The organism is Calothrix sp. CCY 0018, assembly GCF_963920925.1.
Lineage (GTDB): Bacteria > Cyanobacteriota > Cyanobacteriia > Cyanobacteriales > Nostocaceae > Rivularia.
Genome location: NZ_CAWUDI010000036.1, coordinates 1 through 57,671 on the forward strand (window position 1 = coordinate 1; position 57,671 = coordinate 57,671).

At 38.2% G+C, this 57,671-nt stretch carries 43 protein-coding genes, 1 tRNA gene and 2 pseudogenes (1 of these 46 running past the window's edge); 18 read left to right on the plus strand and 28 right to left on the minus strand.

Annotated features, from left to right (window positions below; all coding sequences use genetic code 11):
* The coding region (locus ACM03V_RS23540) for a calcium-binding protein (RefSeq protein WP_414623230.1) at positions 1-1,663 on the minus strand (1,663 nt) is incomplete at its 3' end.
* A gap of 1,051 nt (positions 1,664-2,714) precedes the next feature.
* Between ACM03V_RS23540 and ACM03V_RS23545 the strand changes: the two are divergent.
* Positions 2,715-2,813, plus strand: a pseudogene (locus ACM03V_RS23545) (Tn3 family transposase); the annotation flags it as partial.
* A gap of 130 nt (positions 2,814-2,943) precedes the next feature.
* On the opposite strand, the gene ACM03V_RS23550 reads toward ACM03V_RS23545, so the two are convergent.
* Complete coding sequence (locus ACM03V_RS23550; protein WP_414623231.1) at positions 2,944-3,147, minus strand: chlorophyll a/b-binding protein; 204 nt, start codon at positions 3,145-3,147, stop codon at positions 2,944-2,946.
* Between the two features lie 532 nt (positions 3,148-3,679).
* Between ACM03V_RS23550 and ACM03V_RS23555 the strand changes: the two genes are divergently transcribed.
* Positions 3,680-6,868 (plus strand): MFS transporter, encoded by a 3,189-nt coding sequence (locus ACM03V_RS23555; RefSeq protein WP_414623232.1) that lies wholly within the window; start codon positions 3,680-3,682, stop codon positions 6,866-6,868.
* A gap of 194 nt (positions 6,869-7,062) precedes the next feature.
* Here ACM03V_RS23555 and ACM03V_RS23560 read toward each other — a convergent pair whose 3' ends face one another.
* The 4 genes from ACM03V_RS23560 to ACM03V_RS23575 form a co-directional block, all read right to left on the minus strand.
* Entirely contained in the window at positions 7,063-9,888 is a 2,826-nt protein-coding gene (locus ACM03V_RS23560; RefSeq protein WP_414623233.1) for a tetratricopeptide repeat protein, read from the minus strand.
* 93 nt (positions 9,889-9,981) lie between these two features.
* The gene (locus ACM03V_RS23565) at positions 9,982-10,380 is read right to left on the minus strand and encodes a hypothetical protein (protein ID WP_414623234.1); all 399 of its coding nucleotides are present in this window, start codon (positions 10,378-10,380) and stop codon (positions 9,982-9,984) included.
* Between the two features lie 410 nt (positions 10,381-10,790).
* Positions 10,791-11,585, minus strand: coding sequence for a Uma2 family endonuclease (locus ACM03V_RS23570; protein WP_414623235.1), 795 nt, complete (start codon positions 11,583-11,585; stop codon positions 10,791-10,793).
* A gap of 283 nt (positions 11,586-11,868) precedes the next feature.
* Positions 11,869-12,573, minus strand: a complete 705-nt coding sequence (locus ACM03V_RS23575) for a rhomboid family intramembrane serine protease (protein ID WP_414623236.1) — start codon at positions 12,571-12,573, stop codon at positions 11,869-11,871.
* A 120-nt stretch (positions 12,574-12,693) separates the two neighbouring features.
* On the opposite strand from ACM03V_RS23575, the gene ACM03V_RS23580 reads away from it, so the two are divergent.
* Positions 12,694-14,826, plus strand: a complete 2,133-nt coding sequence (locus ACM03V_RS23580) for a tetratricopeptide repeat protein (protein ID WP_414623237.1) — start codon at positions 12,694-12,696, stop codon at positions 14,824-14,826.
* Between the two features lie 115 nt (positions 14,827-14,941).
* Here the strand turns inward: ACM03V_RS23580 and ACM03V_RS23585 are convergent, their stop codons facing one another.
* The 3 genes from ACM03V_RS23585 to ACM03V_RS23595 all read right to left on the minus strand — a co-directional run bounded on the left by ACM03V_RS23585 (position 14,942) and on the right by ACM03V_RS23595 (position 19,632).
* The gene (locus ACM03V_RS23585) at positions 14,942-16,318 is read right to left on the minus strand and encodes a restriction endonuclease subunit S (RefSeq protein ID WP_414623238.1); all 1,377 of its coding nucleotides are present in this window, start codon (positions 16,316-16,318) and stop codon (positions 14,942-14,944) included.
* Complete coding sequence (locus ACM03V_RS23590) at positions 16,315-17,706, minus strand: type I restriction-modification system subunit M (protein WP_414623239.1); 1,392 nt, start codon at positions 17,704-17,706, stop codon at positions 16,315-16,317. Before ACM03V_RS23590 ends, ACM03V_RS23585 begins: the two co-directional genes overlap by 4 nt.
* Positions 17,707-17,841: 135 nt before the next feature.
* Positions 17,842-19,632: a protein kinase domain-containing protein gene (locus ACM03V_RS23595; RefSeq protein ID WP_414623240.1), complete on the minus strand. Its 1,791-nt coding sequence runs from the start codon at positions 19,630-19,632 to the stop codon at positions 17,842-17,844.
* 471 nt (positions 19,633-20,103) lie between these two features.
* Here ACM03V_RS23595 and ACM03V_RS23600 point away from each other — a divergent pair, with 471 nt between their 5' ends.
* Entirely contained in the window at positions 20,104-20,763 is a 660-nt protein-coding gene (locus tag ACM03V_RS23600) for a CAP domain-containing protein (protein ID WP_414623241.1), read from the plus strand.
* A 38-nt stretch (positions 20,764-20,801) separates the two neighbouring features.
* On the opposite strand, the gene ACM03V_RS23605 is transcribed toward ACM03V_RS23600, so the two are convergent.
* Both ACM03V_RS23605 and ACM03V_RS23610 read right to left on the minus strand, forming a co-directional pair.
* Positions 20,802-22,253: an FAD-binding protein gene (locus tag ACM03V_RS23605; protein ID WP_414623242.1), complete on the minus strand. Its 1,452-nt coding sequence runs from the start codon at positions 22,251-22,253 to the stop codon at positions 20,802-20,804.
* 57 nt (positions 22,254-22,310) lie between these two features.
* Positions 22,311-23,966, minus strand: a complete 1,656-nt coding sequence (locus ACM03V_RS23610) for a sensor histidine kinase (protein WP_414623243.1) — start codon at positions 23,964-23,966, stop codon at positions 22,311-22,313.
* Positions 23,967-24,152: 186 nt separating this feature from the next.
* Here ACM03V_RS23610 and ACM03V_RS23615 point away from each other — a divergent pair, with 186 nt between their 5' ends.
* From ACM03V_RS23615 to ACM03V_RS23630, 4 genes are all read left to right on the plus strand, one after another.
* Entirely contained in the window at positions 24,153-25,322 is a 1,170-nt protein-coding gene (locus tag ACM03V_RS23615) for a pyridoxal phosphate-dependent aminotransferase (RefSeq protein ID WP_414623244.1), read from the plus strand.
* A 171-nt stretch (positions 25,323-25,493) separates the two neighbouring features.
* Entirely contained in the window at positions 25,494-26,336 is an 843-nt protein-coding gene (locus tag ACM03V_RS23620) for a hypothetical protein (RefSeq protein ID WP_414623245.1), read from the plus strand.
* A 191-nt stretch (positions 26,337-26,527) separates the two neighbouring features.
* Positions 26,528-26,800, plus strand: coding sequence for a hypothetical protein (locus tag ACM03V_RS23625; protein ID WP_414623246.1), 273 nt, complete (start codon positions 26,528-26,530; stop codon positions 26,798-26,800).
* Complete coding sequence (locus tag ACM03V_RS23630) at positions 26,797-27,162, plus strand: clan AA aspartic protease (protein ID WP_414623247.1); 366 nt, start codon at positions 26,797-26,799, stop codon at positions 27,160-27,162. The genes ACM03V_RS23625 and ACM03V_RS23630 overlap by 4 nt, the downstream gene beginning before the upstream one ends.
* A gap of 6 nt (positions 27,163-27,168) precedes the next feature.
* On the opposite strand, the gene ACM03V_RS23635 is transcribed toward ACM03V_RS23630, so the two are convergent.
* Both ACM03V_RS23635 and ACM03V_RS23640 read right to left on the minus strand, forming a co-directional pair.
* Positions 27,169-27,300 carry a hypothetical protein gene (locus ACM03V_RS23635; protein ID WP_414623248.1) on the minus strand — a complete coding sequence of 44 codons (132 nt, stop codon included), beginning with the start codon at positions 27,298-27,300 and terminating at the stop codon, positions 27,169-27,171.
* A 64-nt stretch (positions 27,301-27,364) separates the two neighbouring features.
* Positions 27,365-28,564 carry a tetratricopeptide repeat protein gene (locus ACM03V_RS23640; RefSeq protein ID WP_414623249.1) on the minus strand — a complete coding sequence of 400 codons (1,200 nt, stop codon included), beginning with the start codon at positions 28,562-28,564 and terminating at the stop codon, positions 27,365-27,367.
* 70 nt (positions 28,565-28,634) lie between these two features.
* Between ACM03V_RS23640 and ACM03V_RS23645 the strand changes: the two genes are divergently transcribed.
* On the plus strand, positions 28,635-29,207 hold the full coding sequence (locus ACM03V_RS23645) for a PsbP-related protein (protein ID WP_414623250.1): 573 nt from the start codon (positions 28,635-28,637) through the stop codon (positions 29,205-29,207).
* Positions 29,208-29,344: 137 nt separating this feature from the next.
* On the opposite strand, the gene gndA is transcribed toward ACM03V_RS23645, so the two are convergent.
* Positions 29,345-30,802, minus strand: a complete 1,458-nt coding sequence (gene gndA, locus ACM03V_RS23650) for an NADP-dependent phosphogluconate dehydrogenase (protein ID WP_414623251.1) — start codon at positions 30,800-30,802, stop codon at positions 29,345-29,347.
* A gap of 408 nt (positions 30,803-31,210) precedes the next feature.
* Here gndA and ACM03V_RS23655 point away from each other — a divergent pair, with 408 nt between their 5' ends.
* The gene (locus tag ACM03V_RS23655; RefSeq protein ID WP_414623252.1) at positions 31,211-31,972 is read left to right on the plus strand and encodes a Ycf66 family protein; all 762 of its coding nucleotides are present in this window, start codon (positions 31,211-31,213) and stop codon (positions 31,970-31,972) included.
* 225 nt (positions 31,973-32,197) lie between these two features.
* Here the strand turns inward: ACM03V_RS23655 and ACM03V_RS23660 are convergent, their stop codons facing one another.
* The 3 genes from ACM03V_RS23660 to ACM03V_RS23670 form a co-directional block, all read right to left on the minus strand.
* Complete coding sequence (locus tag ACM03V_RS23660) at positions 32,198-32,425, minus strand: indolepyruvate ferredoxin oxidoreductase subunit alpha (protein WP_414623253.1); 228 nt, start codon at positions 32,423-32,425, stop codon at positions 32,198-32,200.
* A 123-nt stretch (positions 32,426-32,548) separates the two neighbouring features.
* Positions 32,549-33,763 (minus strand): ATP phosphoribosyltransferase regulatory subunit, encoded by a 1,215-nt coding sequence (locus ACM03V_RS23665; protein ID WP_414623254.1) that lies wholly within the window; start codon positions 33,761-33,763, stop codon positions 32,549-32,551.
* Positions 33,763-34,713 carry a DnaJ domain-containing protein gene (locus ACM03V_RS23670; protein WP_414623255.1) on the minus strand — a complete coding sequence of 317 codons (951 nt, stop codon included), beginning with the start codon at positions 34,711-34,713 and terminating at the stop codon, positions 33,763-33,765. Before ACM03V_RS23670 ends, ACM03V_RS23665 begins: the two co-directional genes overlap by 1 nt.
* A gap of 498 nt (positions 34,714-35,211) precedes the next feature.
* Here ACM03V_RS23670 and ACM03V_RS23675 point away from each other — a divergent pair, with 498 nt between their 5' ends.
* Together ACM03V_RS23675 and ACM03V_RS23680 are read left to right on the plus strand one after the other, a co-directional pair.
* A complete protein-coding gene (locus ACM03V_RS23675; protein WP_414623256.1) occupies positions 35,212-36,498 on the plus strand; it encodes a DNA/RNA non-specific endonuclease in 1,287 nt (428 codons plus the stop codon).
* 791 nt (positions 36,499-37,289) lie between these two features.
* Positions 37,290-38,030 (plus strand): annotated as a pseudogene (locus ACM03V_RS23680) (formylglycine-generating enzyme family protein); the annotation flags it as partial.
* A gap of 509 nt (positions 38,031-38,539) precedes the next feature.
* Here the strand turns inward: ACM03V_RS23680 and ACM03V_RS23685 are convergent.
* The 4 genes from ACM03V_RS23685 to ACM03V_RS23700 form a co-directional block, all read right to left on the minus strand.
* A complete protein-coding gene (locus ACM03V_RS23685; protein ID WP_414623257.1) occupies positions 38,540-39,157 on the minus strand; it encodes a hypothetical protein in 618 nt (205 codons plus the stop codon).
* A 183-nt stretch (positions 39,158-39,340) separates the two neighbouring features.
* The gene (locus tag ACM03V_RS23690) at positions 39,341-43,078 is read right to left on the minus strand and encodes an eIF2A-related protein (protein ID WP_414623258.1); all 3,738 of its coding nucleotides are present in this window, start codon (positions 43,076-43,078) and stop codon (positions 39,341-39,343) included.
* Between the two features lie 204 nt (positions 43,079-43,282).
* Positions 43,283-44,182: a hypothetical protein gene (locus ACM03V_RS23695; protein WP_414623259.1), complete on the minus strand. Its 900-nt coding sequence runs from the start codon at positions 44,180-44,182 to the stop codon at positions 43,283-43,285.
* Positions 44,183-44,245: 63 nt separating this feature from the next.
* Positions 44,246-45,247, minus strand: coding sequence for a tetratricopeptide repeat protein (locus tag ACM03V_RS23700; protein WP_414623260.1), 1,002 nt, complete (start codon positions 45,245-45,247; stop codon positions 44,246-44,248).
* A 234-nt stretch (positions 45,248-45,481) separates the two neighbouring features.
* Here ACM03V_RS23700 and ACM03V_RS23705 point away from each other — a divergent pair, with 234 nt between their 5' ends.
* The gene (locus tag ACM03V_RS23705; RefSeq protein ID WP_414623261.1) at positions 45,482-46,768 is read left to right on the plus strand and encodes an AAA-like domain-containing protein; all 1,287 of its coding nucleotides are present in this window, start codon (positions 45,482-45,484) and stop codon (positions 46,766-46,768) included.
* A 247-nt stretch (positions 46,769-47,015) separates the two neighbouring features.
* On the opposite strand, the gene ACM03V_RS23710 is transcribed toward ACM03V_RS23705, so the two are convergent.
* The 3 genes from ACM03V_RS23710 to ACM03V_RS23720 all read right to left on the minus strand — a co-directional run bounded on the left by ACM03V_RS23710 (position 47,016) and on the right by ACM03V_RS23720 (position 48,965).
* Positions 47,016-47,834, minus strand: coding sequence for an inositol monophosphatase family protein (locus ACM03V_RS23710; RefSeq protein ID WP_414623262.1), 819 nt, complete (start codon positions 47,832-47,834; stop codon positions 47,016-47,018).
* Positions 47,835-48,004: 170 nt separating this feature from the next.
* Positions 48,005-48,529, minus strand: coding sequence for a thermonuclease family protein (locus tag ACM03V_RS23715; RefSeq protein ID WP_414623263.1), 525 nt, complete (start codon positions 48,527-48,529; stop codon positions 48,005-48,007).
* 67 nt (positions 48,530-48,596) lie between these two features.
* Positions 48,597-48,965 (minus strand): 2Fe-2S iron-sulfur cluster-binding protein, encoded by a 369-nt coding sequence (locus ACM03V_RS23720; protein WP_414623264.1) that lies wholly within the window; start codon positions 48,963-48,965, stop codon positions 48,597-48,599.
* Between the two features lie 101 nt (positions 48,966-49,066).
* Here ACM03V_RS23720 and ACM03V_RS23725 point away from each other — a divergent pair.
* Positions 49,067-49,153 (plus strand) — tRNA-Ser (locus tag ACM03V_RS23725).
* A gap of 309 nt (positions 49,154-49,462) precedes the next feature.
* Complete coding sequence (locus tag ACM03V_RS23730; RefSeq protein ID WP_414623265.1) at positions 49,463-51,727, plus strand: caspase, EACC1-associated type; 2,265 nt, start codon at positions 49,463-49,465, stop codon at positions 51,725-51,727.
* A gap of 258 nt (positions 51,728-51,985) precedes the next feature.
* On the opposite strand, the gene ACM03V_RS23735 is transcribed toward ACM03V_RS23730, so the two are convergent.
* Positions 51,986-52,411: an HNH endonuclease gene (locus tag ACM03V_RS23735; protein ID WP_414623266.1), complete on the minus strand. Its 426-nt coding sequence runs from the start codon at positions 52,409-52,411 to the stop codon at positions 51,986-51,988.
* The gene (locus ACM03V_RS23740) at positions 52,408-52,752 is read right to left on the minus strand and encodes a hypothetical protein (RefSeq protein WP_414623267.1); all 345 of its coding nucleotides are present in this window, start codon (positions 52,750-52,752) and stop codon (positions 52,408-52,410) included. Before ACM03V_RS23740 ends, ACM03V_RS23735 begins: the two co-directional genes overlap by 4 nt.
* A 290-nt stretch (positions 52,753-53,042) precedes the next feature.
* Between ACM03V_RS23740 and lpdA the strand changes: the two genes are divergently transcribed.
* The 3 genes from lpdA to ACM03V_RS23755 all read left to right on the plus strand — a co-directional run bounded on the left by lpdA (position 53,043) and on the right by ACM03V_RS23755 (position 55,851).
* Positions 53,043-54,473: a dihydrolipoyl dehydrogenase gene (lpdA, locus tag ACM03V_RS23745; protein ID WP_414623268.1), complete on the plus strand. Its 1,431-nt coding sequence runs from the start codon at positions 53,043-53,045 to the stop codon at positions 54,471-54,473.
* A 121-nt stretch (positions 54,474-54,594) separates the two neighbouring features.
* Positions 54,595-55,485 (plus strand): indole-3-glycerol phosphate synthase TrpC, encoded by an 891-nt coding sequence (gene trpC / locus ACM03V_RS23750; RefSeq protein ID WP_414623269.1) that lies wholly within the window; start codon positions 54,595-54,597, stop codon positions 55,483-55,485.
* A 114-nt stretch (positions 55,486-55,599) separates the two neighbouring features.
* Entirely contained in the window at positions 55,600-55,851 is a 252-nt protein-coding gene (locus ACM03V_RS23755; RefSeq protein WP_414623270.1) for a DUF5340 domain-containing protein, read from the plus strand.
* 649 nt (positions 55,852-56,500) lie between these two features.
* Here ACM03V_RS23755 and ACM03V_RS23760 read toward each other — a convergent pair.
* Both ACM03V_RS23760 and ACM03V_RS23765 read right to left on the minus strand, forming a co-directional pair.
* On the minus strand, positions 56,501-56,728 hold the full coding sequence (locus tag ACM03V_RS23760; protein WP_414623271.1) for a DUF2949 domain-containing protein: 228 nt from the start codon (positions 56,726-56,728) through the stop codon (positions 56,501-56,503).
* Positions 56,729-57,222: 494 nt separating this feature from the next.
* A protein-coding gene (locus ACM03V_RS23765; protein ID WP_414623272.1) for a DUF192 domain-containing protein crosses the window boundary here: on the minus strand, positions 57,223-57,671 show its 3' portion. 61 nt of this gene lie beyond the right edge of the window; the window shows 449 of its 510 coding nt (coding positions 62-510); its start codon lies beyond the right edge, outside the window; the stop codon is at positions 57,223-57,225.

Sequence of the window (57,671 nt, forward strand, 5' to 3'; positions counted from 1 at the left end):
CGTCACCACCTTCTAAGCGGTCATCTCCTTCATTGCCGTAAACCTTATCATCGCCAGCTTGACCGTAGAGGTTGTCATTTCCCGTTCCACCTTCTAACCAATCATTTCCGTCGTTACCTTCTAGCCGGTCATCTCCTTCTTTGCCATATAGTTTATCGTCACCACCTTCACCGTAGAAAGTGTCCTCATGTTCACCCCCAATCATTTCATCATTAAAATTGGAACCCTTAATAACTTCGATATTGCCAAGGGTGTCTACAGTGTCAAAACCATCTTCAACTTTATAAACATCGGAACCAGCAACCTTATCTGCTCTAACTTTAATCCCTTTAGGACTGCTAGAATAATTTGCTGTATCAGTTCCTCCTTGACCGTCTAAAAGGTCGTATCCTTCACCGCCTATTAAGATATTTTCTTCAGAATCACCTCGTAAAACATCATTTCTTCCACCACCATTAAGTGTTCCATCACCTTCGATCCAATCATCATCATCTGTATAATTTTGAGAAAATGTTCCTTTAGGAAAGTAAAAGCCTTTAGGATGTAGTTCATAGACAGTATTTTTAAAATAAGTTATAACCTCTGGTCGGGTAAAATAATTTTCGATTAAGTGTTCTTTGCCAAGACCTAGTATGTTGGGAGCCATACTGAAAATGTTAAATATCTTATCCCAAACATTAGGTTCAGATTCAAACTGAAGCGAATGAACCGGGTCTCCAGGATTTTTTATATTATTAGATAAAACAGATTCTCCTTTGTATGAATCAAGACCGCCTGCATATAGATAACTAGTCGGTGAACCTAGTGCAAGAACTCTAGTACGTTGTGGGGGATCACTAGGAGAATCCATATCTATTAATCCATCTTCAAGGAAAAAGTTTCCCTGAGAATGACCTAGCAGAATTAAGGAATTTTGTGAGGAAGAAGAAAGCCAACTATTTGATTCTTTAGTCCATGAATCATTAATATTTTGAAATTTACTTTCCCGATACCAGTATTGTTCTAATGCTTCTTTAATATCATCAGGAGCTGCTTCAATTAAACTATCAATAACTGTAGATATTTCGCCAAAGCCTGGGATAAAGTTAGCAATATCTTTAATAAAAATTAATGCCTTTGCAGTAAAATTATCATCCTTTGTTACTAATTCAATTGGATTTTGTGATTGAAGAAACTTTTGAGCTAACTCATAACCTGTTTTGACTACTTCAAAGATTTCAAAACCATCTCGGACAAAATCAAGGTCTTTGGCTAGTTGTGTAACATCTTTACCAGCAGCTTCGAGACTTTTAATTTTCTTGGCTAATTGTTTATGTTTATTCGCCTTCTCTAATATCTCAGAAAAAGAAAACTTGTTTACGGCATACTCTAATAAAAATTTTAAAGCAAATACACCAACGTCTCCCCAGTTATTACCTGTGCTATCTGTAGTATTTCGGTATTGAGTATCAAGTTCAATTAAACCTTTGGTGCTAGAATATACATCTTTTTGAGGTTCATAAAGATTACCAGAAATTTGCCAAATGTTATCAAACCCAATTATATTCTCTCGATATTTGTCCTCTGTAGTTCTAATTCCATTGATGTAAATAACACGAGTTTTTCCACCTTCTTCAATTAGTTGATTAAAAACGTTATCAAAATCAAATTTATAGCTATTCATAATTATTTATCTTATTTTGTTAGATTTTTGAACTTGAAAAATATGTATGAATACTTCTATCCACACAGTTTATCTTTTTAAGGTCAACAATGATTTATTCGTTTAGAAGAAAAAGGAAAGTAAAATCTATTTTTTATAGACAGATTTATCTTAATCTTTTGCTTTAAAAAATACCGGATCAAAAATACAGCGTTTAACTATATCGCTGTTAAAATATTAAAAAAAAATTATTTAGGTTAGATGAGTCGAAAATATCATATTGCAAAACTCGTCTTTTTTTTATCAGTATTTACAAGATTTTTTTGTTCCTTAAATAATAAGATGACACAAAATATAGTAGTTGTCAGTAAGTTCACTGAATGTTTATAATAAATTTCCGGTCTTTAATTATTGAACTTAAAACTAATTCCTAATGCAGTTCCAACAATTTATAAAGTGTCACAAGATATATATTTTTTGAGGTAAACAAGAGTAAACAGATGTAGTGAAAACACATTGTGCATAAATACTGTTTTAAATATTTGCAGGACTTACGCAAAGCCCCCCAATAAATCGGGGGGTTGGGGGGATCTCAAAATTGGGAATGCCTACTTTTTTGTTGCGGTTGCGGCCATTCCTGATTTAGTAAAGTCCAAGCAATATTTCCTGGACTTGTGTGCTGTTCGTATAGTGTGATGTGTCGCGGGACAGGTGGATTTTCTGAAGTTTCTAGTATCCCCACCGCGTTATAAGCTATTTACAATCGTATTCACAAGGTTTCTACTGAACTCAAGAAAGGAGAATTGAAGATTTCTCTCGCCTTCTTAGGTTTTCTTTCACCGCTTAGGGGAAGTAAGTAGATAGGTTTAATTAAATGTAAAACGTCATTGCGTTACCCTAACCCGTCAGCAAGCTGAACACGGAGTGTTCCCTACACCGGGAATGGAGAAACGACGAAGTAATCACCCAAGGTGCGGCTCATCGCAATAACTGGGATTGCTTCGTTCCTCGCAATGACGGAGCGTATCATAGTTATTTGTACCCACCTACTTACACCACAATTCATTTCCTTGAAGACCAGTTTTTACGGGCAAGTGGTTTGAATTTACTAATCGCTGTGATTGTGCTGTGGAATACAGTTTATTTGGAGAATGCGGTTAATTTGTTGAAATCGGAAAGTATAACTATTCCCCATTCCCCGTTCCCCATTCCCCTTTGCCCTAATACATTAAAAAGACTTCGCAATGCGAAGTCTCTACATGATTAATTTATTATTTATTATTACAGAGAGCTATTAGCTATTAGTATCCAACGATGTGAAGTACATCGCGAACTACGCTGTAACCAGCTAAATCCCATGCTAGGTAAGCTACGAAACCAATCATTGCTAAACGTCCGTTCCATAGTTCAGCTTGGGGATTGAAGCCAAAAATAAAAGAGTTGCGGTCTTTGCCGTTATATGCTGGTGCTACTGGTGGTAAATCGGTTTTTGTTTGAGATTGCATAATTTATTATTGCGGTTAATTTCATCTGTATGTTTCTAATGTAACGATTGATAAAGAAAATTGTTTCTGTCTAAAGGTATAGATACGTTACATTTCTTCATATTGATAAATCTACCTAAAGGAGGTAAAAAATTTTCTTTTTATAAACATATGTTAAGTAAAGATGACATGACGTTAGATAAATGATACATATTTTGTTGCTTAAAAGTTGCTACAAATTAGAGAAAAATAAGTCATAGCAACACTTTCATAGATTTAGAGTTGAAATTATTTAAGTAAATTCAAAGTAATTTAGGATGCGGCGAGTGCAGAATTAATTACAAGTAATAGACTTTAAAAAAAAAGTTCTATCTAATGCCCTATGGCTTTGGGGCAATTTTTCCGACTTACGAGAGATGTTTAAAGGGGCTATATTGCTGGATTCTAGGCTTAACAACTGGGTATTGCATGAATAAACAAAATTGATTTTTGTATTGATTACACCGTTTTTGTTTTCCCCACACCAAAAATTAGCCTAGAGGAAGTTATTAGGATGATTGAAAGTACGCATATAACGCCTTTGCTATCCAATTTTATGACTTGGATAGCACAAGCTCCAATTTTAGTTGAGCCACCGGAGCCTTTGTCGCCGTCGGATGCTTCAGTAGCTTTTTCCGGACCAAGGTTTTTTATTGCTTTGATTGCTGGTATTATCCTAGCTTTCGCCGCTCAATTGGTATTAACAAATGCAGCAGTGGCTGCTGGTTTGTCGTTTTTGGGGGGTTCATCTGATTCTGACTCAAACTCGAATTCAAATAATCATGACCAAAGCGAAAGTTTAGGTAGCACTATTAATAAGATCGGTACCGCTGTTGGTATAGGAACGTTACTTTCGGTAACTGCTTCTCTTTTCTTTGCCTGTCTCTTAGCGGTGAAACTCAGTGGATTGCTATTAGATGTAGGCTTAGGGGCAATTCTGGGGTTAGTAATTTGGGCCGCGTACTTTTGTCTGCTGGTGTGGGTCAGTTCGACAGCAGTGGGTTCTTTAGTTGGTAATGTTGTTAATACGGCAACTTCTGGACTTCAGGCAATCGTAGGAACCGCTACTGCTGCATTGGGAGCAAAAGCTGTAAATAGACAAGTTGTAGCGACAGCAGAAGCCGCAGCATCGGCAGTTCGTCATGAGATAGGTAGTGCGATCGATCCCGAAAGCATCAAAGAAAATTTAGAAGATTATTTAGATACGGTACGTCCCAAAGAGTTGGATTTACAATCTATACGTAAAGAATTTGAAAGTTTACTTTCAGATGCATCACTTAACTCGCTTGCAGGTGCTGCGGAACTGCGTAATATTGATAAACAAAAGTTTGTAGAATTAGTTAGCAGTCGTACCGACCTTTCTAAGAAAGAAGTTAAACGGATTGCCGATACTTTGTATGAGGTTTGGAAGCAAACGGTAGGTTCTCAACAAGCTAGTTCGGGTAGCAGCGGTGGAAACGGCTTAAGCGACTTGGTTGACTATCTCAAAACTGTAACACCCGGACAAAGTAAAACTGATGAACTCGAAGCTAAGTTAGATCGAGTTATTAGTGAAATGCGTTCCCAGAAGCAAGATACTCGGGATGCGAAACAAACCGCAAAAGAAGAATCAGTCGGTCCGTTGCAGATGGCCATACCACAAGCTTTAACAACCCTCAGTAGCGTGGTTATGGGAAGAACTGACCTTTCCGACTTGGATGTAGAAAAGATTCTCGGTCAAATTACCCAAGCTAAAGATAAAGCCACCGAACAAGCAGATAAAATGGGACTACCTACACCACCCCAGTCTTATAGCACCGTTCGCGCTGACGTGGAAAATTATCTGCATAATACATATGCTTGGCAGTTTGGTACCGATAAAATTCAACAAGAATTTCGCGACGTACTTTACGATCCAGCAGCAGATCCAGGTACGGTACGCTCTGAATTGGAAAAGCTCGATCGCAGCGATTTTGTTAGTATGCTAAAAGGGCGTGGTTTACTAACTCAAACTGAGATTAAGCAAATTGCTGACCAGTTGGAAGCAGTTCGTAAAGGTGTTTTAGTACAGGTAAGGGCTGAGGAAGAAAAAGAAATAGTTCAAGACTTGCAGCGTCGGGTAGAAAGCTATTTGTTGGTGACTCCAAAGTCAGAATTAAATGAAACAGGAATCAAGCAAAATTTCAAACCAATTGTAGAAGATTCCGACGCAGATTACGAAACCTTAGCCATGCGCTTGTCTCGATTTGAGCGGGGACAAATGCGTTCGATACTGGTACAGCGTAACGATATTACCTCTGGGGAAATCGACCCAATTCTTGATGAATTGGAGAAACAGCGCGACCAAGCTTTAGTTGAGTCCAAAAACCTTGCAGACCAAGCTAAGTATCAAGCAGAAAGTTTGTGGTTAAATTTAGAACAACATCTGCGTAATACGGGTAAAGGCGAACTTAACCCCGATGCAATTCGCGGTGAATTAAAAACTTTGTTGGAAGATCCCCAAGCCGGAATGTCATCTATTCGGGCGCGGTTGGGTCGTTTTGACCGCGACACTTTGGTACAACTGCTCAACCAACGTCAAGATTTGAGCGAAGATCAAATCAACGAAACCATTGATACAGTAGAACATTCTTGGAATAGCGTTCGTCACGCACCGGGCAAGATTGTAGATAAAGCTCAAGCCCAGTACGATAACGTAACCACCACAATTGCTGATTACTTGCGGAACACTGGTAAATCGGAACTTAATCCCGAAGGTATTCAACGAGACTTTAACAAACTGTTTGAGAATCCCCAAGAAGGTGCCGTTGCATTAAGCCGCAGATTGTCACAAGTTGATAGAGACACCTTAGTAAAACTACTGAGCCAACGACAAGACTTGAGCGAAGATCAAGTCAACGAAGTAATCAACTCGATACAATCATCAATTCGCCAATTCATCCGGACACCGCGCCGTTTGGCTAGTCGCACTCAACAACAAGTGACAGACTTCCAAACAAACTTAGAAGAATACCTCCGCCAAACCGGCAAACAGGAACTCAATCCAGAAGGTATCAAGCGCGACTTAAATCTGCTAGTAAACGACCCGCGAGTGGGAATGCAAAGCTTAGGCGATCGCCTTTCTCACTTTGATCGTTCTACCATTGTTGCTTTGCTGAAAATTCGCGGCGATATGGACAACCAGGAAGCAGAGCAAATTGCTGATAACATTATGTCAGTACGCGAACAATTTGTAGCTCAAGTAAGAGGAATTGAGCGCCGAATTCAAGATACAATAGATGGAGTATTCGAGCGAATTCGCGATTATCTCAACTCTTTGGAACGTCCCGAACTCAATTACGATGGCATCAAGCGCGATGTTCGCCAATTGTTCTACGATCCCCAAGCAGGATTTGATGCCTTACGCGGTAGGTTATCATCATTCAACCGAGACACCTATGTAGCGCTGATGAGTTCTCGCGATGACATTTCCGAATCAGATGCAAACAAAGTCATCGATCAAATCGAAAATGCACGTAACACCGTACTAAGAAGAGCAGAAAGAATCCAAGAAGAAGCACAGCGACGCTTAGAAGAAGTTAAACACCAAGCCCAGAAACAAGCCGAAGAAACCCGTAAAGCAGCAGCATCGGCAGCTACCTGGTTACTTGCAACAGCGGTTGTATCTGGTATTGCTTCCGCAGTAGCTGGAGGTTTAGCTGTACTTGCTAATGCACCAGGTTAATTTAAGTAATTCAAATTGTCTTCGCTAAATTATTAAGTCTCTCCTTGTGAGGGGCTTTTTTTTGTAGTTAAGAGTGAATACAAGATTAACAACCTATAACCGCAGCTTAGCAGAAGTCACAACCAGCAGCGCACGTAAAACTACTACATCAATTCATTACATCGCTTTTTCCCGCTTCAAATAGGTACTTACAATTAGCCCATATTATTGCGAAGATATTCAAGAATTTTTTGCACAGTAATAGTGTCAGGATGTTGTTCTCCCAGCAACCGTTGTCTTAGTTCTAATGCTTGTTTGTACAGAGGCTCCGCTTCACTGTACCTTCCTTGGGATAAGTAAAGTCCTGCGAGATTGTTGCAACTTTCTGCCACATAGGGATGTTGTTCTCCCACTAGCCGTTGCAAAAGTTCTAATGCTCGCTTATACAGAGGTTCCGCTTCACTGTACCTTCCTTGGGATTCGTAGAGGAAAGCCAGATTGTTGTAACTGGTTGCTATGTCAGGATGTTGTTCTCCCAGCAACCGTTGTCTTAGTTCTAATGCTTGTTTGTACAAGGTTTCAGCTTCTGTATACTGTCCTTGGTGTAAGTAGAGTCCTGCGAGATTGTTGTAACTGGTAGCGACCGAGGGATGTTGTTCTCCCAGCAACTGTTGCGTAAGTTCTAATGCTTGTTTGTACAGAGGTTCCGCTTCACTGTACCTTCCTTGGGATTCGTAGAGTACTGCAAGATTGTTATAAATTTGTGCGACCGAGGGATGTTGTTCTCCCAGCAACTGTTGCGTAAGTTCTAATGCTTGTTTGTAGAAGGTTTCAGCTTCTATATACCGTCCTTGGTTTAAGTAGAGTCCTGCAAGATTGTTATAACTTTGTGCGACATCGGGATGTTCAACTCCGAGCAGCCGTTGCCTTAGTTCTAATGCTCGCTTATACAGAGGTTCCGCTTCACTGTACCTTCCTTGGGATTCGTAGAGTACTGCAAGATTGTTATAAATTTGTGCGACCGAGGGATGTTGTTCTCCCAGCAACTGTTGCATAAGTTCTAATGCTTGTTTGTAGAAGGTTTCAGCTTCTGTATACCGTCCTTGGCTACGGTAGAGTTCTGCCAGATTGTTGTAACAGGTTGCCACCGAGGGATTTTGTTCTCCCAGCAACCGTTGGTATAGTTCTAATGCTTTTTGCAGCAGAGGTTCTGCTTCTGTGTACCTTCCTTGAGAACAGTAGAAAAGAGCTAGATTGTTATTACTTTGTGCGACATCGGGATGTTCAACTCCGAGCAGCCGTTGCCTTAGTTCTAATGCTCGCTTATACAGAGGTTCTGCTTCTGTATACCGTCCTTGGGATTCGTAGAGTCCTGCCAGATTATTGTAAATGCTTGCCACCGAGGGATGTTCAACTCCGAGCAGCCGTTGCCTTAGTTCTAATGCTTTTTTATACAGAGGTTCTGCTTCTGTATACCGTCCTTGAGAACAGTAGAATCCCGCCAGATTATTGTAACTGGCTGCCACATCAGAATGTTCAACTCCGAGTAACCGTTGCCAAAGTTCTAATGCTTTTGTATACAGAGGTTCTGCTTCTGTATACCGTCCTTGAGAAAAGTAGAGGATAGCCAGATTGTTGTAACTTTTTGCGACTAAAGGATGTTCAACTCCGAGCAACTGTTGCCAAAGTTCTAATGCTTTTTTATACTTATTTTCCGCTTCTGTGTACTGTCCTTGGGAATAGTGGAGATAAGCCAAATTGTTGTAACTGGTAGCCACAGAGGGATGTTCTTCTCCCAGACGAGCTTGTGTTACTGATACACACTGCTGACTCCAAGGCTCTGCCAATGCATATAACCCTTGCCCTTGATAAAACCTAGTGATTCCTACAAAAGCCCAGATTAAATCTTCATTCTTAACCACAGTAATCAAATTTTCTGCTACTTCTTTTAGGTGGGGTATAGCATCACTTACTGATTCAATATTTGACAGGGTAGGAGTATCAGGAATTTGTTGAGCAATTGAGAGCATTTCTGTAGCGAAAGCCTGTTTAAACTCCAAAGCTGATGATGTTAAATTTAATTTTATTTGCAAGAATTGACGGATTAGGGGATGAATTGTATAGCCACTTTCTCTATCTTCTAAACGTTGTACTAAATAATGCTTGTAAAGCTGTTTTTTGGCTTTATTAATATCGGACTTATTCCAATCCAGTCTTTCACAGGAAGATTTAACTAAACCCCAAGGAATTACATTAGGGGCAAATAAGCTTAGTAACTCCGCTACTTGTTGCGTTTTGGCATCAAGTTTCTGCCAACTTAATTCAAATGCTGCTAATACCCCGCGCTGTGCTGTAGTCCAAGTTTCTGATGAACGCTCTAAAGCTTCGTCATCCAATCGTTGCTGTTGCAGACTTTCTAACATTTCTTGCAATGATAAATCGGGGTCATCCGCAACATATCTCCCAACCAATTCTAAACCTAATGGCAGATATCCAAGCCACTTACATAGTTCTGCTGATGTTTCTACCTCCCTTTCTACTCGCTTCTTACCTATTAAAGCTTTCAGCAGTTCTACAGAATTTTCTGGTGATAATACATCTAGGGGAATTTCTTCAATGATATTGGGGTCAAGATTCCGTAGTCTGGTAGTAATCAGCAGACGAAAACGATTGTTTTTTGGTAGTAGTTCCTGACAACTACCTAAATCGGTGACATCATCCCAAACAACTAATACAAGTCCCTCCGAAGGCTGCCAATTTTCCCAACACCATATTCCTTGTTCGGATATTGTTAGTTGTCTTCCCCCTAACTGTTGGGGAATCTCTCGCTGATTATCTACATGAAACTGATAAAACTGAATTATTTCTGCTGCTAAATTCGTATCTCTCGCATTTAGCCAGCAAACTCCGCCTAGATAATCGGCTTCATTTTGGCGTGCATACTGGGTTGCTAGTTCTGTTTTTCCTACTCCCCCCATTCCCGCGATTGCAGAAATTGCCACTGCATTAGATTGTTGTAGCTTAGAATGCAGCAATTTCATTTCTTCTTGTCTACCAACAAAGTTGTTAACGCCTTTGTATGGAATGTATTTTGGGGGATTTGGCTTTGCCCGTTCCCGTTCGGGCGACTCCAGTCAAATACTTATATTTTGGGTATCAATATTAATATTTCCTTGAGCATAGTTAACAATTTTATCTGCCAACTTTTGTAGGTTCGGCATATTAACAATTTCTGCAATTTTGGGATTAGTTTCAGCTTTGGCTGCTGCTGCTACTTCTTCCATTGCTTGATTAACTTCAGGATTCTCCCTCGCAGCAGATTCTGCTTCTACTACAGCTTTACCATAATCAAATGGTTGAACGGGTGCTTTTTCAATAGCAGTAATTGTATGGGGAGAATGTTTTTTGAGTGTAACAAGGAACTTATCAGTTTTGTCCCATAAAGCTTCGCCTATTTTTTCGCCAGTTTTTTCTAAAGCTTTGGTAGCAACAACTGAACCTATAGCGATCGCAGCAGTAGTTAAAGGTTCCATAAATAAATATATAAGTAAGAGATTATACGGTTGTATTCTAGCAGTTCCGTTATTTTACTGGGTAGACTGGCATCTATCCGGATAAAATCACTTAGAAAAAAAGCGCCATTGCTACCCGACAATAGTCATAACTGTTCATGTAGTTATTTAGGCTTTTATAATCCCGTAATTTTCGAGAGTAAATAATAACCTCTGCTGTGTTGTCACGGTACCCAGCATCACTCCCAAAACACACTACATAAATGAGTCACTTATTTTTAGCATTTTTACGATGTAAAGATTTTTCTTCAGAAATACCCGCAATATCTTAGCTATATCCTATACTCCCGATCAATCATGTAATGAAGGAGTGTTACAGCTTTACCTTAATTTTGACTAAATGATTGCTTTTACTAATTTCTTAACCATATTTATCCACCTTTCACGAATTCTTCCACTTGAGAAACCGATAAACTCGTTAATCTCGCTATTTCTTCTACCGTCATACCTTGCTGCAATAAATTCATTGCAACTTGCTTTAATTGAGATTCTGCAAGTTCGGCACGTTGTCTTTGTTGTTCAGCACGTCGTTTTTCTTGCTCGGCTATATCATCAGAAGTTGGTAATAACTCACCCCCTGACATTGTTACCCAACGCAACCAAACTGCTTCAACACCTTTATAAACTCCTTGCCAACGTGTTAAAGCTAAACCCAAAGATTGACTTACCAATTGATTTTGAGCATTTTCGGCTATAGTTTGATATACACCGTGCTGCAAAGAAAAACCAGCCCAATCATCAGCATTAAAAGGATCGAACCAGAAATATTCAGGTACCCGCATTTGGTTTTGATAAATCAACTTCTTCTCATTTTTATCGCGTGCAGCGGTACTTTCAGATAACAATTCAATAACCACATCAGGAGCTTTTCCTTCTTCCCAAACCACCCAAGAAAGACGTTCTTTTTTAGGTACTCCTAACACCGCAAAAAAATCTGGCCCACGGAAATCTTGGGTTTTAATTTGTGCCAAACTAAAATACACAAACATATTTCCTGCCACATACCCATCATCTCGCTCGGCTAACCAAGGTGATAAAGTATCAATGAGCATATCCATCTGAAGTTTGTGCCGTTGAGTTTCCATTGGTACACCATCATCACAAGGAAGTTCATACTGCGTCGGAGGAAGTGTTACGTTAATTTCAGATACTGTAATTTCTGACATGGCTGCAAGCAAGGAAGCTAATTCATAACACTTTTATTCTATTGTTTGATAGAAGGAAGCGGGTTAAAGGTCAAAGGTTGAAGGTTAAATGCGAAAAATCTGTTGTTACACAAGACATTGCCCTCTCCCCCTCCCCTCTCCCAAGCTTGGGAGAGGGAGAAAGATTATGGTTGTTACCGATATAAAAGTTGTATGAACAAAAAGCGTAGAAATTGTGCCAAAGTCAACACCCTAGTTTGCAACCCCCAGTGGAGATGAAAAAAAACGAATCGGAAACCCACAATCAAAGCTTCATTACCACCATCCAAGCCACACCAATCAGCAAACCCACACCGTGCGCTAGATAACCCGTACCAATTGGATTCACACCACCGGGAACATTTAAACTACCAATACCGTAAAATAACTGTTGCACAAACCACCAGAAACAATAGAAAAAAGCCGGTAGTTCGACGGGAATATATAAAATTACCAACGGTAAAATAGAATCAATTTTAACTTTGGGGAACTTATAAATATATGCTCCCAAAACAGATGCGATCGCACCGTTAGCACCTACCAAAGGTAGCGTTAAACCTGGTTGGGCAATAATCTGGACTATCCCGGTCAAAAAACCGCAAAATAGATAAAATAAGATAAAACGTCCGGTACCAAGAATTTTCTCTAAAGTATTGCCGAAAACCCATAAAAATATTAAATTACCAATGATTTGGCTGTAGCTACCATGAATAAACATTCCTGAAAATATTGATAACGAACGCCAAAAGACAATTAATCCCGCTGCCGGATTTCCATTTACGGCACTACCAAAAGCAGTACTAAATTGTTCCGGAATCAAACCCCAATTATTGAAAAATGTAGCCAGTTCGCCATTAATTTCTAATTTTATTTCCCATAAAAACAAAGCAATATTGATACCAATCAAAAACCAAACCGCTAACGGCTTTTTATTAGTCAAAAGAAAAATTTTATCGCCAATAGGAATCATAAAAAAGTTAGGAGTTAGGAGTTAGGAGTTGGAAGTTAGAAAGTAAGGAATAATCTAATAATTGGTAATTGATAATTGATAACTGTTCACTGATAACTGCTCACTGTTAACTGTATAAAAATGTTGGGAAATACACTTGTTGGAAGATACCAAATAATTAGTAATTTGGGAGGTGGGGGATTTGGTGAAACCTTTGTCGCTTACGATACGCATTTACCGGGTTCTCCTCAATGTGTTGTTAAAAAGCTGAAGCCTCAAGCAAACGATCCGACTACGCTACAAACTGCAAGACGTTTATTTGATACAGAAGCTCAGGTTTTGTATAAGCTAGGAATACACGAGCGTATTCCTCAACTTTTAGCTTATTTTGAAGAAAATCAAGAGTTTTATCTGGTACAGGAATATATTTACGGACACGATTTAGATCAAGAAATCAAGCCTGGAGAACCTATAAGTCAAGAACAAGTTATTTCCCTTTTACAAGAGATACTAGAAATCTTGGAATTTGTCCATCAGCAAAAGGTTATTCATCGCGATATTAATCCCAGAAATATTCTCAGAAATGATAAAGATGGAAAGCTGGTTTTAATTGATTTTGGTGCGGTGAAACAAATTACGACTCAGCTAGTTTCTGCCGCTAATCAAACGCAAATTACTGTAGCTATTGGTACTCCAGGATACATTCCCGGCGAACAAGCTCAGGGAGAACCGAAGTATAGTAGCGATATTTATGCTTTGGGAATAATGAGCATCACAGCACTTACTGGGTTGTCTCCTGATGAGTTGGAAAAGGATGATGATACTAACGAAATTGTTTGGCAAAAACACGCTGAAGTTAGTCAAGAGTTGGCTGACATTTTAGATAAGATGGTGCGTTATGATTTCCGACAACGCTATTCTTCAGCAACTCAAGCTTTAGAAGCACTTAATAATATAAATAATCTAAATAAACCAGCTTCTTCTAATACGATGGTATTAAATGTTGCGCCACATTCACAAGTTTTTAAACCTCGCAAGAAGATTAAATTTAAAAAATTATTTATTAAAGCTTTTATGGCGATGTTGCTAACCGGAGTTGGTGCAACTGCATCTCTATTTATTCTTAACAGTATTAATTCTGCTAACGCTGGCGATTTATATAAAAAAGCTAATACATTTTACGAGTTACAGCGCTATCAAGATGCGCTAGATAATTATAAACAAGCAATAGAAATTAAGCCGGAATACGCTCAAGCATGGAACGGACAAGCTCAAGCACTGTATGAGTTAAACTCACATCAAGAAGCGCTATCTGCATACGATAAAGCTATTGAGCTTGAGCCAAATTATTTAGATTCTTGGAAGGGAAGAGGTTTTGCATTAAATAAGTTAAAACGATATCAAGAAGCAATTTATTCTTTTGACAAAGCTTTGAAATTACAGCCAGAATCTCCCGATATTTTGAATGCTAAGGGACAAGCTTTGAGTAATTTAAAGAGATATGACGAAGCTATACAGAGTTATGATAAAGCAGTAGAATTAAAGCCAGATTACGACCAAGCTTGGTACAATAAAGCATGGGTTTTATATAGTTTAAAACGATATAAGGATGCACTCAATAATTACGAACAAGTTATCCATTTAAAGCCGAATAACGAACGAGCTTGGTACAATAGCGGCAATGCTTTGATTAACTTGAAGCGCGAAAAAGATGCTTTTAGGGCTTATGATAGGGCAGTACAGTACAAACCTAATTTTTACCAAGCTTGGTTATCAAGGGGGAACGTACTAATAAGTTTACGGCGTTATCCGGAAGCTATTGAATCTTTTCAAGAAGTATTAAAATATAATCCTAACAACTTTGATGCATTATATTCTCAAGGTTGGGCATTGCATCAAATGCAGCGTTACGAACAAGCAATTATATTTTACGATAAAGCTGTTGGAGTCAGACGAAACACTTACAAAGTATGGTACAGTCGCGGCAATTCGCTTTATAATTTACAGAAATATCAAGAAGCATTATCTGCTTACAATCAGGCAGTTCGCTACAAGAAAGACCATTCTGAAAGCTGGTATAGCAAAGGTAATGTTTTAGTTAATTTAGGCAAAGAAAAAGAAGCAATAACAGCTTACGATGCGGCAATTAAATATAATCCAGATTATCGTGAAGCAATAAAAGCTAGGAAGAAGTTACAGGAAAGATTAGAAGAACAATTAGAAGAAAAAGATCAAGAGCAAAAAACAGGACTTTTAAATTTTTTTAGAAGGTGATTCAGCGAATAATTATCAATTATCATAGCAATAAAATAGATAACAATTCTAATACTTGAACACAGAGGTTCGTAGTAAGGGCTTTAGCCCTCAATGAAAGGACGCGCATTCCTTACTACGAACAAGGTTTATTTAAGGTACCGCTAAAAACACGTTGAACCAAAGAATTAAACATTTGCTCGCTAAGTCTTGCATCTTGATATAATTTATTTAACCATGCGTGAAACTTTAAAAACCAATTACCAAATTCCTGTTGTTTGTCTTGAGGAGGATTAATAAAAATAATATTGGAAAATTTACTTTTATTTACTAAACCTTTCATGGAATTTGTCGATTGAGCTTGAACTAAATGTTGAGCTACAAAAAATTGACTATATAAAAAATAAGGATTTATCCCTTTTTTAGGAACAATAGCATTAATTTGTTGATTAAAAGTGACTTCTCTATCTGTTAATGCTGCTCTACCAATACTGCTCGCACTACCTGCAATACAAGTTACCAAAATTGAGCCAGATGGTACAACTCTTCCTATTTGTTTACCTTGGTATGATAACTTTTGTGCGGCTTCAGTTACAAAATGATATGGGGTTGTAATGTTATCAGATTTTATCCACTCAATATAATCGCCGTAATTTTCAGAATTTATCCGTGGTGGTGTATTTCCTGTAATAACTTTTCCTAAATTACCGATTTTTTCTAATTCCCATCCATAAGGATTGGTAAGTGGATTGCCGAACATTTCCAAAAACTGCGATCGCAACAATTTTTCTGTAAGTTTAATGGCTTCTTCCCGTTTGCGGCGTATTCTATCGGCTTTGTCTAAGATAGCAACAATCCGACGCTGTTGTTGTAGGGATGGCAGGGGAATTTTAAGTTTCTCAATCCGAAAAAGCGCTAATTTTGGTTGACTTGTAGCCTTTATTTGCTTTCTTATTTCATGCTGCCCTAAAGTATTTAGATAATAAACTAAATAACTTGCATCTAATTTATTTTTATCTTTAATCGCAAGCTTGGCTGCATTTTCAGTTAAATTTGCTCCACAAAGGTGTTGGGGAACAATACCTGCAATACCGATGCTTCCGGCAATAGAGATGTAAATATCTTCGTGAGAAATTGTATACTGCGAAATTTTGGAATGTGTTTCTTTGGTTAAATAACGCAAGTTTGTTTCATCTATCGATCCAAAAGCAAAATCACGCACGCGCAGATATGGATACTGTGTACGGCTGCGAGCATATTTATCTCCCTTGGGTAGTCTTTTTCCTCCTTTAACTGTTACTAAATCACCAAGATGACGAATTGAATAAATAGATTTCTCTGGAAAATATTTATATAGTTTGAATTCACACTCACACCTAACCCCCCTTCCCCCCTTCCCTGCAAGGGAAGTGGGGTTCTGAAGCCTCTCTCCGCTAGCCGTAAGCGGCCACTGCGTGAACGGGGAGAGGTTTGGAGGAGGGGTCTTTTCATTTTCAGATATAATAGATTTCAATCCAGTAATTCCTCTAAATCGTTCAAATCTTCGCGAATCTCATTTTCCAATTTCCGCAACTTTTGCAAAATCACCTTTGGCGGCTCGTATTCTACCTTTTCGTATTCAATTTTCTTGTATATTTCGATTGATAAATCGTAACTATTCTGTTTTATCTCTTCCTTAGCAACAAAAAACGCTTTATTAGTACGTGTCTGCTCTTGGGAATTTCTCTGCTTCCACTGCTGCAATAAATCCGGAATATCATTATCTTCCACTGGCTGACGCTTATCATCTAAAGAGAAACCATCTGCTTGCATATCGTAAAACCAGACATAATTGGTTCCCCCTACCTCAGTTTTAGTAAAAATTAAAACCGCTGTTGAAACACCTGCATATGGCTTAAATACCCCGGAAGGCATGGAAATAATTGCATCTAACTTATGCTCTTCTACCAATATTTTGCGGATATTTTGATGTGCTTTTGAAACTCCAAATAATACCCCATCCGGTACAATTACTGCGGCTCTTCCGCCAATTTTTAATAACCTGAGAAATAAAGCAATAAATAACAATTCTGTCTTCGCAGTATCAATTACCTCTATTAAATCCTTGGCAATAGTGGACTTTTCCAGCGAACCCTTGAAAGGTGGATTTGCCAAAATTAACGTAAACGCTTCACTAATTTCCTCGTAATCTTGAGAAAGCGAATTCCGCGCTTCAATTTGCGGGTTTTCGATGCCGTGTAACATCAAATTCATGCTGCAAATTCGCAACATGGTAGCATCAAAATCAAATCCGTGAAACTGGGAATTAAGAGATGAATCCTTTAAATTAGCTAAATATTGCGCCGCAGCCACCAAAAAACCCCCAGTACCGCAAGCTGGGTCGCAAATAATATCTGTAACTCCCGGTGACATCAATTCCACTATCATTTTAATAATGTGTCGCGGGGTGCGGAATTGTCCGTTAGTTCCTGCTGAGTTCAACTTCGAGAGCATATACTCATATAAATCTCCCGATATATCCCTATCTTCTGAAGGGATATCATCAATTTGTTGCACCACATTTGCTAATAATGAGGGATTTCCAATTAAAAAAACGGCATCCTTCATATGTCGAGTATATGCATTTTCCCTTGTAATTCCGCCCAAATTTTTGATCAAAGGAAAAGCCTCATCTCGCACAATCTGCAACGTTTCCTCAGAATTGGCGAGATTCTTTAAAAAACTCCAGCGACAATGCTGTTGCTCCGGTAAAAAAATCGGCTTGCTGAAAAATTTATTCTCCTCCAAATCATCCAAGCGCTTAATAAATAACAGGTAAGAAATTTGCTCGATTGCCGAAAGGGGATTACTAATCCCATTATTCCAGAAAGTAGTCAAAAGGCGGTCAACCTTTGACTTCATTTCACCCGTGATCATTTTTTCAATTACCAATTAACAATGAACAGTTAATGCACTTAAGAAACCAACTTATCATCTAACAACGAGGATTTAACCATCCCACCCGATGATAATTGATAATTGTTCATTGATAACTGACTACTGAATATTGACTTCATGTAAATAGGTTCCCATTTGGAAATCATTGATTCGAGTAGTACTTCTACTGCGAATAAATGAGTCTGTATTATCGATCGCAGACTTGAGTTCCGATGCAGCAGCTTTGTCTAATTTGGCGATAATACGCTTTTTACTGTTATACTCAGCTAGTTTGACTCGTGCTTTAGCGAAAGCTGGCGTACCTTCGGGTACCTCTTGCAGATATTCAATAGCAGTATTAAACTTACCTAATTCTGCTTGGTTATAAGCTTGTTGTAAAAGGTAAGTTGCTCTTACAAGCTGCTTTTGCTCGTATTCTGCTAACTTTTGCGCGATTAATTCACCATCTGAAGTTTCTTTGGGAATTTGACGCAGGTAATGTAAAGCAGCGCTGAAGTCTTTTTCTGCGGCTTTTTCATAAGCTTTTGCGAGATATTCGTCTTTGTGCAACTCAATATAAGCCTGCGCTTTCTTTACCAATACATCTGTTTTTGTTTGCCAATATGAAATATCGGGAATATCAACTGTACTGGTAATTACATCTCCCCAGCGTTTTTGTTCGGAAGCTATTTTCGCGGCTTCGTATTTCTGAGCGGCAACTTGCCATTCCTGCTGCCATTCACCAATTGTAGCTTGAGCCTCTGGATAAACATTACTATCGGAAGGAATCGATTTTACTAAAGCGATCGCACCTTGCAAATCTCCAGATTGAAATTCTTTCTGTGCTTCAGATAATGTTTGATTTTCGCCCGATACTGGAGAATGATTCATCAAAGAATAAGCTCCAAATCCGATAATCGCAGAATTAGCAGCTAAGCCAATTTTCATTCCTGTTAATAAAGGAGATGAATCCGATTTTTCCGATTTGGAACTTCTAAAATAGCTATTATTTTGAGGAGTATCTGAGTAAACGGTATACTCCGCATCAATAATTTGAGCAGCTGCATCTACAGGAATATGCTTGAGTGCTTGCAGTACATCTGAAGTTGTTTTAAAACGTTCTTGATGGTTGTAACGAGTCATTTTACTAATTATAGCAGCAACATAATCGCTAACTGCGGTATTTCGACTGCGCCACAATACTTCATTATTTGATGGGTGTTTTTTTAATTGTAGAGGTGTTAATCCCGTTAAAGCCTGAATAGCAATCATTCCCAAAGCATAAATATCGCTCGAAGGTTGAGTTTGCCCAATAAATTGTTCTGGAGGTATGTAACCTAAAGATGTAACCGGAATTGAATAAATAGGTAATACTTCATCTTTTCCAAAATCAACTGGTTGAATGGAACCGAAATCAATTAATACTAATTTACCATCCCTGGCACGTCGAATTAAATTCTCTGGCTTGACATCGCAATGTATTACACCTTGAGAATGAACGTATTCTAAAATACTTAAAACATCTTTTAAGAACTTAACAACGTCGTTTTCGCTCCAAAAATGCTCTGGATTTTTATTTTCTGGTAATTCCGCACTGAGGGAATGTCCCTCAATAAATTCTTGCACCAAATAAAAACGTTCGTTTTCTTCAAAACAAGAAATTAGCTGAGGAATTTGTTTATGATGTCCCAAATGCTTGAGAGTACGAGTCTCGGTAAGAAAACGCAACCTCAAATCTTGCAAAAAACTCGGCTGTAAACTTGTTACCTTGAGTTGTTTTACAACACACTTAGGGTTGTTCGGATGTTCAATATCCACTGATATATATGTCTGTCCAAATACCCCTGCACCCAGGCTTTGGACAATTTGGTAACGCTCTTGCAGTACCTTTCCAATCATATAGTTGGTCATGAGCTAGTTACTTAATCACTCCATTACTTAGGTTTTCGCAGCATCCCTTAGATTTCCGGAAATCCTTATGAATTAATAGCTTGAAGCATTTATTTGTTATTCTGTAAATGTAATAAATACTGGAATATATGTATATTTTCATATCAATATATAGTTATATACCTTTTCAGGTACTGAGTAAAAAATATTTCAACCGCTTTAGAGTATAAGAATTATTTTTTACCAATACCATATTTCCGTAGCGATATTTTTTGTATCAGGTATTGCTACACGGTATATGGAGAGGGAGTTAAGCGGTTAAGAGTTAGGAGTTGGTAATTGGTAATTCTTGTCCCCATCTCCCCATCTCTCCCTCTCCACCCTCTCCCCACCTCATATCTATAAACTTTTGTATCTATACTCAGAATTTCTGAGCAAAATTTCCGATAAATAACCGAGATATTTTTTTATACTAATATTTTGTACTGACTAATGGAAACTAAGAATAAAACAGGGGCTTGGTGGAAATATGTACTCTTATTTACATTGCTTTTAACATTTAGACCAATTTCCTTTTTTATCCGACAGGCGCAAAGCGGGCACCCACTGGACGTTAACTACTTTTGGACTGAACTTTCACCATTTGGATTATTGCAACATTGTTACAACGGTAACGGCGGTAAGGATTGGAAAATTGGTGAATGTAAAATAACGGCTTTAAATGCAGAACAATTACGTAATCTGCCTTCCATCAGAAAGTTTGCTCTCTCTCTTGTTAATCGCGATCGCAATATCAATAATTTACCTTCTTTGGGAGAGGATAAACTACTTACGAGAGCAGCGCAACTTCATGCAGAAGATATGCTTTCGAGAAGATATTTCAACCATGTGTCTCCCGAAGGTACAAATCCCCGTCAACGTTATCTAATAGTTGGTGGTAGTAGCCAGTTAGGAGTTGGTGAAAATATAGCTACAGGTGCTACCAAAGGTTTAGGCTTGACTTACGGTGAAACAGAAAAATGGCAGCGCGGTTGGATGTATAGCAATGGGCATCGCGCTAACCTTCTGACTCCGGAATATAGAAAATTTGGCTATGGAATTGCTGTTGGTGCTGATGGGCAAAGTTATGCGGTGCAGATGTTTTCTGATTAAGCGCTTGTTGCCACTCTTAGAACCATTCTTCACCAATATTAAAAAATACCTGGAGTGGGTGTTAGCACATTTCTAGAATCATAGCGTCGCTTTGCACTAACGAGCTTACCCCAGTAAGGGCGAAAATGCTGCTTCCAATCTTTTTGAGTCAGAGGAATTGCGTCTATGGGATAAAAATCACCACCAAGGTTACGATTCTCTTCAAATAGTCTGCGGTTGTCAGCTACCATCCGCTCCACAACTGCATCTTCAGGTGGAACTGCGGTTCGCAAGATTGCAAATAAAAATACAATTTCCTCTTGGGGAACTCTAAACAACGGCAGTTGAAAGCGCTTGGTTTTCACTGGATACAGCAATACTGCACCTTGCCCTGTATCGGAAACAGTTAAGTCAGAAACAACGTCACCGACAAAGCTTTCCACCTTTGAATCAGGTACAAATAAATCCAACCAGGGATGAGGAAAATACCATACTCCAATTGACTTAAGTTGTTCGACTAAAGGTGCTAAGCGGTTGATAAAGTCGAAATAAGATTTGTCTTCTATTTGTTCGCTGCCAGGAATATAGTTTAAATCCTGCAATAGCGTATTATTATCGGGAGGAGTTTCTCGATTGTAAAAGCTTGCCACTTCTAATAAATAACGCCACCCGCCATTTCCTGACGGTACTACCTGCCCTTCTAAAAAGCTGAACCGTTCATCAGCAACAAGTAAACGTTGCACGTTAACAAAAGTAGCTAAATCATCGTAAAACAACTGAAATACGCGAGCTTTCTCAAAAGCGGGAATCAACTTTATAGTTGCTTTGACTATAATTGCACATTGACCCAACCCTGCTAACACAGCTGCAAATAAATCTCGATTTTGTTCGCGAGAACAAGTCATCAGCTTCCCGTTACCCGTGACTACTTCTAACGACAATACATTATCAACTTGTACCCCGTTACGATAGCTTGTACCACCAATACCTCCTAAAGACAAAGTACCGCCTATAGAAAGTTCTATATAATCCGTGAAAACAGGTGGTGTCAATCCTTGCTGTAAAGTTGCTTGCAATAGCTCCCTCCATAGTACCCCTGCATCTACTTCTGCTCGATCTGAAGTAATAGAATGAATTTGGTTAAGAGTACTAGTGTCAATGACTACGCCTGATTCTACCTGAGACTGGCCGTAAACAGAATGAGCTTGACCTCGTGCGGCAACTTTAATATTATGAGCTTGGGCAAATTTAATAATGCGGATAATATCTTCTACTGAACCTGGTTTGAGTACGGCTTTTGGCTGGCGATTTATAATGTGACCAAAATCATCTGAGAAAGCTGTAAGTACCGCTTCGTCAATCAGAAGTTCTCCATCTAGTTGTGGTATATCTGCTATGGAGCCAGTATTAGCAGAAGTTACCCAGGAATTATTTACTAAATCAAACCCGATTACAGTTACACCTACAACCAAGCCTTGTAAAATATTACGGCGGGAAATATTGTTTTTCATCACTTTTCATCATGTGCGCTCAAATGATTATCATACTTTTTGGTACATTATGAAACTTTATTTATTAGGAATTACAGGGATTTCAATGATAAATTCTGTTCCTTTTCCTAATTTTGAATTACAATAAATTTTACCGTTATGTTTGGAAACGATAATTTTATAAGTAATAGATAAACCCAATCCCGTACCGTCACCAACTGGTTTGGTTGTAAAAAATGGGTCAAATATTTTTGAATGTACTTCTTCTGTCATTCCACAACCATTATCAGCGATTCTAATTACTACATAATTGTTATCGGATAATTCTGTAATAATCTGAATTTGTGGCTTTAAAGATTGATTTTTATTCTCATCTATTTCTTTTTCCAATCCATCGATAGCATTAGCAATAATATTCATTAAAGCTTGATTTAATTGACTGGGATAACATTCAATTAATGGAAGTTTACTATACTGTTTAATAATAGCGATTTCGTCAGAATATGCTTTTGACTTCAAACGATTTTGCAGAATCATCAAAGTACTATCAATACCTTCATGAATATCTACTTGCTTGAAATCCGCTTCATCGAGACGGGAGAAATTACGCAACGACAGCACAATATCGCGAATACGCTGTGTTCCTACTTGCATTGACTGATGAATTTTAAAAATATCTTCTTTCAGAAAATCAAGTTCAATAGCTTCAATTTCATCTTGAATTTCTATGGGAGAATTAGGAAAATATTCTTGATAAAGTTCTACTAATTTTAATAAATCTTGAAAATACTGTTTCGCATGAGTAATATTTCCATCAATAAATGTGATGGGATTATTAATTTCGTGAGCAACTCCTCCAACTAATTGCCCCAATCCAGACATTTTTTCTGTATGAATTAGCTGAATTTGAGTATCTTGAAGTTCTTGTAGAGTCTCTTGAATCTGATGATTCTTATCGCTTAACTCTTGGGTTCTTTCTTGTACTCTTATTTCAAGCTGCTGATTAGCTTTTTGTAATTCAGCTTCAGCAATTTGACGCTGCTTTAAATACTCGTTTAATAATCGCATTACTATCAGCCATGCTGGAATCAACATTACTAAACTAAAGCCCGCAAACAAACTGGTAAATAATAGCTGTTTGCGATATCTAATAACTTTATCTTGAAGTTGTTCGGAGATGGCAAGATTGATTTTTTCTACACCATCATGATATTTTTGTTTCTCGGATTGATATTGTTTGCTTGATAATAGTGCTTGTGATAATTCCTTTTGACCATTTTTTACCAAATCAAAAGATTGGTATTCCATTTGCACTAATTTTTGATTTGCAATATCAGTTTTTTTCGCATTTTTACTAGAATATACTTTTGGTGCTAAACTAATCGAATTTTTGATAGCAGCATCTAACTTTGGTTCAAATTGCCGGTATCTTTTCTCCCACATCCGATTACCTGTAGCGGCATTCATGCGTGATGACATTGTTAATACTTCATCAAGATAGACAATTTCATTACTTAAGGTTTGAAGCTGTAGTTCGGATGTCATTATATTTTTAAATTTGTCATACGCTCGCCAAGTTAAAACAATTTGAGGTACAAACAAAAATACAGTTAGCGCTGCTGTTGTCTTAATTGTTATAGATGGATGTTGAGTAATAAAACGGTAAAATTTGCTTGAATAAAGACTTGATTCTTTTTTCTTTACAGCCGAACCTCTTAAAATATTATGTAACATTTTCACGCCCTGTAACTAGCAATTATATGTATAGTTTTCCCCTAAATGTGATTTATCTAACATCAGGTGATGGGGATGGGGAGACAAGGGGACAAGGAGAAATATTAAGCTTCTAACTTCTAACTCCCAACTCTTAACTCAGGAATAATGGGATATTGTTAAAGAACAAAGAAACGTGAAGTAAAGATGAAGCTGGCAGCAAGAATTAGTCAGGTATCGCCTTCTCTAACTTTGGCGATCGCCGCGAAAGCCAAGGCTATGAAAGCGGAAGGTATTGATGTTTGTAGTTTTAGCGCTGGGGAGCCGGATTTTGATTCGCCAGCCCATGTTAAGGCTGCGGCAAAGAAGGCATTGGATGAAGGAAAGACAAAATATGGCCCTGCGGCAGGTGAGCCGAAACTAAGGCAGGCGATCGCCGATAAGTTGCAAAGGGAAAATAATCTGCCTTATCAAGCGGAGAACATCATCGTTACGAATGGTGGTAAGCATTCTCTGTTTAATTTAATGCAGGCTTTGATTGAACCGGGTGATGAGGTAATTATTCCCGCACCTTACTGGGTGAGCTATCCAGAGATGGTTAAGTTAGTCGGCGGCAATCCAGTAATTGTCATGACTGATGAAGCAAATGGGTATAAAATACAGCCGGAAATCTTGAGAAGCGCAATTACGCCGAAGACTAAATTATTCGTTTTGAATTCACCATCTAATCCTACGGGAATGGTGTACACACCCGAAGAAATCAAAGCTTTAGCGGAAGTGATTGTTGAGAAAGATATTTTAGTCGTTTCCGACGAGATTTATGAAAAAATCCTTTATGACGGTGCAAAACATTTGAGTATCGGCTCGTTAAACGACGAAATATTTGCTCGCACTATTGTTAGTAACGGTTTCGCCAAAGGTTACTCAATGACGGGTTGGCGTTTGGGTTATTTAGCTGCACCCGTGGAATTAATTAAAGCAGCAACCATCGTTCAAGGTCATAGTACATCTAATGTCTGTACCTTTGCTCAATATGGTGCTATTTCTGCCTTGGAAGAATCGCAAGATTGCGTTGAAGAAATGCGTCAAGCTTTCGCAAAACGTCGCAAAGTAATGTTAGAAAGAATCAACGCCATTCCCGGATTAAGTTGCATTCAACCCGACGGTGCATTTTATTTGTTTCCAAGCATCAGCGAAACTGGCTTAAAATCCTTGGAATTCTGCAAAACATTACTAGATGAGCATCAAGTAGCAGTAATTCCCGGTGTCGCTTTCGGTGCAGATAACAACATTCGTTTATCTTACGCCACCGATATGGCAACAATTGAAAAAGGCATGGATAGATTGGAGAAATTCGTGAAGTCAGTTAACGGTTAACAGTTAACAGTTATCAGTTATCAGTTGTTAATTAGCTGGTAACTGTTTTTTTAAACGCAGAGGAAAGGAAAGTAAAAGCAAAGTGACGCAGAGTTATTAGTGCAACTGATTTTAATCGCGGAAGAGTAAAATTGAATAATTAATGTATTTAAAATACTCGCTTCCAAATTTATGGATAAATCGGAATTAGAAGCACAGTTGTTAGAAAATCCCGATCAATGGGTTCGTCGTGAAATCGCTAAAAACAAGAATACGTCTTCTAAAGTATTGCAAATGCTAGCTTACGATAAATTAAAATGGGTGCGTTTAGAAGTTGCAAGAAATCCTAACGCACCAGCCACTGCATTAGAATATTTAGCTGCTGATGAAGACAATGAAATTTGCCGAGAAGTTGCTTTTAACCACAACACTCCGGTTAAGGTACTGGAAATTTTAGCCACACATGAAAATATTAAAATTCGTCAAGCTGTAGCATTTAATTTCATCAATCCTAATCCTAATACTCCTGTTGCTCTACTTGAACAATTAGCTACAGATGAAAATTTTGAAGTTTACTGGCACGTATTGTATAATCCCAAAACACCAGTATCTTTGCTGTTTGAAGCGCTCGCAAAACATAAACAAGATGATGGTGTTCGTCATGCTTTAGCTAGTAATCCCAGCACACCTACTACCATACTTGATGAGTTGGCTAATTGCGAGAATGAAGGCTGGGCGATTCTTCAAGAAATAGCTGATAATCCTAATACATCTCTGGCTACTCTTCAGGAATTGGCGACTAATGAAGAGAACGAGTCTTCTGTACGAGAATACGCAATCTTCAATCCTAACTTAATTACTATTTCTTTACTTGAACAATTAGCCACCCATGAAGATTGGGAAATTCGCAGAAGTGTAGCAGCTAATCCAAATATACCTGAAACTTTATTTCAACAATTAGCTAATGATGAAGTTGAAGAGGTTCGTTCTCATGCATTAGCTATAAGGGTTCGTAATTCTCAAGATATAATTTAAGCGCCTAATACATTAGATAAAATAAAAAATAAAAAAACCCCGGTTCATGTTTTACAACATTTAGCTAAGGATGCTAATCGGATTGTTCGTGCTGCTGCAAAAACTAATCTAAAACCTGAATAACAACAATTGAGATTATTGAACTATTTTAGTTTTATAATAAGGCAATACCATAATAATAAATTCCATTTATGCAAGCTATACTTTTAAGTCGTGAGGAAGTTGCCCGACGTGCAAAGCTATTATACGAAAATGGCATACGTCAGAAAGTTGAGTCAGAAGATAACATCGGTAAAATGATTATTATTAATATTGAAACAGGTGACTATGAGATAGATGAAACTGGTTTAAAAGCAGCACGCAGCTTACGCCACAAATATCCAAACGCAAGACTTTTCGGTATTCGTATTGGCTATAATGTTGCGGCTTCATTTGGTGGTGGTATGGAGCGTGTATCTAAGTGATTTCTGGTATTGTAATCAATAGACACGCTACAGTCAGATTAACATTTCTGCTTCCGAATGGCTCAAGATTACCAATTGAATTTGTCATAGATACAGGGTTTACTGACCATTTATGTTTGCCTTCAGAAACAGTCGCTCTATTAGGTTTGCCTTTTATATATGATATTCCTGCGAACTTGGCAGATAATAGCGAGGTTTCCTTACCAGTTCATGAAGCTATTATTATATGGAATGGGGAAGAACGAGAAGTTCGTGTCATTGCTACAGGAAGACGACCTTTACTTGGAACTGCTTTATTAGACGAGCAAGAACTTGTAATTCAGTTTACCGAAGGTGGATTGGTAACAATTGAAGGGTTATAACTAATTTTACAAAACTGTTATTGAACGAATTTGTTCTGTAGGAATAAACCCTCTTTCTGCCAAAGTTAAATCGATTTGGTTGGCAACTTGAATTGTCGTTGTAACTTTGCCCATGTTTTTATTGTTTGTAGATATCATCTAAGTAGTATTATGGTTTTTTAAACTTCTAACTCTCCATGCCCAATCCCCAATCCCCAATCCCCTAACTCTTAACTTCCAAACCCATATCTTTCAACCCTTTTCTTAACTGCTCGGCTGCAAAGATATTATTTTGCTGGTTGTGCAAATGAATCGCTTCTTTAAATGCTATTAAACTATCTTCTACATAACCTGCTTTTAACAATACAACGCCCAAATTCTGATAAGCTTGGGCATATTCTGAATTCAAATCGATAGCTTTAACGTAAGATGCAATGGCTTCTTTAAATAAACCCATTGCTTTATATGTCATTCCTAAATTGTAATATCCAATAACGAAAGAAGGGTCGATTTTTAAAATTGTTTCGTAAGCTTTCTTAGCACCGTTTAAATCTCCTTTCTCTTTAAGCAAATTGCCAAGATTATTATATGCTCCTAATTTAAGTATGGGATAAATCGGTAGTTTAATTGCTGCTTGATAATGAGCGATCGCCTGATGATAATTTTTCAACCGACTGTAAGCGATGCCCAAATGATAATAAAGTTCGTGCAGTATATCGTGATTTTCACTACATAAGGAAACTCCCTTCGATAATAACTGGATACTTTGAGGAATTTTCCCTAAATCCATATACAATGCTCCCAATTTGCTGCAAACATAAGCGTCCGAAGGATTATTTGCTAAAAACTCTTCCATTGCTGCTTGGGCTTTCACAAGTTTATTTTTGCGAGTTATTTGGCTTTGTTGATACCCTGAATGTAAAATCGCAATTCCTTGTATATAACCGATCTGCCAATGCGGTTCTTTATGTAAAATTTCTGATACGCTATCATCAACTAAAGCATGATAGGGGCGTGAAAATTTAATATCGGGGTGGTTGCGAAACAGCCGCGAAACCATAGAATAAGGCGATTGTGCTGCACCAATTTCGTCGCGCACCAAATTTATCAACAAATATTCTTCTCTTTGTATTGCTTCTCGCAACTGGGGAATAATTTCTGGTGCTAAGGTTTCGTCGGCATCTAAAACTAAAATCCAATCACCAGTTACATACTTTAAAGCTTCATTACGAGCAGCACTAAAATCATCGCACCATTCAAAATGATGCACTTTAGCACCATATCCTTGAGCAATATTTACTGTTTTATCGGTTGAACCAGTATCTAATATTACTATCTCATTGACAAACTTTTTGGCGCTACTCAAGCACTTTGATAGCGTGGATTCTTCATCTTTTACAATGGCGCACAGGCTGATTTTCATAGTTAGTTGTTAATTGTTAGTTGTTGGCGATCGGTAGTTAGATGTAAATGATAAAGGTAATGGCGGCTAAATGCACCATACATATTCTTATTTCTATTGCCTATTCCCCATTCCCTATTGCCTACAAATTATTTATAAACCAAAATGTTGTGCAAAAATATACATCTATAATCCTCCTAAAATCGTAACTTATAAAGAATCAAATTTAGGAATCACAATCAAATATCCCCAAAGTTGGCAAAGGCAAGATATAGGTAATATTTTTACAAAAGAATTAGTTAAATTTTTGTCGCTTTTAGGGAAGCAAGATAATTTTGAAGAAAAAGTAGTTTTAAGTATAGAAGATTATCCTGGAAGTTTAGAGCAATCTAAAGATGATTTTACTAAGGAAATAAATAAAGCATTATCGGCAGCGGAAATTATAGAAACTACTCCTATTACACTCGGATTTAAACCAGCTTTTAAAATAATTTATACCGGGAAAGACGAAGAAAAAAATTTAAACTTGAAAAATCTGCAAATCTGGACTTTGAAAGCTAATAAGGCATACATAATTACCTATACAGCGGAACAAAAAGATTACGATAAATTTCTTCCGGAGCTAAAAAACATGATTAAAACTTTTGAAATCAGCGAGCAGTGAGCAGTTAATAAATAAAAATTGTTTGTAGTTGCGCTTCAGCGCTTCCGATAAGAAGCGCAACTACAAACTTAAAAAAACCCGGTTTCTCAAAGAAACCGGGTTGATGAAATTAGAAATGAATAGAAACTAATTAATAATTAGTCTTTTTTCACTACTGATTCGTTGCTGACGGTAGCTTCGTCAATTGGTGTCCATGCAGTATGGAAACTTCCTTCTTTGTCGGTACGCAGGTAAGTGTGTGCGCCGAAGTAGTCGCGTTGTGCCTGGGTGAGGTTTTGAGGCAAACGTTCGCGACGGTAGCTGTCGAAGTAATCTAAGGATGCGCTGAATGCGGGAACGGCGATTCCTAATTTAGCTGCGGTAATAATTACTTCACGCCAAGCATCTTGTCTGTCAAGAATTGTTTGCTTGAATTCGGGAGCTAATAGCAAGTTGGGCAGTGAAGGATTTTGGTCAAATGCTTTCTTGATTTTGTTCAAGAATCTAGCCCGAATGATACATCCACCTTTCCAAATTCTTGCCATTTCACCAAGATCCAAGTTGTAGTTAAATTCTTGGGAAGCTTTGTACAACAAAGCCATACCTTGGGCGTAGGAGCAAATTTTGGAACAGTAGAGAGCGTCGCGCACCATGTTGATAAACTTCTTGGTGTCGCCTTCGTACTTACCACTAGGACCTTGGATTTCCTTGGATGCTGCGACTCTTTCTTGCTTGTAGGATGACATAATTCGAGCGTTTACTGCTGCACCAATTGTAGGAATTGGCACGCCCAAGTTAAGTGCATCTACTGCCGTCCAGCGTCCGGTACCTTTTTGTCCGGCTGCATCAACGATTAAATCTACTAAAGGTAAACCAGTTTCTTCGTCAATATAAGGGAAAATCTTGGAAGTAATTTCAATCAAAAATGAATCTAATTCCTCGGTGGTATTCCACTCGGTGAAAACTTCATGTAGTTGATTGTGGTCTAAACCTGCTGCATTTTTCAATAAATCGTAGGCTTCTGCAATTAACTGCATATCGCCATACTCAATACCGTTGTGAACCATTTTCACATAATGTCCAGCACCCCCAGGGCCGCAATAGGCAACACAAGGGCCATCGTCAACCTGAGCCGCGATTTTGGTGAAAATAGGCGACAGGTACTCATAAGAGCTTTCCGTACCTCCAGGCATCAAAGAAGGGCCGTTGAGCGCTCCTTCTTCACCACCACTTACACCCATACCAATGAAGCGAAAACCTTTGGGTTCTAATTCGCGGGTGCGTCGTTCGGTATCTTCATAAAGCGAGTTACCACCGTCGATAATGATATCACCCTCATCTAACAAAGGTGTGAGTTGTTCAATTACCTTATCAACGGGGCCACCAGCTTTTACCATTACCAGGATTTTGCGGGGACGTTCCAATAATCCCACAAATTCTTCCAAGGTAAACGCTGCTTTCACATTTCTACCTTGGGCGCGTTGTTCCATAAACGCATCAGTTTTTTCACGCGAGCGGTTATAAACTGCGATCGGGAAGCCGTTACGCTCTACATTCAGAGCGATATTTTCTCCCATAACAGCTAATCCAATCACACCAAAGCTTTGTAATGTCATAAATTTTTTCTGGCTAACTCTTCCAAATCCTTTCTTTTATCTCTTAGGGTAGTCCGAGATTTTCAAATCGCTTCTAAAGAAGACATTAAGACTTTATTTAAATAGTAAAAATGCATTATGGATACACATAATTATTTTTAATTTGTATATCAATCAACAATTTGTCTCTAAAATTCGCTAAATTGTAATATTTACTATAAATTATTGGGCATTGGGGATGGGGCATTGGGGGGACAAGGGGACAAGGAGAGAGGGGGAAGAGGGGGTAGAGGGGGTAGATTAAATTGTTTTAACTCCTAACTCCTAACCCAATTACCAATGCCCAATCCCCCATCCCCCATGCCCAATCCCCAATCCAAAATCTAAAACAAAAGCATCCGTTGTTAAAATCTAAAATCCAAAATTCTTATGACACACATCTTGGCTTTGATTGTCGGTTTGGGTAGTTTAGCAGTCTATTTGGCGGCTTTCTTTTTTCCTGAAGTTCACCGCAAAAATGATTTTTACTTGAGTGGGCTAGGTTTGTTTTATGCCCTTGTATTGTGGGTGTTTGCGCCGCGTATCGGTGGCTGGTTTTTCTTGGGGCAATTAGCGGCAGTTGCTTTATTATTTTGGTTCGGGTTGCAAACGTTTTCGTTGCGTCGTCAACTTACTCCGGCGATGCAGCAAACCCCGGTACCCACTGCTGAAGCGGTGAAAAGTAATATCAACCAACAACCTACAAAATCGCTGCAACAACGTGTGGGAGGATTATTTAAGTCTGTTACAGGCATCTTACCTGGTAAAAAAGAACAAGTTTCTCAAACTCCCACTGCGACACAATCTGTATCTACACCTCCTACTGCTGAAGATACTTCTGCTGCAACAATAGGCAAAACTTTAACTGATGCAATTGACGAAGATATTTCATCTACTCAAATGAAAATTCCGGTATCAGATACGCCAGTAGTTATTGTTGATAACACTGATGCTGCAACTACAACTGAAATTCCAGAAGCTATTGCACCTGACTCCCCACCCGAAGAAGTAGTAGAAGCAGCTTCTGAAAATGCTGATGCAGCAGAAAAAACCATACCTCCCGTAGAAGAAATTGCCCCCGATGCCGAACTTGCTCCCCCTGCGGAAGCACCACCGGAAAAAATTCCACCCACCGATTCACCTCAAGCATGAGTAAATAAAGAAAATTACTTATTGTCGTCAAATCAATATATAAGTAAATGTAAATCCCCTCCAGATTATTTTTCCGGAGGGGATTTATCTATTTTGGATTTTAACAACGGATGCTTTTGTTTTAGATTGGGGATTGGTTAGGAGTTAGGAGTTAGGAGTTAGGAGTTAGGAGTTAGGAATAATTTAATCTACCCCATCTCCCCATCTCCCCATCTCCCCATCTCCCTACTGCGGTGTCTTCTGCAACTCGGGCTGTTCTTCTGGAAGAATCGCCCCTTCTACGGGACAAACCTGTATGCAAATGCCGCAGTCGATACAGGTAGCAAAGTCAATCCAAAACCAATCGGTGCCTTTGACGTTTTTTCCTGGCCCCGGATGAATGCAGGCTACTGGGCAAGCATCCACGCAATCCGCAACGCCTTCACAAACATCAGTAACAATCGTGTGTGCCATGTTTCCCCTCTATGCATCAGTGAACAGTGAACAGTTAACAGTAATTTGTTACCACAGTTCGATTCGTACTCTTGTAAATTGTAAATCTTCAACTGCTAACTACTAACCACTAACCACTAACTACTAACTACTAACTGATTCAACTTGTTTTGAACCGTCGGCTTTGATCCAGGCAATTTGAGCAATTTCTCGATCGCGTGCGTATTTTTTTATTGTTTGTGCATCTCTTCCACTCAACTCCATTTCTACTTTTACTAAATGAGTTGAGGAACGCAGTTTTTCGGCATAAGCGAAAGCTGCGGCAGTGGCACTGGAATTTTCTGGTACTACTAGCCAATCACTCGCTAATTTAGGCTGCGGTAATTGCTTAGAAGCTGATAGCACGTGGTATAAATCTTCTATAAATAAGGCGAAGCCGGTACCTGGTATGTCTTTACCTTGGGGATGATATAGCCCTAAGAGTTTATCGTAACGTCCACCGCTTCCTATAACTCGCGCTTCGTTATCGATGTCGCTAACTACTTCAAATACAAATCCGGTGTAGTAGTCAAAGGTTTGAATTAAGCTGAGATCCAGAATTAAGGAGCAGTTTCCCTGGGATTCGATCAACTCAACTAAAGCTTTGAGGTTGTTAACCGCTTCTTGCTGCCCGGAGTCGAGATTTAAAGTACCGATCTTTTGTAAAACATCGGCACTTTTCCCGCGTAAATCTAACATTACTTTAGCGCGATCGCGATGTTCTTCACTTAGAGGTAAGGTGTCTATAGTTACTCTATCTAAATGAACGATGGCGCTACGAATTTTACTTTGTAAGTCGGCGGGAAAGGCTTTGAGTAAAGATTGAGTAATTTCGGCTTCACCAACAATTAAATGCCAATTCTGTAATCCGAGTGCTTGCAAACAAGCGGTTACTAATAGCAATACTTCTGCATCTGCAACTAAACCGCCACCACCTAATAATTCAACTCCAGCTTGATAAAATTCTTGCTGGCTATTGTGTTTAGATTCTGGTGTTCTTCCGAAGACGTTGGCGTTGTAATACAGCCGTTGCGGAAAATCAACGCCAGCCATGCGCGTTACGGCAGCACGGGCTATAGAAGCCGTTAATTCTGGACGCAATCCCAATTCTTCATCTTGAATATTTTGCAGTTGAATCACCGTTGAGCGTTCAATTGCACCTCCTGCCATCAATGTGTCAATTCGTTCTAAGGTTGAGGTGATAATTCTGTGATAACCCCAACCTTGAAACACTTCTTCTAATCTGTCTTCAATCCAGCGTTTTTGAGCGACATCTAAGGGTAATAAATCCCTGGCTCCCGCTGGAGGTTGATACACCATTATTTTTTCTTCCCACCGAACAATCCACCAAATAAGCCGCCACTTTCAGACTTTGAAGATTTACTCGCAGCAGCACTCACAGTACTCTTTTTACCAGTTGATGGTGCAGTTTTCTTTAAAAACTTATCAATTTTAGCTTTCCCTTCTAAGGCGGTTGCATCTTTAGGATCTAATTGCAAAGCGCGATCGAAGTGAATTTTCGCCATTTTAATTTGATTTTGCTTCATGTAAACCACTCCAATCAAGCTGTGACACTGATTGCTCGAAGGCTTCATTTTGATCGCATCCTGCAATTCAACCCGAGCTTGTGATAATTGATTCTTCACAATCAATTCTTGGGCACGGCGCATATACCCAGCAAAAACTGGATCTTCTTTGGGTTGGGGTGGTGCTGAATTATTTCCCGCAGCAGCAGTATTATTTGTATTAGAGCCACCAGACACGGTGGATGAAGACGAATTTGATTTTAAAGACTTACCCGCACTCCGCATCAAATAAACTAAATTCAACTCGCTGATTTGAGAAATAGCTTCTACAGCTTGCGCTAAAGAATTATATTGAATCTTAGCTACGTGGGATATAGCATTTTTGTAAGCGCTCTCATAATTCGGCGTACTTGCTAACTGTCTGGCATTGTCGGTAGTTAATTCCACAGAAGAATCTTGAGCTAAACGCTTTGCTATTTGCACTAAAACAGCATTATGTTCGGCATGATTCTTCTCTTGATGAAGATGTTCGTAAGCTGGATTTACCAACTTTGATAATAGTTCGCTCGCTAGGCGTTTTTCCTCATCATCAGCTTTAGCACAGCTATCGGGATGCAAGCGACGGGCAATTTGAAGGTAGCGTTTGCGAATTTCCGAAGCATCTGCATCCACTCGAACGCACAAGATGGCGTGATAATCTATAAAATCATACTTAAATAGGCCGCGTTCTAATTTAAAAGACATAAAGCTATTTTATACAAAAAAGAACATTAATCTTACTAGTTTACTTCTATCCCTTGGGTGTTTGTCAGTAGTTGATTGTTCGTAAATTTTCAATTAATTACCAGTATCAGTTACTAGTTAATCATCGTAGTCAGAATCGGGTTTTTATATATAATCGTGTTTTCAACGGTAAAATTTAGGGAAATATAGCAGTATTTATTAAATTAAATATGTTATCGTTTCAGCAAAATAACTGAATTATTTGATTGCTCCTTAGTTAATTTATACTTATTTATCAATTTGTTCTAGTTAGATTTATTGAATTTTATATTTGAGCAAAGAAAGCTAATTTGAAATTAATTTATAGATTTTTTCATTGAATATTTATAAAGCGGGGGTTTTGAGCGCTTTTATCTGCGTAATTTCCGAAGTGATGAAAATCATTGTTCGTAGTAGCGCCGTTTTCACATCATATTTCTGAATTCGGATGCGCTAAAGCGCTACTACGAACCTTATACTATGAGTGAAATTTACAAGGGCAATATTATGGCAGGCTACAATCCCGACTTTCTAGGGAATGGGATTAATCTTCCCGTACCCAGCTTTGCTCCATCGATCGCAGGGGATGTACTCCGTAGTTCCCTATTAGAAGATGATATTTTTGCTAGCTATATTAATTATTCCATCATTACCAATCGGATTAGGCGATCGACTATTGTTACTTGTGCAAATATCGACCAAAATCTGATTAAAAATGTACCAAGGAAGCGGGGTTGGGATATTGATACTCGTATCGGTGCCGATTTTCAACTTGATAACGACTACTATCGCAACAATCCTTGGGATAGAGGACATTTAGCGAGACGAGGTAGTTTGGCTTGGGGGAAAACAGAAAGGGAAGCCAAACGAGCTTCCGATGATACCTTTTATTATCCCAATGCAGCGCTACAGCACGAAAACTTTAATCAAGATGAATGGTTAGCGCTAGAAAATTGGGTATTTGACCTCGATTTAGATAGTAATGGTAAAATAACCGTTTTCACCGGGCCAGTTTACGGTGATTTTCCTCGCACCATTACCCCACCGGGAAGAGAATCTGCATTGATTCCGTCGGCTTTCTTCAAGGTTGTTTGCTTTGTAAATAAAGATAGCAATGAACTTGATGTGCGAGCTTTTCTGATGTTTCAAGACGAAGAAGCTTTAAGGGACAAAGAAGGTAATAAACTGTTTAATTTTCAAACTTATCAGGTAACAATTACTGAAATTGAAAGATTAACGGGTTTGGAATTTGACGATGAGATTTACGAGAAAAATCCTTTGTTATTCAACGAAAATCCCGAAAAGCGAGAAGCTCTTCATATCGCACAGTTTCCCGAACGAATTGAAGTTGATGCACCTGCTGAAATGATTGCCAAAGGTGAACTTAGAGATTCAGTTGCTGTAGATAATGCTGCCATTTTTATTGCTGCTGCGATGGTGAATCCTTCGGGAGATGAACGAGAATCCGAATGGGTTTCTGTAATCAATCTTTCTTCGGAGCCAGTTAATTTAGAAGGTTGGACATTATCGGATACCAAGCATGAATCGTTGCAGTTAAATTCGATTTTGAAAGAGCAACAAAGGATTTTACAACCTGGGGAAGCGGTGAGGATACAGCCATTAAATCCGGTGATGTTATCCAATCGTGGTGGGGTTATTAGTTTGTATGACAATCAAGGTAAAGGGAGACGAATCGATCGAGTTAATTACACTGCGAAAGATGTTGAGCGGGAAGATTTTACGGTGAGGTTTTTGCGTCGGGGTTGATTTAAAAGTTCGTAGTAAGAGTTTTAACTCTTATACCGAGGATTAAAATCCTCACTACAAACTCGTCAAAATTGATTGTGTAGTGTTTTATCCCAGCCTGACGGGGAATCTAATTCCCCGCTCTTAAGCGAAATTCCGATAAATCTGACATCTTGCACCATTCTCAACACCGCCTTAGAATAAATTCTCAGGCTCACAAACAAAGTCTGATAAATCAGACTAGGCAAGGCTTTTAGTGCGTTTTAACGTACTTTGCATATGAGCCTCGAAATTGATTTCTCTGCGAGAAAGCCTCCGGCTTACAAGGTGGGCATTTGGGCTTAATAACAATGGTGCAAGATGTCAGATAAATCTCCTAACTAGCACATTTTTAAACCCTTATATAACGAAGGTTTCAGCCTAAGCCAAAAAATGTGCTAGTTTCATTCGTTGCGAGGGGTTTAATACTTTTGACTTTTAACTTTTGACTTTTAACTTCCCCTCCTGGGGCGCTCATATCTTGCACCAGTCTCAACACCGCCAGGGAATGCAATTAAGGGGCTCAAAGCAAAAGTCCTATAAATAGGACTGGCAAAGGCTTTTAGTGCGTTTTAACGTACTTTGTGTATGAGCCTGGGAATTTATTCCAAGGCGGTTGTGAAGGCTAACTGAGAATGGTGCAAGATGTCAGATAAATAGGACTGAATTGTGAATTGTATTTATAGTGCTTTGCTGAGCTATATACCGAAATTTTATCTAAATGATAATATTAAGGCAAAAAAATGTGTATTTGAATCCACAGTAGTTTAAATAATAAAGAGCAAGGTGAAGCTGAATACTTTACCGAAGATTTGGGTAATGGTGTAACTCTAGAAATGGTTTCCATTCCTGGTGGTTCATTTAAAATGGGTTCGCCAGCAAATGAAACTCCACAGCACGATGTAACTGTACCCGCTTTCTTTATGGGCAAGTTTGAAGTCACCCAAGAACAGTATCAGCAAGTGATGGGTAAAAATCCATCTCACTGTGAGGGATATAAACGTCCCATAGAAATGGTTTCTTGTAATGATGCTGTGGAATTTTGCAAAAAGTTGAGTCAAAAAACAGGACGTACTTATCGTTTACCCAGTGAAGCAGAATGGGAATACGCTTGTCGTGCTGGTACTACTACACCATTTCACTTTGGTGAAACGATTACTGATGAGTTAGCTAATTATCATGCCAGCAAAACCCATGCTTCGGAACCAAAAGGAGAATACAGGAAACAAACTACCCCAGTAGGAGAATTTCCACCCAACGCTTTTGGGCTATACGATATGCACGGAAACGTCTGGGAATGGTGCTAAGATACCTGGCATAGTAATTACAATGGTGCGCCCAAAGATGGGAGTGCATGGATTGATAATGATAATCCTGATCAAATACTGCGGGGTGGTTCCTGGCTCTACCGTCCTGAACTCTGCCGTTCCGCGTCTCGCTACAGCTATCTTACGCGCGACAACCGCAACCTTGTTGGTTTTCGTGTTGTCTGCGGGGTTGGGAGGACTCCTTAGTAGCCCTTTATACTTTAGCCCTTTTGCCCTTTGCTCTTTTATTCTTTACTCTCTTTTAGCGGAGCGGAGCGTTAAAATTTTATTTCATAAATTGAGGTTATGTAGGACTTATATCTTTTCCGCTTAGAGGATGTAAGAATGCGTATTATGTTTAACATCAAAATCCTAGAAACCTAACCCCTAACCCCTTCCCTATTAGGGAAGGGAAACGGAATAATAAGGGTTTCAAAGTCTCTCTCCTAGTAGGAGAGAGATTTAGAGAGAGGTTTTAAGTAACCTTTTTGACTTTTCAAACATCCTCTTATATCGGAATGATAAAAAATATGATCGGAAAAAACTCTGCGCTCCTCTGCGTTCAAAAAAAATATAATTCCGATGCCAACGGATTTGATATTACGCAACTAATACATTTTTGGTGCGTGACGCTACAAGTATTGTAACCACGTACAAAATTTATTAAAGCGTCATAGCACCCTACGAGTAAAATATGCCAGTTGCGTAAGTCCTAATCAAGATAAATTGTTTTTAACCTTTAATTCGCACTGTTGAAAAACATAATTAACTGCTGCAAATAACCGATCTAAATCCTGAATTACATACAAATTTTTATTTCTCGTAAACACTTGTAAATTCAACTTGCCAAACTGCCATATTTTACCATTAGACACAATCCCAAAAACATCGTTATCTAAATCATCATTTATTCGCTGTACCGCTATCATTTCTGCTAAACACTGACTCCAACCTTCTTCAAATTTGTCTTGTTTAGCTTCAACCGTCAAAAAATAAGGTTTATCAAAAATAATTGTAGACAGAGGATTTCTTTGCGCTACTGTATAGTCAGGAACACCAGATAAGTCTTCATCATAAGTTAATGATTGATGACTCCAAAGTGTTAATTTATCTCGATAAGCTTTCCAAACTTCTTTTAAAACTGGATAAATAAGATTTTCACAAATAGCATCTTTTGAGTTATCGACAACTCCATCTGTAAATAATAAATCTAATTCTTCTCTAAATGAATCTTTAACTGGAAACTCAACTTCCAGCATAAAGTTAGTTTGCACGTATTTTATTTGAAATTTTTTAAGTACCGCAGCGATACTTTTATAATTGCTAAATGCCATTACAATTCACTTTGTGGTAAGAATGATAGATGAATAAATATATTTTTATTGTAATAAATACAGTATCTGGCGCTTGAAACCGCTACTACACAGGCGAAGTCCACCTCCGTGGACTAATATTCTTAACCCGCGCAGGCGGGTTTTGCTTGTGTAGCTGCGGTTTCAACCGCCAAGTAAAGTAAACTATTGCTCATTACTCCGACAAACCGTTAATTTTTCCCGTACTTGAGCATTACTATCAAGATAATCTTTTAACTTCTCGCATCCCTTTGTTAATAACCCATCTAATTCTTCAATTGACCAAATCAGCACTTCATTTCCTTGAGGTTGATTACCTTGAATGTGCGCGAGAATATATTTACCATCTGGGCTAAATTGAGCTTCCGTTATGAAGGTAGATGAATACTTGTATTCTGCAAGCTGCTTACCTGAAGTATCCCAAATATTAAATTTTTTGTCATTTGAAGCTGTGAGGATACGCTTACCATCCGGGCTAAATTTAGCATACATAACCAGAGCTTGATGAGGTATTTCAACTAATTGTTTACCATTCGTATCCCAAATAATCGCCATATTATTTGTGGAAGTAGCAATAATTCGTTTTCCATCTGGACTAAAACTAGGGCTATAAATATCTTGATTCGTTTTGAATTCTGATAGTTTTTTACCTGATGTATTCCAAATGGTTAATATTCCTCCTTCTGTTGCAACAATACGCTCTCCATCTGGACTAAAGCTAGCACCAAGATAACTTTTTTCACTTACTGGAAACTCTACTATTTTTTTACCCGAAATATCCCACAAACTAGAATAATTTTTGCCGTCATAATCAAACTTAGCAATAATATATTTACTATTAGGACTCCAGATCATACCTTTAGCATTGAATGTAGAGATTAATTTACCCGAATTCGACCAAATTTTAGTTTCCTTATCATCAATCGTAGTTAATATATACTTACCATCTGGACTAAAAGCTGCATATACTACTCCTTTCTTATGTCCCGAAAGTAATAATAACTGTTTACCTGACGTATCCCAAACACGAGCAGTTTTATCAGCTGATGCTGTAACTATTTTTTTGCCATCTGGACTAAAATCAGCATTATGGATTACATCTGAATGTCCTTGAAATATTGCTAACTTTTTACCATAATTATCCCAAATTAATATAGAATTTCTAGTTGGGGTAACAATATATTTACCATCTGGACTCCAGTTTGCTTCAGTAATCGCATCTTTGGATTTAATAGTTGTTGTAACTGCCGATCTTTCGTCGGATAAATTCCAGATACGAACTTTTTTATCGAATCCATAAGTAACAATATATTTTCCATCAGGACTCCAACGGGGGCTACTTTGATTTCCTACTAACTCAGCTATTAAATCAGCAGATAAATCCCATGCTTTTGCAGCACCATCTCTTATATCCCACACTTTTATCGTGTCGTCAGTTGTAAAAAGTCGCTGACCATCAGGACTAAATTCTGCATTACTATTCAGTTCTTTCTGATTTGTTATTTCTCTAATTAGCCTACCAGATAAATCCCAAACAAGAGTTTTCTCAGATGTGGTTACAAAAATACGCTGACTATCGGGACTAAAACCAGCATCCATTATTTTCCATTTATTATCTACTTTAAATTGTGCAATTTTTTTACCTGAAACATCCCATACATAGGAGTCATCAGAGTTAGTTAAAATATATTTTCCGTTTGGACTCCAATAAGCACTGCTAACAGCCTTTGAATGTTCCGAAAATGTCCGCACCAGTTTACCTGATGTATCCCAAATCCGAGCAGTTTGATCGTTGGAAGTAGTAAGAATATATTTACCATCTGGGCTAAAACTGGCAGTATTAACTGTATCTTTAAGCTGCAACAATAAATTACCGGATAAATCCCAAATACGAACTATGTTTTCATCATAGCCACTATTCTCAGATTGTGGTTTTTGAGATGTAGTAATTATACGTGTTCCATCAGGGCTAAAGCTAGCACTATTTACCCATTTTTGATGTTTAAGTATCGCTAATTGTGACCCGGAAAAATCCCAGATACGAACTGTTTTATCCTTAGAAGAAGTGAGAATATGCCTACCATCGGAACTAAATTCAGCACTATATACTCCTCCTTGATGTCCTTTTAGTGGAACTATCAACTTACCTGATAAATTCCAAATTCGAGCGGTTTTATCTGTGGAACCAGTAATAAGATATTTTCCATCATGGCTCCAGTTGACACTTGTAATAGTACCTTCATGAGCTATAAATTGTTGAAATTCGCGGACATTATTGGTTATGGTTTGCAAAGCTAAAAGCGGACTGGTTGCAGGATAGTTTTCTATGGAACGCCCATCGTTAACAAGTTTTTTCAACCTTTGTCCCGCATCCATTGCTGTTACTAAAGATTCTATTTGTTTGGTTTCAAACTGTTTTAGCGCTGTAACTCCGGCTCTTTCTAATTTCGTACCTTCTTGAGCTTCTTGCAATTGATAATTTGCTCCTATAAAAGCAATCATTGCTCCAATCACAGAACAAATTAAAACACCACCACCAACGCGAATTTGTCGTTTAGCTTTATATTGAGCCGCAGTTAAAGTATCGTTAGCTTGTGCTAATATGCGACTTTCTTCTTCTTGAAGAGATAAAGCGAGAGCTATTTCTTGTTTTTCCAATTCCTGACTAGCATTTAAAAACTGATAATCTTGCTTGCTTAAACTTTTATCAGCAGCCCAAATATTAGCGTCTTTTAATGCTTTACCTCGCAATAATCTAGAATTATCTTGACAATTTGCAGCAAACCAAGCTGATAATGCTTCCGAATATGGTCTTAAATTCATAAGTGCTTTCTCTACCCAATTCAAATTAAAAACTGTGGCGTAAATACGGTTGTAAACCTTTAAATATCCCTGATTTTCTACAACTAATCCAGATAGCCGTAATTCAATTTGTTCCGGACTATCTTCAGCGGGTATTTGTCCTAACTGTAAAATTTTCTGATATAAACCAAGCAATGCACCAGTATTATGCTTGCTTCTCAAAATTCTATCTTTGATGGTTTTTAAGTGCGGTGGTTCGTCTTGCGATTCCCAATTTTCAATTATTTGCTGTCTGACAATTTTTTCTACATCTTGACTTGTTAACTGCGGATAACCTACTAATAAATCGCATAACTTCTGTGTAAGTAAAGGTTGTCCTCCAGTCCAATCTAAAACTTCTTTTAAAACAGCTTGGGGATTTTCAATTTCTATTAATCCCGATGCTAAAGGTGTAATTTCATCTATTTGAAAACCATTAACTTGAATCGCACTACCAATATTAAAAGGTGTTCTGACTTTATCCGCGATTAAATCGCTTGGTGTTGCTACTCCTAGAAGCACAAAAGTAATCCGATTAAACTCTTTATTCAAATTACGTTTTTCATAACAGCTTCTAATCCAAGAGAAAAAGTCATCGCAGGGAAAGTTTAAGCTTAAAATACTATCGATTTCATCAATAAAAATAACTATTTTAGATTTGATGTTTTCTAATAATATTTCTTCAATAAATATATCCAAACGTTGTAGAGGAGATAATTCGCTGTTTTTCTTCCACGATGTTCTAATAAATTCGCTGGGGTTAGCTATGCCAAAATTAGCAACCAACGTATAAACAATTCCTGCATACCACTGTTCTGGATTGATATCTTGACTACCTCTTCCAGAAATATCAATTGTGGTACAAGCGATTCCTTCAGCTTGCAATCGTTTGATGGTACGAACTTGTAAGCTAGTTTTACCCATTTGTCGGGAATTAAAAATATAGCAAAAATTGCCTGCTTTTAATTCGTTATAAAGGTCAAAATCGGCTTTTCTAACTACGTAGCTGGGAGCATCTTCCGTGAGGCTTCCACCAACTTTGTATGAAAAATTGTTGTTCATTTGAGAATTGGGAATAGGGGATATAGCAGTTTTAAATAATTTTTATATAAGGTAACAATCGCAACCAGCAGTCCCTCACCCCGCCTCCGGCACCCCTCTCCAGGAGAAGGGGAGAGGGGAGGGGGAGAGGGATTTATCTAAGGAGAAAACACGTTTTTTGCATGATTTTCAATCCCCTAAAGAGGTACAAAGTCAACAGCCTAGTTACGCACCCTGCAAAGACATCCGATTACGACTAATTAACGCTTCTAATTGTTTTATGCGATCGCTAATTAATACTATTTCTGGATGAACTGGACTATACCTTTTTGCAAGCTGTGATTTTTGTGCTTGCAAATCTTCCATTTTTCGATAAGCAGCATTATTAATCAGGCTTTTTACTGTCCCTTTATATGGCTGCGGCTGCGTGGTTTTAAGTTGTTTATATAAGTCCTGAAGTTTAACGTCAAAATCTCGAATCATCGGGTGTTGAGGTGTCAATCTTGCTGAATTTATCGCTCGTTCAACTTCTATTTCAGCGATTGATTCTAAAATGTTCGCAGTGGTAAGATCCGGTTCTGGAAGTGATACCCCTAATTGTGATAATTCAGTTCTAACTTTATCTAATTCATTTAGGGTTATGTTATTCATCTGACCATTTCCATTTACCCCGTTATATTCTTGCTGCAATACTTTATCTGCTGCTCTGTAATCTTGAATAGCATTTTCTTTATCTCCTAAATCCCGATACAGATTAGCTCTGTGAATATAAGTATCAGCACTAATAAAGGAGTCATTACCATCAATATATCTATTCAAATTTAAGATTGCTTCTTGTTTATCACCCGATTTTTCATAATCCATAGCTTTCTCATAGAATTCCCACCGCTCTGCGCTTAACACGGTTTTTTTATGTTGCTTTATCATGTAAGCAAAGCAACTTTTTGGAACTCCTGCTATCTTCAAAATGTTCTGCGCTGAATCAAAAGTTTGTGGAGTTACTATTTTACATACGTGATAATCATCAGGAACTGAAATTTGTGCAAGTAATGGTAGTGAAAAACCTAAGAACAAAACAGATGATGTATGAGCAATTATAGAAGTTATAGATAATCGAAATTTCATAATTATTTAATCGATAGCGATATTATTTAAGATTAGGATTAGCGTTCGTAGGTTCCACTAAAACTACATCAGATTACGGCTAATTAATGCTTGTAATTGCTCTATCCCATTATCAATAAAAATTATTTCTGGATGCGTTTGAGTATACTTTTTTGTAAGTTGCGATCGCACTTTTATCAAACTTCCCATTTTTTCATATGTTGCATTATTTATCAGGTCTTTTACTGTTCTTTTATCTGGCTGTAGTTGCGTGTTTTCAAGTTGTTTGTATAAATCCTGAAGTTGAGCGTCAAATTGCCGAATTGTGGGGTGCTGAGGATTGTACTTTACTGAATTTAATGCTCGCTCAACTTCCATTTCAGCAATTGATTTTAAAATATTCGCAGTGGTAAGATCCGGCTCTGGAAGTTTTACCCCTAATTGTGATAATTCAGTTCTAACTGTATCGAACATTTCTTGATTCATGGAGTCCATACCACCATTTCCAAAAACCCCATTTAACTGTTGCTGTAAGATTTTGTCTGCTGCTTTATAATCTTGAATAGCATTTTCTTTATTTCCTAAATCGCGATACATATTTGCTCTACGAATATAAGCTTCAGCATAGTTCTGACTTTTACTAATAACTTGAGTCAAATCGGAAATTGCTTTTTGTTTTTCACCTAATTTTTCATAAGCCCTAGCTCTGTTCCAATATGCCCTGTCACTCCAACCCCTACCCATATCTTTATTTATTGCTTCGGTATAATCTTTAACTGCGGCTTTGTAATTCCCAATTTTATAGTAAGCGTTTCCACGTTCATAGTAGGTAGCTTCTACTTCAGGATTCAGCTTAATTGCTTGCGTGTAAGAAGAAATTGCAGCTTGGGAATCTTTTTCGCACTCCAGTTGAAACAATCCCATGTTTATGAAGTCAGCCGCTATATTAAGCTGTGGTGGTTTAGGAGTTCTGCATTCATCAGGATTATTAGAAGCTAGGATTGGTGTAATTAATGGTAGAGAAATTAGCAGCAAAATAGATGATGTATGAGCTAATACGGTAGGTATAGAGAATGCAAATTTCATAATTATGTAATGCAGGAATAGTTTTTAGTAGAATTAGGACTAGTGATTCCTACTAATCTCATTTAACCTCAACGATATCTGAGTTGACATGGGAGTATATCGAGTACGTATCGACTTTGTAACGAGATTGAATCTAACGTAAACCTAACCCCTAACCCCTTCCCTGCAAGGGGAGGGGAGTAATTATTAAAGCCTCTCTCCTTGCAGGAGAGAGGTTTGGAGAGAGGTCAAAATATGCCACGCTCAGTTAAAGTACGTTCTGAATTTATCTCTAAGGTAAAGTCTTCTCTACCTCGTAATGGTTATATTCGTCAAACTGATTTAGCTGAGTATTTACAAATTTCTCAATCTACTATCAGCAGTTTTCTTAACGGTAAACCTGTAGATTATTTGAATTTTAGAGAAATTTGTCGTGCTTTAAGTTTGGAATGGCAAGATATCGCCGATTTAACGGTAGAAACTTCACCTATAACACCTACAATATCGGATTCAAAAATATCTTCATCTAATTTGTCTCTCGAACATCCATCTGGACAAGTACCCTTAGATTCAGCATTTTATGTTGTGCGATCGCCAATTGAAGAACGATGTTACGAACAAATTAATCAACCCGGTGCTTTAATCAGAATTAAGTCACCCAGACAGATGGGTAAAAGTTCGCTTCTAGCAAGAATTATTGATAAATCGCAATTTCAAGGAGATAGTACTGTAACTTTAGATTTTCAACTTGCAGCAGGGCAGATTTTTGTCAGTTTAGATAAGTTTTTACGTTGGTTTTGTGCCAGCGTCGGTTTAGCTTTAAATATTCCCAATAAAATTGATGAATATTGGGATTTAGCATCAATTGTTGGTAGCAGTATGGCTTGTAAAGCTTATTTTGAAGAGTATTTATTACCAACTATCAATAAACCCCTAACTCTTGGTTTAGATGAGGTTGATAAAATATTTGAATATCCAGAAATTTATCGGGATTTTTTTGGATTGCTGCGGGCTTTACACGAAGAAGGTAAACGACGAGAAATTTGGAAAAAGCTACAACTAATAATTGTACATTCTACAGAAGTTTACGTGCCTCTCGATATCAATCAATCACCATTTAATGTCGGGTTATCGATAGAATTACCTGAATTTAATAGTAAACAAATTTTAGATTTAGCGCAAAGACATCAACTTAATTGGAATGATACCGATGTCGATCAATTAATGACGTTGGTGAGCGGGCATCCGTTTTTAATCCGTCTTACTCTCTATCATATAGCTAGCGAAAATATTACTTTAAATCAAATATTAGAAAATTCTACAACTCCGAAGAGTATTTTTGCAGAACATTTACGCCGTCAAAGCTTAATTCTGACGCAACAACCGGAATTAGCAGAGGCTATGAAAGATATAGTTAATAATAGTAACCCTACATTATCAACAGTTACTAAATTTAAGTTACAAAGTATGGGATTGATCAAATTGCAGGGAGATAATGTATTTCCGCGCTGTAATTTATATCGTCAGTTTTTGCGGATTTAGGATTTGAGAGGGAATGGGGAATAGAGGAAAAAGTTTTAAAGTATCCGGCGGTTGAAACCACTGCTACACAGGCAAAACCCACCTGCGTGGGTTAAGAATTTATTAGCCCACGCAGGTGGTGAGAGCAGCCCCGTGGGTTGTCTCCCGCAGTACGAGGGGACTGCCGTTAGCGGAGCGAGGCGTTAGCCTTACCCGAAGGGGCTTTGTTTGTATAGCCTCACCCATAAGCGGGTGTAGGGTAAAATTTCTAACCTTTCTTCTCAACTTTCCACACATCAGAAGCTCTCCCCAATTCTTGACTCAAACTTTGATGAATATGCCCGTTAGTAGCTAAAATTCTTCCCGAATCCATCTTGAAATCGCTACCATCATAAGCCGTAACTTTTCCACCAGCTTCCCGTAAAATAATCACCCCAGCAGTAATATCCCACGGTGAAAGTCCTCTTTCCCAATATCCATCCAAACGCCCGCAGGCAACATGAGCTAAATCGAGTGCAGCGGAGCCACCACGCCTTACTCCTTGAGTTAAATGGGTTAAATGACAAAATTCTGTATAGTTGTTATCGTCAGTCTCCCGACGGTCATAAGCGAAACCTGTTACCAACAAACTTCTACTTAATTCCGAAGTCTTAGAAATACTTATAGGGCGGCGATTGCAGGTTGCTCCTAACCCTTGAGCGGCGCGGTATAATTCGTTGCGTGAGGGGTCGTAAATTACACCAACTTGCGGAACGCCGTTAATTAAAAGCCCAATGGAAACCGAAAAAAACGGATATTCATGAGCGAAATTAGTTGTACCATCCAAAGGATCGATCGCCCAAAGATATTCTTGATTTTGATTGCCTAACTTCCCAGATTCTTCAGCAAGGATAGCGTGTTCGGGCACATGACGGCGTAAAGTTTCTAAAACCACAACTTCCGAAGCTTTATCGGCTGCCGTCACCAAATCCCCCGGACGTTTTTCCGCAGTTTTATCTTCCACCTTACCCAAATAACCTTGCAAAACAGCACCAGCAGACAGCGCTGCTTCTGTAGCAATATCTAGAAAAATTTGTAAGTCAGACATAAATAAGGTTAAAGGTTAAAGGTTAAAAGTTTAGAGTTAGGAGTTGGGAGTTGGGAATGGGTAATTGGGAATTGGGCATGGGGCCGCAGGGCATTGGTAATAATTATTTATTCTTCTCCCTATCTCCCCCTCCCCTTGTCCCCTTGTCCCCTTGTCTCCCCATCTCCCCATCACCTGTAAACGCGGCGAAACTCGGAGGGAGAAAGACGCATGGGATCTTCGGGGTTCCAAATTCCTTCACCCATCAGTCTAGACCAATGCTGTGCCTGTTCCAAACGTGAATCGTATTTGTGATTTGGCGATCGCGCTACAAATATTGCGTGTCCTTCTTTAACAAGCTGTTCGTTTACTAACGTTTCATTTTTCCATACGTAAGCTAAGGTTCGTCCAAATTTATCTTTGGCTTCTACGTCAAACTCTAATCTTACGGGTGAAGATTTGTCTTGAATCAACTCTGTCAAACGTTTTTTAGAAGCTTCTCCCCAAGGACGTTGACGTGTAGGAGGGGCGCTGATACCCGTCAAACGCACTTCAGAAATCAAATTAGGCTGTTCACGAAAACCCATAACCTGCAAAGTTTGTCCGCTAACAACCCGCACCACTTTAATTGGTACCGTTCCCGCTTGGAATGTGTCTTTTTTAGCTTGGCACCCCAGCAATAGTAAACAACAAAAGAAAATAACTACTTTTTTCATCAAAAAAGGTCAAAGGTTAAAGGTTAAAGGTAATAACTATAAACTCCTAACTGTTCACTGCTAACTGTCAATCCTCCTCAATCGGTAATCCCTTACGAACTCTACCTTTGGCAAAATAACGTCCGAATTGAAGTTCGTAAACTTCGTCTTCGTCTTGGGTTTCTACTTCTAAGTCGGAACAGGCATAGCTAACGCATAATAATGCATAGCCTTTTCTTTGCAGGTGAGGGGATAATCCCACGGCTTCGGGTTGAGAAATATTTCCTTTTATAACTTTGACGGCACAAGTGGTACAAGCACCATTACGACAGGAAAACGGTAAATCTACACCTTGTTTCTCAAAACTGTGCAGAATGTAGCGATCGCCAGGAACTTCCAAGGTATGTGTAATCCCTTTTGCTTTATCTCGAACTGTGACTTTATATGTAGAGGACATGATGATTTCGGGTTTTGAATTCGGTCATTATAGAATTATTCTCTCAAGGATTGCAGTTTATTTGATTTCAATGTAAGATGTCTTCTTGTGGCACTGCACCTGGAGAGGTGGCCGAGTGGTTGAAGGCGCAGCACTGGAAATGCTGTTTACCCGAAAGGGTAACGAGGGTTCGAATCCCTCCCTCTCCATTTTATTCAAGCTATATTATTCCTACGTACTTCATTCTTTCTGTACGTAGGTTTTTTGCTGAGTATAATCTTGAAACTTAAAATTTTAAGCTCTGAATCGCGCATTCAACTATTGCTGTGACTTGTATCACTAAAGGTAGCTTGAATACGCAGTCCGGGCTGTAAAAGTAATGATGACGTTAAGCAAACCTTATGATAAAGCTACAATTGAAAATTAACATTCCGATTAGCAGGGCTTAATGTCCGCAAGGTGTAATTCCTTAAGCGTTCAAAATGGGATTTAAGTAAGCGATCGGTATAGGTAAAAAAATGAAAAAGTTGGCATTGCTGATTGGGGTAAGCGAATATGACTATGAATTGAATCCCCTACCAGGTGCCCTTAAAGATGTTGATGCAATGCAACGTGTTTTACAACATCCAGACATGGGTGGTTTTTCCCCAAATAATATCGAAGTATTGAAAAATCCGCAGATACCAAATATGGGAATGGAAATTGAGAAAATTTTCTCTAATTGCCAGAAGCACGATTTGGTATTGCTATATTTTTCGGGGCATGGGATTAAAGATGATAATGGCAATCTTTATTTAGCGAGCAGTCAAACTTGCAAGCATCCCAACGGGCAATTGATTACTTCAAGCACTGTCGCCGCAAGTTTTGTCCACAATATCATGGATAAAAGCCCAAGTCGCAGGCAAGTAATAATTCTTGATTGCTGCTTTAGTGGTGCTTTTGCTAGAGGTATGACGGTGAAAAATGATGGTGATGTAGATATTAAAAATCAATTGGGAGGGGAAGATGCGGCAGTTTTAACTTCTTCTACTTCTACTCAATATTCTTTTGAAGAACAGGCATCAAATCATTCAATTTATACCCGCTACCTTGTCGAAGGAATTGAAAATGGCAAGGCGGATCTAGATGGTGATGGTGTAATTTCAGTTGATGAACTGCATGAATATACTCGCACTAGAATGCAGCAAGTTGCACCCAAAAGTAAGCCTGAGATTTATGCTTTTAAAGAAGGTTATAAGATTCAGTTGGCAAAAGTGTGTTTAGCTCAACAGCTAAGTTCTCCGCTTGCTAAAAATCAAATAAGTTTTGGGGAATTAAAGTTGGGAAGAATGCTGCAAGAGGAAAGCGCTAAAGATGAATTACAAGTTGATTATTTACCTAATTTTTTAGAACCGTTTGATTTTTTGATTAAAATTTTAATTACCAGACTCACTGAAAACTTTTTCATTAACGATAGAGCAAATAACTTATCTATTAACTCGGAATTTGAAATCCAAATATTAGAAATTATCAGAGAATCTTCTGAAGCCGATTTTGTATTTATACTCGAAAATGATAGTCAGGATAACTGTTTTGTTAAAACACAAAGTAATTTAGCAGAAAATATAGATAAAAATGCTTACATTAATATATTAAATACAACAATTTTTCCAATTATTTCTCATGAATCAGTTTTTAATCCCTCGCATCACGGCACTTACAAAATTCACGAGTATGCTAAAGGCTCTGCCAATGCTTTTGTGATGATACCGTTAAAAATGCCTCCGCAAGCTGAAATTATGGTAATTTGCGGTTTGCCTAGAAATTCGCATTTATTAGGAAATGCCTACGGTAAAATTCTGTCTAGTTTTTATCAAAGCAGTCAAATATTTTTAGAACCTACATTAGTAGAAGCCGCAATTATTGATGCTTTAAAAAAAGATTTTCAATTTGTCTCTGAGTCGCTATACGAAAGACGTTTTCAACTATTTTGCGAACGGTTGCAGAAAATGGTTGTTTATTTTGAACCCGTTATTTGTATAGATGCCAATGAATTTTTTATCAGCGGTTGGGAAGCTTTAGCTAGAGATACCCAAAGCTTAACTGCTCCTGTCGATCTATTTGAAGCCGCAGAATTATGGGGTTCTCGATTTAAAGTTGAGTTAGACCAATATTTTCTTAGAATTGCAGTAAAAAGCTATAAAGAAGCGAGAAAATCAAAACAAAGAAGATTGAGTGATGTTGTTCCATTATCAGTTAATGTATATCCAGAATCATTAGTTAGAACCGCATATTTTGAAACTGTTAGAGAAGTTTTAGAAGAAGATATCATTTCACCACGAAATTTGATCTTAGAAATTTCTGAAAAATCTGAATTACCGCAATTTCACAATGGTGTTAAATTAGAGAATCCTTTAGCTTTTTTCAAAAATAAACTTTTAGAATACGTCCATCAATTTAATATTCGATTTGCTATCGATGATTTCGGAGTTGGTTATGCTTCAGTTTCTCGACTAGTTGGTTTGAATCCATGTCACGTTAAAATTGACCGCGAAATTCTGCATCATCAATCTAGCGATTTAATTATTCGCTTCGTTCATCAAATTGTTAAAGAAAATAATTTATATCCACCGAATGTAATAGTTGAAGGTGTTGATGAACATACTCCAATTAGTTTATATCAATTAAAAAAAATAGGCGTAACTTATATTCAAGGACATATTGTTGGTAAACCGGAACCAGAAGTTTATCGTCTCAGCCAGGAAAAATATGAGGAATTACTAAAAATGATTTCAGGAGAATAGATAATTGGGAATATTGCTCTTATAATTGTTTATGTAACGTTACATTTTATTTCAAATCAATCCAGATGATTTCTTTAAACTAAGTGGTAGGTTGGGTTAAAGGCGCACAAATTATTTATGATATGTTTAGTATTGAGAATGCGCCGTAACCCAACATCAATATTTCTGTCTATCTTTTCATAAGTCATTATTTATAATTTTTGATTAATCTAAATTCAATATTTAACTGAAATTGAATATTGCTTTAATTCTAATCATTTAATTTGACGGTGGATGTTCGCCCATTGTTACCCACATCTTACGCACACGATTCATTTGCGAACGATTCATTTTCAACGCAGAAATTGTTATTCTTCCAACTGCTGTAAGTCCGATAATTTCTGTACTATCTTCATTCCAAGCAAAATGTTCTGACCATAATTGTTGATGTGGATGAAATAAAGTAATTTCTTGTTGACTTACTTTATCAAATGCTGTTTGACGATAAGCTTTGTATCTATTGCAAGAAGGGCAAGCCAAGCAGAGATTTTCAAAGATACTTTTCCCTCCTGCCGAACGAGGAATGATATGTTCAAATTCAAAAGTGCTTACTGTAAGGGATTCATCTGTACGGCAATAAGCACAGCAGTTACTAAAATGATTACGAATTCGTCGTTGTAAATCTACTCGAATATAAACACTCACGCCACTCTCGATGACCCCTGAAGTTGATTTAAGGTATATCTAGCCCTAGTTTTTAGAATATTTAGCTGGTCAACTTTTGTCAATAAATCATTCAAAGTAGCGCTTTCATCAGTTGATAGTTGATTCTCAGTACTCTGCTTTAATAAATCATTTAATTCAGTTTGAGTATTTATAGATAACTTGATATCTGCTAACGCTTGCAATTCATCTAAACTTAAATTGCTCAAAAGTTCAGAATCTACTACTGATTGATTTATCAATTTATGATAAGTTTCCAAATCTAAAAATACTCCAATTCTTTCTCCCTGTTTGTTGGTAAGATACTGTGTTGATTCTGCCATAATCCTTAATTCCCTTTACAATGATTTTTTCAGATAAAACTTGTTACCATCAATATTAACTAAAGCCAATTACAAAAAACCACCCAGAAGGCAAATTTTGTATTCCCAGACACATTTATATTAATGAATAGTTAGAATAGTTCTTGTAAACAATCGCAAAGCAAACTTAACTATCTTGGTAGCAAAAACTATAATATTGAGTTTGGCAAGACTTTAAAATAAAAAACACTTGCAGTATCGCTGCACTCAGTTAAGAATTAATACGGTAAAGCACGCGGAGTAATAGATAGGTGAGTCAGTCATTTGATTACGATTTGGTGATTGTAGGCGCTGGAGTAGGCGGACATGGCGCTGCCTTACACGCCGTGAGTTGCGGATTGAAAACTGCAATTATTGAAGCTGCTGATATGGGGGGAACCTGCGTTAATCGTGGCTGTATCCCCTCGAAGGCTTTACTTGCTGCTTCTGGAAGAGTGCGGGAGTTACGCGATGCTTACCATCTCAAGTCGATGGGTATTCAAATTGATAACGTTCGATTTGAAAGAGGTGACATCGCTAACCATGCCAATAATTTGGTAGCGAAGATTCAAGGAGATTTAACTAATTCTCTCAAGCGTTTAAACGTTGATATTATTCAAGGTTGGGGTAAATTAACCGGAAAACAAAAGGTGACGGTTGATACGCCCGATGGTGAAAAAACTATCACAGCTAAAGATATTATTCTTTCTACTGGTTCAATTCCTTTTGTTCCACCGGGGATTGAAGTTGATGGTAAAACCGTGTTTACTAGCGACCAAGCTGTAAAGTTAGAATGGTTGCCGCAATGGGTAGCAATTGTCGGTAGCGGCTACATCGGTTTAGAATTCTCCGATGTTTACTCGGCTTTGGGTTGCGAAATCACTATGATCGAAGCTTTACCCGATTTAATGCCGGGATTTGACCGCGATATTGCTAAACTTGCCCAAAGAGTATTAATAAATCCTCGCGATATTGAAACTTATTCGGGAATATACGCTAAAAAAATTACTCCTGGTTCGCCGGTAGTAATTGAATTGGCAGATTTTAAAACTAAAGAAGATGTAGACGTGCTGGAAGTTGATGCTTGTTTGGTAGCTACCGGCAGAATTCCAGTCACACAAAATATAGGTTTAGATTCGGTGAGCGTTGAACTCGATAGACGCAAGTTTATTCCAGTCAATGACTCGATGGCAGTATTAAGTCAAGGGGAACCCGTACCTCATTTATGGGCGATTGGCGATGCTACTGGCAAAATGATGCTGGCTCATGCTGCTTCGGCTCAAGGGATTACAGCAGTTGAAAATATTTGCGGTAGAACAAAGGAAATTGATTATGCCAGCATTCCCGCAGCAGCATTTACTCATCCAGAAATTAGCTATGTGGGAATGACACAGGAACAAGCTAAAGAAGTAGGTGAAGCCCAAGGATTTGAAGTTGGTGTAAGTAAAAGTTATTTCAAAGGTAATTCCAAAGCTTTAGCAGAAGGAGAAGCCGACGGAATCGCCAAAGTTGTCTATCGCAAAGATACAGGAGAAGTGCTGGGAGTCCACATTTTCGGACTTCACGCAGCCGATATTATTCACGAAGCAAGTGCGGCGATCGCCAATCGTCAAAGTGTAAATTCCCTCGCTCATTTAGTCCACGCCCATCCCACACTTTCCGAAGTCTTGGATGAAGCATACAAACGAGCGGCTGTCAGTTAACAGTGAACAGTTAACAGTTAGGAGTTAGGAGTTAGGAATTAGGGATTAAGAATTAAAATGTTCTCCCCATCTCTCCATCTCCCGCTCTTCCCAATTACCAATTACCAATTACCAATTACCAATGCAAATCCGCCGTCGTCCCCCAAATCCCGATATTGCCGTAATGTCATTGCGGTATCAAATTGCTGCTGCTGATGCCGAGCCAAGCAATATTTTAGAAGAAATTGTTTGGTATAAAGAAGCTGAAGTTGACCAAATGCGCGAGAAGCAATCTTTACAGGATTTGCAGCGTCAAGTCCCTAATGCTCCACCAGTTCGCGATTTTCTGGCAGCTTTACGTCAAGGTAAAACTAAACCAGCTTTAATTGCAGAAGTAAAAAAAGCTTCTCCTAGTAAAGGGGTTTTACGGGAAGATTTTGACCCGGTACAAATTGCTCAGGAGTATCAACTCGGTGGTGCTAGCTGTCTTTCGGTACTTACAGATAAAAAGTTTTTCCAAGGCAGTTTTGAAAATTTATCTAAAGTCAGGGCTGCTGTAGATTTACCTTTGCTGTGCAAGGAATTTATTATTTATCCTTATCAAATGTATATGGCACGTCTTCGCGGTGCTGATGCAGTTTTACTTATAGCAGCGGTACTCAGCGACCAAGATTTACAGTATTTTGTCAAAATCGCTAATGCTTTAAAGCTGACTCCTTTGATTGAAGTTCATACTCTAGAAGAACTTGACCGCGTTTTAGCTGTAGATGGTGTTTCCCTAGTTGGTATCAATAATCGTAATTTAGAAGACTTTTCTGTTGACTTGCAAACTACTTGTAAGTTATTACAGGCAAGGACTAAACAATTGCTCTCACGTAATATCCTTGTTGTTAGCGAATCAGGATTGCATACTCCATCGGATTTAAGTTTAGTCGCCTCTTGTGGTGCCTCTGCTGTATTGATTGGTGAATCCCTAGTAAAACAGCAAGATCCAGCAAAGTCTATTACCAATCTGTTTGCAAATTTTTCATAACCAACTTTTTTTTAGGACTTGCAACAATCCACCTGTTGGCTGTGTAACAATTCATTTATCACATACCTTGAGCTTGGCTAGAGCCTCAACCCTACCAACTATATTTTAAACTTCATGGAGCAAATTCCTCTTCCTTCACCCATTCATTACGAATTGCTGCTGCAATTACTCGAAAGACAAACCATGAATGCAGTTAATCAAAATCCTAATTTACGGAACCAGGTAAATCAATTGATTATTACCCTTCGTAAAGCAGCCGTCCAACAAAAACACTTAGAACAAGTCTGTCAGATTTCTTCTATGGAAGTTTCGCACCGCTGGTCTATCAATCACATTAACTCCGAACAAATCGCAGCTTCTGAGTAACCGAAAGTTACCGTAACTTAGTAGGGCTGAAAGCGGCAACATAAATAAAAAGGATTACCATTATCTTCTCTTGGGTTATTTACCGTGAGAGCATAGAAAGAAACTGTAGTTCAATATAGCAAATGTGAGGAGCGCTATATATAGCTTTGGCACCTAAACTACATACTATCTTTGTCCTGCCCTACAACAGTTTTTTTAGACTGCTAATCTAATGGCTTTATTGTACAGATAAGTAAGTTAGCGAAAATAAAACTAACTATGTAACGAAATGTAAAAAGCCCGAAACGGTTGCGATTGCTTCCTCGTACCTCGTCGCAATGACAAATCACAACTATATTTATTCACGTCGAGCTACTTAGCATAAATAATAAAATAGACATTTAATATACCATTAAATTTAATTGTGATTCCAAAATAATTAATTTGGGGAACGGGAGATGGGGAGACAAGGGGACAAGGGGGATGGGGAGATGGGGGGATGGGAAAAATAACTCATAGCTCATAACTCTCAATCTAAAATCTAAAGAGCGAGTTGAATGTTCAACTCGCTCTTTTAATTTATATATGATTACATCCAGAATCAGTCTTCGCAAAAAGTGGAGTTTTTGCAACAACATCAATAATTTCTCCCTATTGCTAACGAGACAGCCTATGCTGTTTCTAACCAATCGTATATTTGCTCCAACTGCTCTAAAGTTACTAAACCATACTGCCACAGAATCATCGGTAAAGGGCCTGGATCTTGTTCGCTGTGCCGCAAGGCTACGGCTAGGGAAGCCGTAGAAATCGATAAATCATCTTGCAAAAAACGAATCAGTCGCGAATAAGTAGATTGTGTCATTTTTGTCTCACCTCCTTGGGTAGGGTGTATTGTCATATATCTATCCATTCTTTATCAGTAGCTAGTAGCTAGTAATTCATGTATCACTGCACGGTTGTTTAAAAAACAGTTGAGTACAGTTTGTCCAATGCAAGACAGCAAAGGAGAACCGACAGAAATAAATATTTTAGCTTGATTTATATCAATAGTCTCAAACAATACTTCACTTAATTTCAAAAAGTTTAATACTTTATACTTAAGTGGCGATCGCCGTCTTTCATTTCTTGTAACAAAGATTCCATAGCTTATACTCCCCCATTTGCAGCTGTTTATACGTACACCAAAAGGAATATTTTTGCGATCGAATATAAATTTTGACTTGACTTGGACTCAAAAGCTTAGTATTAGACTAGCAGCAATGCAAATCTTAACATCACAACCTCTTTTTATACCACTATTATTGATACTTTTTTCTCTAAATTCACTTAAACATATATCTATTAAGCTATATAAGCAGATGTGCTGTTTTATTTATTAAGTAATTATTGGGATTATAGTGATTTAATTGTTACTTTATCTCCTTTTTTTAAGTTTAGTTCGGCAGCTCTCCCAGAACGTAATTCAATTACTTGGTCGATAAGAGTTCTCGGACCGTAAGTAGGGCAAGGTTCTTTTGTACACGGAGGTGCGGAAGCTTCAACATATTGGACTACTCCTTTACGCAGAAAAACCATATCTAAGGCAACTGGTACATTTTTCATCCAAAAACTAACTGGTTGGGCAGAGGGAAAGTTAAATACCATTCCTCGGTTGTCAGGCAAAGGTGGTCTGTACATCAGTCCCATTGCTTGTTGTTGTGGTGTTTGCGCTACTTCTAACTGAATTTGCGTACCGTCGGGAATAGTCGCAACAGCAGAAATTGGCAATTGTTGACCTAAATTATTCACGCTCAGAGAAGGTGGGGATACGGTGACATCGGGAGATTTTGCTGGTGTCTGTT

Coding starts and splice junctions, on each gene's coding strand:
- ACM03V_RS23550 (WP_414623231.1), bottom strand. CDS start 3,147: ATGCAATCTCAAACAAAAACCGATTTACCACCAGTAGCACCAGCATAT.
- ACM03V_RS23555 (WP_414623232.1), top strand. CDS start 3,680: ATGATTGAAAGTACGCATATAACGCCTTTGCTATCCAATTTTATGACT.
- ACM03V_RS23560 (WP_414623233.1), bottom strand. CDS start 9,888: ATGAAATTGCTGCATTCTAAGCTACAACAATCTAATGCAGTGGCAATT.
- ACM03V_RS23565 (WP_414623234.1), bottom strand. CDS start 10,380: ATGGAACCTTTAACTACTGCTGCGATCGCTATAGGTTCAGTTGTTGCT.
- ACM03V_RS23570 (WP_414623235.1), bottom strand. CDS start 11,585: ATGTCAGAAATTACAGTATCTGAAATTAACGTAACACTTCCTCCGACG.
- ACM03V_RS23575 (WP_414623236.1), bottom strand. CDS start 12,573: ATGATTCCTATTGGCGATAAAATTTTTCTTTTGACTAATAAAAAGCCG.
- ACM03V_RS23580 (WP_414623237.1), top strand. CDS start 12,694: ATGTTGGGAAATACACTTGTTGGAAGATACCAAATAATTAGTAATTTG.
- ACM03V_RS23590 (WP_414623239.1), bottom strand. CDS start 17,706: ATGAAGTCAAAGGTTGACCGCCTTTTGACTACTTTCTGGAATAATGGG.
- ACM03V_RS23595 (WP_414623240.1), bottom strand. CDS start 19,632: ATGACCAACTATATGATTGGAAAGGTACTGCAAGAGCGTTACCAAATT.
- ACM03V_RS23600 (WP_414623241.1), top strand. CDS start 20,104: ATGGAAACTAAGAATAAAACAGGGGCTTGGTGGAAATATGTACTCTTA.
- ACM03V_RS23605 (WP_414623242.1), bottom strand. CDS start 22,253: ATGAAAAACAATATTTCCCGCCGTAATATTTTACAAGGCTTGGTTGTA.
- ACM03V_RS23610 (WP_414623243.1), bottom strand. CDS start 23,966: ATGTTACATAATATTTTAAGAGGTTCGGCTGTAAAGAAAAAAGAATCA.
- ACM03V_RS23615 (WP_414623244.1), top strand. CDS start 24,153: ATGAAGCTGGCAGCAAGAATTAGTCAGGTATCGCCTTCTCTAACTTTG.
- ACM03V_RS23620 (WP_414623245.1), top strand. CDS start 25,494: ATGGATAAATCGGAATTAGAAGCACAGTTGTTAGAAAATCCCGATCAA.
- ACM03V_RS23625 (WP_414623246.1), top strand. CDS start 26,528: ATGCAAGCTATACTTTTAAGTCGTGAGGAAGTTGCCCGACGTGCAAAG.
- ACM03V_RS23635 (WP_414623248.1), bottom strand. CDS start 27,300: ATGATATCTACAAACAATAAAAACATGGGCAAAGTTACAACGACAATT.
- ACM03V_RS23640 (WP_414623249.1), bottom strand. CDS start 28,564: ATGAAAATCAGCCTGTGCGCCATTGTAAAAGATGAAGAATCCACGCTA.
- ACM03V_RS23645 (WP_414623250.1), top strand. CDS start 28,635: ATGCACCATACATATTCTTATTTCTATTGCCTATTCCCCATTCCCTAT.
- gndA (WP_414623251.1), bottom strand. CDS start 30,802: ATGACATTACAAAGCTTTGGTGTGATTGGATTAGCTGTTATGGGAGAA.
- ACM03V_RS23655 (WP_414623252.1), top strand. CDS start 31,211: ATGACACACATCTTGGCTTTGATTGTCGGTTTGGGTAGTTTAGCAGTC.
- ACM03V_RS23660 (WP_414623253.1), bottom strand. CDS start 32,425: ATGGCACACACGATTGTTACTGATGTTTGTGAAGGCGTTGCGGATTGC.
- ACM03V_RS23665 (WP_414623254.1), bottom strand. CDS start 33,763: ATGGTGTATCAACCTCCAGCGGGAGCCAGGGATTTATTACCCTTAGAT.
- ACM03V_RS23670 (WP_414623255.1), bottom strand. CDS start 34,713: ATGTCTTTTAAATTAGAACGCGGCCTATTTAAGTATGATTTTATAGAT.
- ACM03V_RS23675 (WP_414623256.1), top strand. CDS start 35,212: ATGAGTGAAATTTACAAGGGCAATATTATGGCAGGCTACAATCCCGAC.
- ACM03V_RS23685 (WP_414623257.1), bottom strand. CDS start 39,157: ATGGCATTTAGCAATTATAAAAGTATCGCTGCGGTACTTAAAAAATTT.
- ACM03V_RS23690 (WP_414623258.1), bottom strand. CDS start 43,078: ATGAACAACAATTTTTCATACAAAGTTGGTGGAAGCCTCACGGAAGAT.
- ACM03V_RS23695 (WP_414623259.1), bottom strand. CDS start 44,182: ATGAAATTTCGATTATCTATAACTTCTATAATTGCTCATACATCATCT.
- ACM03V_RS23700 (WP_414623260.1), bottom strand. CDS start 45,247: ATGAAATTTGCATTCTCTATACCTACCGTATTAGCTCATACATCATCT.
- ACM03V_RS23705 (WP_414623261.1), top strand. CDS start 45,482: ATGCCACGCTCAGTTAAAGTACGTTCTGAATTTATCTCTAAGGTAAAG.
- ACM03V_RS23710 (WP_414623262.1), bottom strand. CDS start 47,834: ATGTCTGACTTACAAATTTTTCTAGATATTGCTACAGAAGCAGCGCTG.
- ACM03V_RS23715 (WP_414623263.1), bottom strand. CDS start 48,529: ATGAAAAAAGTAGTTATTTTCTTTTGTTGTTTACTATTGCTGGGGTGC.
- ACM03V_RS23720 (WP_414623264.1), bottom strand. CDS start 48,965: ATGTCCTCTACATATAAAGTCACAGTTCGAGATAAAGCAAAAGGGATT.
- ACM03V_RS23730 (WP_414623265.1), top strand. CDS start 49,463: ATGAAAAAGTTGGCATTGCTGATTGGGGTAAGCGAATATGACTATGAA.
- ACM03V_RS23740 (WP_414623267.1), bottom strand. CDS start 52,752: ATGGCAGAATCAACACAGTATCTTACCAACAAACAGGGAGAAAGAATT.
- trpC (WP_414623269.1), top strand. CDS start 54,595: ATGCAAATCCGCCGTCGTCCCCCAAATCCCGATATTGCCGTAATGTCA.
- ACM03V_RS23755 (WP_414623270.1), top strand. CDS start 55,600: ATGGAGCAAATTCCTCTTCCTTCACCCATTCATTACGAATTGCTGCTG.
- ACM03V_RS23760 (WP_414623271.1), bottom strand. CDS start 56,728: ATGACAATACACCCTACCCAAGGAGGTGAGACAAAAATGACACAATCT.